Here is a 41,677-nt window from a genome sequence, read left to right on the forward strand (position 1 = left end):
GCATAGCCAGCAGTAGTGGCATAATATGCGTTATCAGCCCAGCCATGCAATGGGCCATAAAAAGTACCATGGAAGGTAGTGCCCCAGAAGTTAGTGCCTGATATGTTACCGCAAACATCAAGATCGCCCTTAATGTTTACATTATAATTAAATGCAGAAACGCCATCGACGAGTAATGTAGCTTGTGTCCATGGTCCACAGTTGGGTCCGACAAGTCCTACGGTAGTATTACCTACTTTTAACCATTGTTTGAATGTAGCTTTAGCATTTCCATAAACGTCTTGCTGAACACTCACACCACCTTTCACAACCAAAGCGCCATCAATATCATTGGTGGCATTATACATGGAATTAATAAAGGCTCTGGATTCGATAGAAGTATTTCCGCATACAGTCAACAAACCTTTAATACCTGTATTTCCATTGAGTGCGGTTCCGCCAGCTACTGTGAGGGCGCCAGCGTAACCTCCGGTACAATCACCTGTAAGACCTGTGGTATTGGTCAGATTAAAAACAGCATTCAGGGGTGTGACGTTGCCGGCTACTTTAGCGTAAGGCACGCTCCAGATATTGACTATTCCCATAGATACCCAGCCATCGCTTTCGCCTATTAAAGCCTGAACTTCGATCTTCGGAGTGGTCAGATTTTGCCAGACGATAGACGAAGCCTGAGTAACAACCATTGTGAACAAGCCAAAATTATTTGTAGTAACCGATTGTTCTGGTCCTGTCCAGACTACGGTAGCACCGTCATAAATAATCACTTTCACCACCAGTGCTGTCGATACCAGTGGGGCGCCGCTCGCATTACGTGCGATAGCCTGGTAGTTTATCCCGTCAGGAACCGTCACCTGCGCATTTAAAGTAAGTCCCAACAATAATATTAAGAATAATATCATCGTGTTACGGGCTACTAAACTTAGTAAATTCATTTTTTTCATAATCATTTGGTTTTTGGTTTAAAATTGACTTAATTGATTGATTTCTATTTTTTTATATTCAACATTAGGAATTATATAGTGTGTTAATATTCCTATACATTATTTATAATGATAAATTTATACCTCGTGAATTTTGCAATTTCGCTGCGAATATCGAGTTCATTTTTCTGAAACATCACACAAAGTAAATACATATAATGTAAACTTCCAAATAAAATAATTCTTTTTTATATTTTATTTATAATTTAATGAATTTAGAACTTCGAGAATTTTGCGATTTCGTTTCTTATATCAAGTACAATTCTCCGAAACATCTTACAAAGTAACAATAAATAAAACTATCTTCCAAATAAAATAATTCTCTTTTTATACTTTTTTATAAAAAATTAGTTACATCAAGTGCAATTAATTTATAAAAGGATAAAATCCATGCGCTCTGGCGCTATATTTTTTCGACTATTTTCCTTAAGTCTTATGCAAAATAAGCATTATTAACTTTAATATGCAAATTATTTATTCGGTTTACAGTGAAAAAATTGTTAATAAACAGGGCGCTAAACAGTATTACCATCATCTCATCTTATTGTAACCGGAACAGAGCAACCTTTGTATCCATCCCTATGAATTATTATAATACTGTTTTTCAAATATTTATGTGCTATTTTCAGCTTATCAACAACAGATTACCAGAACCCCGCAATTTTACCCATATCCAAATAAAATTGAAAAAAAATGTTAATAAATTTTTATTCTGCTAATTTACTTAATGTATAACCTGAATAATTCATGAACCCATATATTAGGCTGTCTTTCTTTGTGTTACTTCGTGCTACCCTTCGGGTGACTTTGTGGTAAGAATACTTCACCTCTATGGCCACAAAGGATTTCACTAAGGCACACAAAGTTAACAAGCTATCTCAAATTTATTATGAACATTTTAAAATTAGAAATAAATTTAATACCATTCTACAATTCCCGAATAAATTATTTTCTGCTTCTGAAAATTGGGAGTCATCACAATAATTCCCGCTGGCGCGCGTTTCCGAACGCGTGCCCTGTATCAGCGCGTTTGAAACGCGCTATTCTTTAAAGCACGCGTCACAGACGCGCGCTAGCATTGGGGGTTTATCCCGCCGAGAGGCGGGAGATACGCAAAAGAAAGTACATCAATAGAAAAACATTCTCTATCCACTTCTTTTTTTCAATAAATTACTATTTTTGTCAGTTGACACTGGTTGAAATGTTAATCGGTGATTTGGGATAAATGTAATATATAATTGCTATGAAAGTCATTGTTGTCGGCACCGGGTACGTAGGTTTGGTCACAGGAACATGTTTTGCTGAAGTTGGTGTGGATGTGACCTGTGTCGACATAGACCTGACAAAGATAGATAACCTCCGGAAGGGGATCATACCCATCTATGAGCCGGGGCTTGAAGAGCTTGTTAAAAAAAATACCGAAAAGCAGCGTTTGCATTTCACCACCGATCTGGCCCCGGCAATGGAGGGCAGTGAAGTAGTGTTCATTGCTGTTGGCACTCCACCGGATGAAGACGGCAGTGCCGACCTCCGGTACGTGCTTGATGTAGCGAGGGATATTGGCCGGCATATGAATGATTATCTGCTGGTGGTGACTAAAAGTACTGTTCCGGTTGGTACATCATTGAGGGTCAAAGCGGCTATGCAGGGTGAATTGGATAGAAGAAGAAGCGATTTACAATTTGATGTTGCTTCTAATCCGGAATTCCTTAAAGAAGGCAGCGCTGTTGAAGATTTCCTGCGCCCCGACCGGATTGTTGTCGGTACTGAATCAGAAAGAGCTGCCGATCTTATGAAGAGGCTTTATAAACCTTTTACACTGAATGGGCACCCCATCATATTCATGGATATTGCATCGTCGGAGATGACCAAATACACTGCCAATGCCATGCTGGCCACTAAGATCAGTTTCATGAATGACATTGCCAACCTCTGCGAAATCGTGGGTGCCGATGTCAATCTTGTAAGAAAGGGAATTGGAAGTGACAGCCGGATCGGAAATAAATTTATTTATCCTGGTATAGGTTATGGTGGTTCCTGCTTTCCCAAGGATGTAAAAGCACTGATAAAAACAGCTCATGAGAATGCTTATCATTTACGGGTACTCACTGCTGTTGAGGATGTGAACCAGGACCAAAAATCTGTTCTGTTTAATAAGCTGAATCACTTCTATGAAGGGAATTTAAAAGGCAGAATCATTGCTATTTGGGGTTTATCATTTAAGCCTGAGACGGATGACATGCGCGACGCACCTTCGCTTGTTCTCATTGGCAAGCTGATCGAAGCAGGATGCAGAATTAAAGCTTACGATCCTGCGGCCATGATAGAATGCCGCCGGAGAATCGGCGACATTGTGGAATATGCAAATGATCAGTACGAAGCGCTTATCGATGCCGATGCTTTATTGATGGCGACAGAATGGAAAGAATTCCGGATACCCAATTTCGCCGTGATGAAAAAACTTTTTAGACATCCGGTAATTTTCGATGGACGCAATATTTATGATGCTGCTGAAATGAAAAATCTCGGATTCAAATATTTTTGCATTGGAGTCAATACAACTAAATAAAGACCTATGGCTAGAAAAAGAATACTTGTAACAGGAGGCGCAGGTTTCTTAGGATCCCATCTTTGTGAACGCCTTCTTGCTGAGGGTCATGAAGTTATATGCCTGGATAATTATTTTACAGGATCGAAATTTAATATTATTCACCTGCTCAATAACCCCTATTTCGAGCTTATCCGGCACGATGTGACAACGCCCATTTTCCTTGAAGTTGATGAGATCTATAATCTGGCCTGTCCAGCCTCACCGATTCATTACCAATACAATCCGATTAAAACAGTCAAGACCTCAGTGATGGGGGCCATTAATATGCTGGGGCTTGCCAAGCGGATCAAGGCAAAAATTCTTCAGGCTTCAACCAGTGAGGTATACGGAGATCCAAAGGTTCACCCTCAAACCGAAGATTACTGGGGTCATGTGAATCCTATTGGTCCAAGGGCCTGTTATGATGAAGGGAAAAGAGGTGCAGAAACCTTATTCATCAATTATCACCGTCAGAACAATGTTAAAATAAAGATTGCACGCATCTTTAACACGTATGGGCCCCGCATGCATCCTGACGACGGACGGGTGGTGTCGAATTTTATCGTTCAAGCCCTCAGGGGCAGGGATATTACTATTTATGGCGATGGTTCCCAGACCAGGAGCTTTTGTTATGTGGATGATCTTATTGAAGCACTCATCAGGCTCATGAACACCAATGATGCTTTCACCGGTCCTGTAAATTTAGGCAATCCGAGAGAATTCACCATCCTGGAACTGGCACGGCTGGTTTTAAAACACACAGATTCAAAATCAAAGATTATTTATAAACCATTGCCATCCGACGATCCGATGCAGCGTCAGCCGGATATTTCTCTGGCTAAAAAAGAGTTGAACTGGGAACCAGGGATCCAGTTGGAAGAAGGTATTAACAGAACAATTGCTTATTTTTCAATGATCATTGATCATTGATCACTGATCATTGCTTAAAGGGTGTTATCCTTGAAAATATTAGTCACAGGTTCAAACGGTCAGTTAGGAAGTGAAATCCGCCGCCTTGAACAGGATTATGCAGGATACAGTTTTACATTCACAGATATCGCCGAACTGGATATCACCAGCCACAATGATTTATTTCATTTCTTCTCGGCCCGGTCATTTGATTGCGTTATCAACTGTGCAGCCTACACAGCTGTGGATAAAGCCGAGGATGAAAAGGAGCTGGCCATGCTTGTCAATGCAACAGCGGCAGGTTACCTGGCTGAATTTAGCAGACAGATGGGAGCATTGATGGTGCATCTTTCAACCGATTATGTGTTTGATGGAATGAAAAATCACCCTTACAATGAAACAGACACCACCAATCCCCTCTCCCACTATGGCTTCACAAAACTGCGCGGAGAGGAGCAGGTGATGCGGCATTCCCTGAAATCTATGATCATCCGGACATCCTGGCTTTACTCAGGTTATGGTAACAATTTTGTCAAAACCATTCTGAAACGGGGGCGCTCGGGTGAACAACTCAGGGTGGTGTCGGACCAGATAGGCTGTCCTACCTATGCCCGCGATCTCGCAAAATGCATCCTGGATATCCTTCCATTTTGCAAACAAGAGGGACATGCTATCTATCATTATACTAACGAAGGCGTGGCCAGTTGGTATGATTTCGCCCTTGAGATATTAAAAATTGCCGGAATATCGTGTCCGGTCATACCGGTTTGCACAGCCGACTATCCTTCAAAAACCAGACGACCTTTTTATAGTGTGTTAAGCAAGAATAAAATCAAAAAGGCTTTTCATTTGACTATACCTTACTGGAAGGATAGTCTGAAGGATTGTATCAATGATTTACTTTTAAATCCGAAAACTGTTCCTTAGAAAATCAGGTTCATCACAGAAATGCGTACTTATAGGGTGACGAAAGTAATATGAATTACCCCGTGCTTTAGCTCGGGGTTAAAAAAGCGACACAAAACCCGGGCTTTAGCCCAAAATCTTGTTTACGATGTGATTTGATGCCTTTGTTTCGGGCTAAAGCCCAGGGTTTATATAGCTGCCTGGTACCCCGGACTGAAGTCCGGGGCCATTTAAATCGCGAATTTTAATCCCAGGTACGCATTATTGTGATGACTCATTATTTAATAATTACGGATTATTGCGATTACCGGAGAGAGAAAATTTAAAAATCAGTAACAAATTATGAAAGAGAATTCTACTAATCTTAAAATTTTGGAAAGATCAAATTCCTGGCTAGCAGGCAATTATGATGAGGATACCAAAAAGCAGATCAGGCATTTGATGGACAATGATCCGGCAGGATTGACTGATGCGTTTTACAGGGATCTGGAATTTGGGACAGGGGGCCTTCGGGGAATCATGGGTGCCGGCACTAACCGTATGAACAGGTATACTGTCGGTATGGCCACGCAGGGATTGGCGAATTATTTACTTCGAGTGTTTGGTGAGGAAAGGGAGATCAAAGCGGCCATTGCTTATGACAACCGGACTAACAATACGCTTTTCGCCCAAATCACGGCCGATGTTCTTTCAGCCAACGGGATAAAGGTTTATCTTTTTGATGCCCTGCGTCCTACGCCCGAACTGTCATTTGCCATACGCTATCTGCATTGTCATACTGGTATTGTCATCACAGCGTCACATAATCCGCCTGAATACAATGGATACAAGGTATATTGGAATGATGGCGGCCAGCTGGTACCTCCTCATGATAAGAACATCATTGCCGGGGTGCAGAAGATACGTTCGGTTGATGAGGTCAGATTTAAAGGGAGGAATGAGCTAATTGAGTTCATCGGTGAGAAGGTAGATCAGGAATATATAAAAAACATCAAGGCATTATCTCTATCGCCCGAAGTCATTGATAAATACAGCGATCTGCGTATTGTTTATACACCCTTGCATGGTTCCGGTGTCCATTTGGTTCCAATGGCTTTAAAAGCTTTCGGTTTTCAGAACATCATCCATATACCAGAACAGGATGAGATAAATGGCCATTTCCCGACGCTTAAGTCACCCAATCCCGAAGAGCCAGCAGCATTGTCGATGGCTATTGAGAAAGCCAGGGAGAGCCATGCCGACCTGGTGATGGGCACTGATCCTGATGCCGACAGGATTGGTATTGCTGTGAGGGACCTACACAATGATTTCATTTTGCTCAATGGCAACCAGACTGCTTCATTACTGACCTTCTATCTGCTGACGAGATGGAAGGAGAAGGGAAAACTCAGCGGTAAGGAATTCATCGTAAAGACGATTGTCACCAGCGAGCTACTCAAAGATATGGCGACCGCATTCAACGTTGAAACATTCGATGTTCTTACGGGTTTCAAATATATCGCGGAGCTGATCAGAGAACTGGAAGGACAAAAAATATTTATAGGCGGCGGAGAAGAGAGTTACGGATATCTTATCGGCGACTTTGTCAGAGATAAAGATGCGGTGACTTCAAGCTGCTTTGTGGCTGAGGCAGCTGCCTGGGCAGCAAGCAAAGGGATGACACTGTACGATCTTCTCCTCGAAATCTACCGGACTCATGGCCTTTTCAGGGAAAAACTGGTTTCTGTTGAAAAAAAAGGTATAACCGGGGCTGAAGAAATCGAAGGGATGATGAGAAAATACAGGAAGGAACCTTACCTGTCAATTGCTGATTCAGACGTCATTTGCATTAAAGATTATTTGATACAGCTTGAAAAGGATTTTGTTAAAGGAGAAGAACACCCTATTCATCTGCCAAAATCAGATGTCCTGCAGTTTTTCCTTGCCGACGGAAGCAAGATCACTGTCAGACCCTCAGGAACCGAACCCAAGATCAAATTCTATTTCAGCGTGAAAGGACATCTTGAAAACAAGCAAAATTATGAAGAGGTTGCCCGGCAACTCGACGGGAAGATTGATGCAATCATACACCACATGGGGCTTAAAGGATGAAAGATGAAACATGAAAGATGAAAGATGAAGAATTATATATGTCAAGAAATGTGCTGGAGATGCTTACCGTGGCAAATGAATATTGCCATTTTCTGGAAACCTGTGAGGATTATACAAGGGAAGACATAATTGATTATCTCCGGAAAATCAGTCCCCTTCTTTATTTAAAAGGGTCATTGTTGCCGGTTGTGCCTGTAAATCATCCGGAAGCGAATGAGCGCTATGTTACTGAGGAGCAGTGGGAATATCTATATAATATGTTCCGGAGTAAATTCGGCGCTGATGATGCGTATGTGATCGCTGACATATCGGATAAATCAAATCCCAGATTTCTCAAATGCAGCTTAGCCGATAATTTTGCAGATATTTACCAGGATCTGAAGAATTTTGTGATGTTATACCAAAAGAACACGGTTGCAGCGAAAGAGAATGCTGTGAGTGAATGCTGCAGGTTATTTGAAACACACTGGGGTTTCAGGCTGGTCAATGCACACCGGCAGTTACATCATCTGATATTCACAGAGCCTGAAGAAAGCCAGGAGCCTCCAATCACTTTCTGATCATATTATCCATACGGTTCAGTCCCTCGATAGCTTTAGTATAGGTTACGTCGATCTCCAGTACATTCTGATAATCCTTTTGGGCACTATCTATCTCATTTAAAATCTCATAACACAAACCGCGGTTATAAATGGCATCGACGTAATTCGAATCATACCTGATAGCTCTTGTGAAATACCGGATAGCTATGGCAAAATCCTCCCTGTGGATGAGGTTAATAAAGCCCAGATTATAATTGGCTTTCACATGTGCCGAGTCAATTGAAAGCAAATCAACGTAATATTTTTCTGCATCATCAAACAAGGAATCATTCTGGTAACAGAGAGCGATGTTATACAGAACATCTGTATTCTTTGGCTGCAGGGCCAGGGCATTACTGAAATAATTTGCTGCCAGACGGTTATCTTTCCCGGTATATAAGGAGCCGAGCTGGACATATCCATTAAAAAAAGTTTGATCCTTCTGAACTGACATCTGAAAATTACGTATGGCTTTAACAGTATCTCCGGTTTCAAGCCAGGCATAACCATCAATAAAGTATGCTTCAGCATTATTATTATCCAGATTCAGCACCTGCTTGATATAATCATGACAAAAGGGGTAGTTTTTCATGATCAGATGCAACCTGGCTAACTTAAGTAATGGCAGGGGATTAAGAGGATCACTATCAGAGGCCTTGTTTAGTGTTTCACGGGCATAGTCGGCCTTACCCATTTGAAGATAAATATCACTCAGCGTCATGAGGCAGGCAACCTTGCCAGGATTTAGAGTCAGGGCTTTATTGATATCATGCAATGCGAGGTTAAAATCCTCTTTTCTGAGATAATATTGTGCCCGCAGGTTGAACAAATCGCTGTTAAGGCTATCGGAGGTTATATTTTCATTAAGTAAAGAAAGAGTATCGGCAGAAGAAAACTTGTCATCAGATACAGGGGTGGAGGCGTTTTTGGTTCTGCAGGATGAAAACATGACAATGATCAGAACCCATATAATTGCGTTTCTCATTGAATTTTAGTCTGTTGCTGATACAGGTTTTGATTTTTTAAGTGCCTCGCGGGCTTTTTTCTCGAGTTCACTGGCCAGTTCAGGATTATCGGCGATAAGTTTTTTTACCATATCACGGCCCTGGCCGAGTTTCGTTTCGCCATAGCTGAACCATGAGCCACTTTTCTTTATTATTTCGTGATCAACGCAAATATCAATGATTTCGCCGGTCTTGGAGATGCCTTCGCCATAGATGAGATCAAATTCCGCGATCCGGAATGGTGGAGCAAGTTTATTTTTAACGACCTTAACCCTGGCTCTGTTCCCGACAATATTTTCCCCTTCCTTGATCTGGTTCACCTTACGGATATCAAGGCGAACGGATGCATAGAACTTAAGTGCATGACCGCCAGTGGTTGTTTCAGGATTACCGAACATGATCCCTATTTTTTCGCGGAGCTGGTTTATAAAAATGCAACTGGTATTAGTTTTACTTATTGTGGCTGTAAGTTTTCGGAGGGCTTGCGACATCAGACGTGCCTGTAAACCCATCTTGGAATCGCCCATTTCTCCTTCTATCTCGCTTTTTGGCGTGAGAGCGGCAACAGAGTCAATGACTATGACATCGATAGCTCCACTCCGGATAAGGTTGTCAGTAATCTCAAGAGCCTGTTCACCATTATCGGGTTGCGACACCAGCAGATTTTCTATATCTACACCGAGTTTCTTGGCATATAAACGGTCAAAGGCATGTTCTGCGTCAATAAAAGCGGCAATACCACCGGCTTTCTGTGCTTCGGCAATGGCATGTATAGCCAGAGTGGTTTTACCTGAAGCTTCCGGTCCATATATTTCAATGACCCTTCCACGCGGAAGACCGCCAATGCCAAGGGCAGCATCAAGTGCAATAGAACCTGTTGAAATGATATCTACATCAACGATGGCATTATCACCCAGCTTCATGATAGTGCCTTTCCCAAATTCTTTTTCCATCTTATCAATCACCAGCTGCAGGGCTTTTTGTTTCTGGACGTTTTCAGGTTTCTCGGTTGTCATGTGGTTTGGAATTTGAAATTATTTAATTAGCTGCAAGCTACAAGCTGCGAGCTGCAAGATTTATTTATTATTAATCGGGTAAAGGATAAAATGTTACCCTGCATGAGAAAAATTTCTCAGCTACCACCTGCTAAAATTACTAAAAAGGGAATGTGTGATGAGAGAATAATGGAAATATTTTTTAGTCTCCTATAAAATTTGCAAATATCTGTAAGGCCGCAAAGGCTACATTTTGGTTTCCGGGCCTGGCAGATGTAACGGCCATGGAGAATGAGCCAATGGTGTGCAGCGGGGATTTTGTCCCGGGGAATGAATTTGATTAATTGTCTTTCAGTTTCCAATGGTGTCGGGGCGTTTATTGTCAGGCCCAGGCGAGCTGCGACACGGAATACATGGGTATCAACAGCGAGGACAGGTTTATTGAAAGCAACAGCCGCGATCACATGAGCCGTTTTTCTTCCAACACCTGGTAAGGTCATGAGCTGTTCCGGATCAGAAGGCACAATGCCGTTGTACTTTTCCAGAAGCATAATGGCCATACCAATGAGATATCTTGATTTGCTATTGGGATAGGAGCAGCTTTTAACCAGTTCATAAACCTCACGCTGACTGGCTTTTGAAAGAGACGCCACTGTGGGAAAGTGTTCAAAGAAGGCAGGGGTGATCATATTGACTCTCTTATCCGTACACTGAGCCGACAATATAGTAGCCACCAGCAACTCGTATGGATTGACATGGTGCAGTTCCGTTTCGGCACCGGGCATATTTTTCTCAAAAAACTCAATAAACAGCCTGAAGCGTTCTTCCCTTGGTATCATGCTTCACTGAATTAATAAGAGCCTCACCCCCTTCACCCCCTCTCCTGGAGGAGAGGGGGTGAAGGGGGTGAGGCCAATTAAATGATTTTCCTAATTCAGAACCACGATCCTGGTTCCGATCAGATTGGATCTGTGTATATACAGCGTGCGGGAATAATTGAAGACATTCCGGATAATCCCTATTCGCGGTGTGACTTTTTTATAGATCCCCCGCCGTCGACCTTCAATTTCAATTTCCTCAAATGTATGGTTGATAAGATCCTCCAGAGTAATAGGATAAGTCATAGGCACAATATTTCGTTTGTAGATATTATTACAATAAAAAAACGAAGTGCCCGGTGGAATATTATTTAAAGAATAAAAAAAATTACTTCACGAAGATGATAAATTTTATACCGTAAGAATGACATCCTTTTCCTTAATGAGTTTTCGCAAGTTGATCAATGCATAACGCATTCTGCCAAGAGCAGTATTAATGCTCACGTCGGTAACCTCGGCAATCTCCTTGAAGCTCATATCAGAGTAATGGCGCATAACAAGCACCTCGCGCTGTTCTTTGGGGAGATAATCAATTAGTTTACGCACATCTTCATAAATCTGGTCGGTGATCATTTTTTCCTCCATACATGGATCGGTAATGCCAATGGTGTCAAAAATATCAAATTCATCCGAGTTGTTGTCGACAACAGGAATTCTCCTGGATTTCCTGAAATGGTCGATGATGAGGTTATGAGCGATGCGCATCACCCATTGGATAAACTTCCCTTCTTCCTTATAAGTGCCGGAATTGAGCGTATTTATGACTTTAATAAAGGTATCCTGGAAAAGATCGTCGGCCAGTTCAGTATCCCTGACGATCATAAGAATGTAAGAATAAATCCTTTCTTTGTGACGGTGGATAAGTTTCTCCAGACTTGAGAGATTACCTGATAAATAGTCATCAACTAGCTCTCTGTCGCTAATTAAAATGGCTTCCATAAGCCTCCCTTTTTATGTTAGTATTTCAAAAAAGGGTAACTATTTATTCGATAATGTTCCTCCTATTGATTTGTACAATACAGGTGAGATGTATTGCGTTAACGTCAGGTTTCAAAAAATATTACAGAGTAAATCGTCTTTACTGCTTGCAAATATATATCAATGAAACATGAAGTGCAAATTTTTTTATAATTTTGTAAATTATATTTTGCTACATGCTTTCTGACGAGTTTGAACATCTTGATCCCCAGAACTATATTATCATCAAAGGAGCGCGGGTACACAACCTGAAAAACCTATCGGTGGCTTTACCGCGCAACAAACTGATAGTTATCACCGGTTTATCTGGTTCAGGCAAGTCTTCCCTCGCCTTTGACACGCTCTATGCTGATGGACAACGACGCTATGTTGAGAGTTTAAGTGCTTATGCCCGCCAGTTTCTTGGCCGGATGACCAAACCTGAAGTTGATTATATCCGCGGAATAGCCCCGGCCATTGCGATCGAACAAAAAGTCAATACCCGTAATCCCCGTTCAACAGTTGGCACTTCCACTGAAATCTATGAATATCTTAAGTTACTCTATGCCCGTATAGGGCGTACTTTTTCTCCTGTAAGCGGCAAAGAGGTCAAAAGGCATTCTGTTACCGATGTCGTTGACCATATTTATACGTTCGGTGAGGATGAAAAGTTCATTATTTCCTGCCCTCTCTTCATCAAACCAGGACGTACCGTGGCTGAGCAGCTTCAGATCCTGATACAGCAAGGTTTCACAAGGTTACAGTTCAATGAGGCGATCCTTCGTATAGCAGAGTTGAATGGCCATATTTTCAATGAAGATGAGCTGAAAGGGCTATTTCTGGTCATCGATCGCCTTGTCGTGAAACATGATGATGAAGATCTGCGGTCGCGGATTGCTGATTCTGTTCAGCTGGCATTTTATGAAGGCGAAGGTACATGCATTATCGAATCAAATGTCGGCAGAGAGTCTAAGAAAGAAAGGTTTAGCAACCGTTTTGAGCTTGACGGTCTCACCTTTGAGGAACCATCTGTCAATTTATTCAGCTTCAACAATCCCTATGGTGCGTGCAAAACGTGTGAAGGCTTTGGCAGTATTATCGGCATTGATGAAGACCTTGTCATCCCGAATAAGAACTTATCGATTTACAATGATACCATTGCCTGCTGGAAAGGTGAGAAGCTAAGCGAATGGAAGGATGTGCTGGTGATGAATGCCTATAAGTTTGATTTCCCGGTTCACAAACCATATTATGAGTTGACAGAGGAACAGCAAAAGTTACTCTGGACAGGGAATGACTATTTCGCAGGATTGAATGAATTTTTCCAATATGTTGAGGAGCAAACCTATAAGATACAATACAGGGTTTTACTGAGCCGTTACCGTGGGAAGACAGTATGTCCTGACTGCAAGGGCACCAGGTTGCGCAAAGATGCCAACTATGTTAAGGTCGGCGGCAAATCCATTTCAGATATTGTTTTGATGCCTGTGAGCCACTCCCTGGCTTTTTTCAAGGAATTGAAATTAAATAAAACTGATCATCAGATATCAAACCGGCTATTGATCGAGATTACAAACCGTCTGCAATTTTTGGAGGATGTTGGCCTTGGTTACCTGACACTTAACAGGTTATCATCCTCATTATCAGGGGGTGAATCACAGCGTATAAATCTTGCCACATCGCTTGGAAGCAGTTTAGTCGGCTCAATGTACATCCTTGATGAACCCAGCATCGGACTCCATCCGCGCGACACACACCGCCTGATAAAAGTTCTTTTTCAGCTGAGGGATATAGGAAATACGGTTATTGTAGTTGAGCATGATGAGGAGATCATCCGGGCTGCTGACCAGATTGTCGACATTGGTCCATTTGCGGGCAGCCATGGCGGAGAATTGGTTTTTCAGGGAACCTTCACGGAACTCCTCAAATCAGAAAACGGGCTGACATCCAAATACCTTAACCATATTCTTCAGATAGAAATTCCCGGAAAGCGAAGGAAGTGGAAAGAATTCATTGAAATAAGCGGGGCACGGGAACATAATCTTAAAGGCATCACTGTCAGATTCCCGCTTAATGCTTTCACAGCGGTGACAGGTGTGAGCGGTTCAGGCAAGACCACACTGGTGAAAAATATCCTTTATACAGCACTGAAGAAAATATATGGAGGTTATGGCGATAAAACAGGCCGGTTCGACAGATTATCTGGCGATTATGAGCGCATCGGCAATGTAGAGCTCGTTGACCAGAATCCGATAGGTCGTTCGTCACGTTCTAATCCGGCCACTTATATGAAGGCCTATGATGATATCAGACAATTATATGCCGATCAGCAGTTGGCAAAAATCAGGGGGTATAAACCCGGCTTTTTTTCGTTCAACATTGAAGGTGGAAGATGTGAAGAGTGCGAGGGTGAAGGAGTGGTAAAAATAGAAATGCAGTTCATGGCTGATATTTTTCTCACATGCGAATCATGCGGAGGTAAGCGCTTTAAGGAGGAGGTCCTGGAAGTAACATACAGGAACAAAACCATCAGTGATGTATTGGATCTGACTGTTGACCAGGCCATCACACACTTTGAAGTGACCGGAAAAAAAACACATTCTGAACACAAGATCATCGAGAAACTCAAACCTCTTCAGGATGTCGGACTGGGGTATCTGCAATTGGGACAATCATCCAGTACCCTCAGCGGAGGGGAAGCACAACGTGTCAAGCTGGCCTTTTTCCTGTCGAAAGGCGCTACTGACACTCCTACCCTATTCATTTTTGATGAGCCCACAACCGGATTACACTTCCATGATATCAATAAATTATTAGATGCCTTTCATGCACTCATTGAAAAGGGACATTCCATAATTGTTATTGAACATAACATGGATGTCATCAAATGTGCAGACTGGATCATCGACCTTGGCCCGGAAGGCGGTGACCATGGCGGGAAAGTGGTTTTTGAAGGCACACCGGAAGAACTTATCACGGTTGCAGACTCCTATACAGGGAAGTATCTTAGAGGGAAATTGGCGAGGAGCGAATAGCGAAGAGCGAGGAGCGAAGAGCGACTGGCGACTGGCGACTGCCAATCCCGCATTCGCTGCGCTCTGCGGGACGTCGCTTCGCTCCGCCGCCGACCGCCGACCGCCGACCGCCGACTTAGTGTGAGTAAACGTAAAATAATTGTACTATACACAACAAAATCCCAATTATCATGACTGAATCCATTAAAATATTGCACTATCACGAAATACTCGATTTTTTACATAAAACCGACAGACGGGTTGTCTTCGAGAAGACCAATGTTATCCCTGATGATCGTGACCTTTATGACAGCCTGAATAAGTATGTCTGCTATGAAGATATCGGGTGCAAATCGGTTCTTGGAATAGATATTTTTCAGTACACCTCCTATGGTGAATTTGAACAGACTTTGCTTCCATTCCTTTTTAAACTTCTTTTCAAAACGGCCATCAAAGTATGCCTGGAAAACCATCCTTACCTGTTTCAGAAATATACACAAAAAAGTATTGAAAATAGTTTCATAAGTACGGGTGACGGGGGCTTTCTGATCTTTGACACCCCATTGCATTCACTTGTGTTTGCCAGTAATTTCGCTGTGACATTGCGGGTTTTTAACTCCTATCATTACTACCCCAAATTACGAAAAACCCTTGGCGAAGTGAATCTGCGATATGCCATCACCTATGATAAGATTTATACCTTTGAAAATAATTATTATGGAAGGGCCATGATCAATAATGCCAGGATTCTCATAAAGGACAACTTAAACCGGTGTCTGATCGATGAAAATGTATATTCGTGGTTCACTATAAATATTGATGGAATAGAGAACCTTCAGGTCCTCACAATTCATGACATCGCCAATATCCATGAATTCAAGCATGCTTATGATACGGCAATCCTTGAGCAGCAGCACGATGAGATATTTGAAGATAAGCCATCGCGTGATTATGGAATCATTAATTCCGACATCCTGCATGTTGGGAAGATCAAATCAAAGGAGACTGAGATGAACATCTATAACCTGCATTTACAGATAGCACTGAAACTTTATAATGATGATGACAGGACTCAGACGCGTTTTATTACAGCCAGTCTTGGGAATTTGAATACTGCAGGAATATAAGAAAATTTGAAATGGAAAATTTAATTGTTATGAACCCCAAACCACCTCACCCCCTTCACCCCCTCTCTTGGAGGAGAGGGGGCCGGGGGTTGAGGTCAATTCAAATTTAAACATAAACATTCAGATAAGGATGAAGTGGTGGATTATAGCAGGTTTGTTGGTTATCATTGCCAGTTGTGGACCGCGGGAACATTCGGGTAATAAAAAGTCGCTAACTGTGAGCATATTACCTGAAAAGTATCTTATTGACCAAATTGCTAATGAAGAATATACTGTCCATGTGATAATTCCTCCCGGAGCGAATCATGAAGCTTTTGATCCCACACCGAAACAAATACTGGAACTTGAGAATTCGGTTGCTTATTTCAAAATTGGCAACTTCGAATTTGAACGTGTTTTGACGGATAAAATTGGCTCAATAAGCCAGGCAATAAAAATTATCAATCTTTCCGAAGGTATTGATTTACTTACCGATAGAGATTCCTCTCAGGTATCTCCCGGTGAACAGGGCGCAGATCCCCATATCTGGCTGTCGCCAAAAGAGGTAAAAAGAATGGCTCTGACCATTTATCTTGCGTTGGAAGCAATTGATCCGCAACGGTCTGAAATGTATAAGAAAAATTATGAGCGACTGATCATAAGGTTAGACAGTGCTGACAACAAGCTACAATCCATTTTTGAGCAGTGCCGGTTACATCGGTTTATCATTTACCACCCGGCACTTGGGTATCTGGCAAGAGACTATGGACTGGAGCAGATCGCCATCGAACGTGAAGGGAAGAATCCAGCGCCAGCGTACCTCCGGCAAATCATTGACCTCGCTAAACAGGAACATATCCGCATGATACTCATTCAAAAGGAGTTTGATACTGATAATGCCCTGGCTGTGGCAAGGGAAATAAAAGGCACATTAGCCGTTATAGATCCAATGGCTTATGACTGGTTTTCAAATATGGAAGCCATTGTTAATACGTTGAATAAAGCATTAAATCCGTGATATAACATGAGCATGATTCTTGAACTCGAATCGGTAACTGCAGCTTATGGAAGTGAGGTCGTACTCAGGAATGTTAACCTGACCATACGGGAAAAGGATTTCATTGGCATAATCGGGCCCAATGGAGGAGGTAAAACCACACTGCTTAAAATCATTTTGGGTGAGCTGCCACCAGTATCAGGAAGAGTACTTTACAATCCTCAATATATAGCCAACCGGCAACATATTATAGGCTATCTGCCACAAAGACATCAGTTTGATAATAAGTTCCCCATAACAGTAATGGATGTTGTATTATCCGGATTACTCTCCAGGGATAAATTTTTCAGGCGTTTTACGAAAACTGAGCGGCAAAAAGCAATAGAATGGCTGGAATGGACAGGAATTGCAGGGTTAAAAGACAAAAATATTGGTCAGTTATCCGGAGGCCAGGCCCAACGGGTATTCCTTTGCCGATCACTCATTTCCGAACCCATGCTTCTTCTCCTGGATGAACCTGATACATATGTAGATAACACGTTTGAGAGTGACCTTTACAGAATGCTGACAGAATTAAATACCCGGATGGCCATTATTACCGTTTCGCACGACATCGGCACCATTGCCGCATACATTAAAACAATTGCCTGTGTAAACAGGACCTTGCATTACCATCCTTCCAACATCATCACAGAAGAACAGCTGGCATCATATGATTGTCCTATTCAGATTATTTCGCATGGCAATATTCCTCATACCATTCTAAAAAAACATGATTGACCATGGAATCACTGCTTGCACTTTTTCATTACCAGTTTTTTATAAATGCCATAGTGGCGGCTGTGCTGACGAGTATTTCCTGCGGTATCATCGGAACGTATATTGTGACCAGGCGAATGGTTTTCATCAGCGGAGGAATAACACATACATCATTCGGGGGTATCGGACTAGGTTATTTTCTCGGAATTAATCCAATGTTAGGTGCCGCCATTTTCAGTGTTTTCTCTGCCCTCGGCATTGAATATCTGGTTAGAAAAGTAAGAGTTCGTGAAGATTCCATGATAGCCATTTTCTGGTCATTCGGTATGGCAGTGGGTATCATCTTTATTTTTCTGACACCAGGTTATGTGCCAAATCTGATGAGTTACCTATTTGGCAGCATCCTCACCGTGTCGTACACGGATATATTTCTCCTGCTGCTGTTAAATGCCATTCTTATCCTCTTTTTTATTTTTTTTTACCACACGATCCTGTATATTGCTTTTGATGAAGAATTTGCCCGTACACGGCGGGTGCCAGTCGATCTGATCAAGTATATCCTGATGGGGCTGATTGCCCTGACCATCGTCTTCAATATACGCGTTGCCGGCATCATCCTGATCATTTCCCTTCTGACCATACCGCAAACAGTGGCCAATATGCTTTCGAACCGGTACAAAATGATCATGGTTTTATCGGTCATCATTGGATTTGCAGGAGCGTTCGCAGGATTAATCATCTCCTATTTTCTGAATATTCCATCAGGAGCGACTATTATATTTTCACTGGTCATCATTTTTATAATAATCAGGCTTTTCAGACTCATCCAGATCAGGAGTGATATCAGGAAAACGAATAAATAGTGCCACAGGATCATACATCGATCGTCCTGAATCCTGTGACATGAGGCACACCTTTGAAATCTTCAACATATTTTTCCGATACCTTTTCAAGGCAGCCTGTTTTCGCAGGAAGCTTCAATTCCAGCAAGGCATTTTGAACCTGTGAGTAATATTTTTCACTCATCACGATCCTGTTTGCCTTTGCTTTCAGCATCAGGCGGGCTGAGAGGTCAACATCAATGCCATAATAGTCGTTGTAGTTTTCAAGGAAGGTGATGTTATAAACCTCGGTACAATAATGAATGGCCACCTTGGCTTGCAGGAAAAGATTATCGACCGGAAAATATTTAATATTATACAATGTGGCATAAATCTCCTCAAGGAGAGCATAATAATTATTGCAGTTCTTGCGTATTTTGAGATCCTCATCGGGCACAAACAGCATCATCTCATCACCGATACCTTTTACAATATGGCTGGGAAATTCATTAAGAATGGAGATGAAGTTGAAGGTGTTATTCAGCCGTTTGCCCCAATCGCGGAGATCGGTCTGGTATTTAATATGTGTTGAATCGACAATATCGATAAATATGCAGGTTCCCGGGCATTTGGGGATAGTTTCAAGATATTTTTCAATTTCTGTTGACCTTGGATCTCTATAGTGAATAAAGAATGTCATAAATACAAAATCGATGAAAGATATCAATCACATGACTCGACCAGGCAGATGCAGTATCAGGATGATTTATGAGGAAAAGCTGCCAAGAGCTTCAGCCCTGCCGGGAAAAATTTCGAAAATACTTGTAAAACCAGATATTTCAAATATTTCGGCAATATTTTCCTGCAGACTGCATAACACAAACTTACCTTTAGCTGAAGCGATTTTCTTAAGTGCCATCAGCAATATCCTTAAACCTGAGCTGCTCACATAATCGAGCTTTGAACAATCGATAAGGATGTATACCACATTGTTATCTATCAGGTCTATAATTTTTTTCTCAAGAACATTATAATTCGTGGTATCCAGCCGACCTACCAACTCAAGGATGGTCACATTATCATTTTTTGAATCGAGTATTTCCATATAGCAAGATTTATATTTTCTTAATTAAAGTAAGCACATTTTTCTTTTCATATCTCTGATATTCAACATTATCCACCAGTTTCCTCACAAAATGGATGCCCAGTCCGCCGATCTTTCTTTCTTCAATGGACTTATTCAGGTCATCAGGTTTATTTGAGAGTAAAGGATTGAATTCCACACCATCATCTTCAATCCTTATTCTGAGTATATTATTATCAAGGTTAAATCCGATGGTTATCTTATGTTTATCCTTATCCCTGTACGCGTAAAATATAATGTTTGTTATCAATTCCTCAATAACAAGGTTAATGTTGAAAATGATTTTCGCTGACCAGTCCCATACTTCACCAAGAATTTCCAGTTCGCTTGTGATACGGCTGAGTTCTGACAATTCGTTGGTGATAATAATCTCTTTCTCTTTCATTACAGGCAAATTTCAAAAGCCTGACATACTTTATCACTGTAAAAATAGAAAAATAATCCATTGTGCAAATCATAAATCTGATAAAGCAATTATTTATTGCACAATTATTCATTTAAAATTAAAGGATTCTTAACTTCCTGTTGTACCAATTATGGAAATAACTAAATTAGGGCAAATTTTTGCTGAAGAAATCTGTGAAAGCAGCTCATTATAACAGATGGGTACTATTTTATGGAAAACTCTGATTCTGAAAACATTTCCGGGAAGAGTCAAATCAGGAAGAATACATTGATCATTATTCTTGGAGGCATTAGTATTGTTTCCATTGTTTTGGTTATTATTTCATTCAGCCTGTCATATAAAGCGCAGGTGAGTGAAAAGGAAGCCGAGGGAAAAGAGCGGATTGCCATGCTGGAGGTTCGCAAAGCGGCCGATCAGCAGAAAGAAGCCCTGATACAGCGTAAGATATCAGAGCAACAACAGCAGATTGCGGAGCAGCAGAAGCTGATCACTGAGGAGCAGAGGCAATATGCTGTTGAGCAGCAAAATATTGCCTTAAAAGAGAAAAAAGAGGCACAGGTGCAACGGCAATTGGCTGAGGAGGCTGAGTCGCAGGCTATCATTGCCCGGGATGAGGCAGAACAGCAGCGGCAGGAGGCGATATCTCAAAAACATATTGCAGATGAGCAGCGGATCAACGCTGAAAATTCAGAGCAGCATGCCAGGCGACTACGTCTTCTGGCTATCGCCCGATCGCTGGCTGTCCAATCATCAGAAATGGAGAAAAGCGTGCAGAGTGATCTGCCCGCCCTCCTTGCATTGCAGGCATATGTGTTCAATAAAGAAAACGAAGGAAAAGAAAACGATCCTGATATTTTCAGGGCTTTATCAGGAGTGGTAGATGATGAAATTGTTTTAAGAAATCAAAAAGATGAAATACGATCGGTTGTTGTTGACCACAACGGACACATGCTGGTTTCATGCAGTCTCGATGGAACTGTTGACATCTGGGATCTCACCAGTCCGAACATTACTCCTGTCAGTCTTACTACTGATAAATACGGGGAAACTGGGTTCAGGACACTTGCCTTGAACCGGCAGGGTAATTTGCTGGCCGGAGGTACGATGGAAGGAGCTGTTCTTGTATGGAATCTGAACGCAGCAGGTTATCCCTTTCGCGTTCTTGAAGGTCAGGGAGGCATCATTTATGATCTGAGTTTTCATCCGGACGGCAAAAACCTTGCGGTGGCCTGTTCCGACGGCAATATTCGGATATGGGATGTTTCACAACAACCCTCTTCATGGAAGAATATGCCTTCAGCAGGAGCAATTATAACGGCGGTATGTTTCAGCCCTGATGGGAAAAACCTCCTCTGGGCTACCAACCAGGGAAAAATCCTTATAAATGCTATAAACAGCGTGTCAACAGATACCAGGGAAATATCACCATCAGGCAATACAGTATATTGCTTGTCTTTCAGCCAGGATGGTTCATTTCTGGCAGCCGGACAGGCTGACGGACTGATAAAACTGTGGAACTTCAGGGAAAATGACATAAAACCTATCAACCTGATTGGCCATAGCTCCGGAGTCACCAGCCTTAATTTCAGCCAGGATGACCGATTTCTGTCCAGCTGCAGTTATGACGGAACGATTAGGATCTGGAATATAGCCCGGCCGGAAGATCAACCCATGATCATCGAAGATGATATCGGGTCATGGATATACAGCATCGTATTTACGCCTGATGGGAACAAACTGATCTCAGGAAACTCGGATAAAACAATAAAGATCAGGACGATAAAAGCAGAACTGCTGGCACAAAAAATCTGTGAGATAGTGACAAGGAATATGAGCCATGAAGAGTGGGAAAAATATGTAGGAGCTGATATCGAATATAGGAAAACCTGTGAGGGAAAATAATAAATGGTAAATGATAGTCATAAATTGTCATGAATGGTCATTCATAGTTTACAGGTAATGAGATACGGGAAAAAGAGAAGCTTTATTGTTACGCTGTTCATCATTCTGTTGTCGTTGACGGTTCATGGACAGGTCATAGTGAACAGTGAGCAGGGTTATCCCTTTATCAGGTATTTCAGTGCGGACGAGTATAATGCCCACACGCAGAATTTCGATATAGTTCAGGATAACCGTGGTGTAATCTATGTGGCGAATTTTGCGGGTGTCATGGAGTACGATGGTGAAAACTGGCGACTTATTCCGACAAAACAGATTACAAAAGTCACTTCGCTGGCTGTGGATACCTCCGGTAAGATATATGTGGGCGCCAGAGGAGAGATCGGTTATCTGGAACCTGCCAGGAATGGCAGCATGGAATTTATCAGTTTAAATAAACTCATTAATCCTGATCAGCTGAAATTTCTTGATGTTATCAAAACGTTCGCTTCACCTGAGGGTATCTATTTTATAACCAGTCGAACGATATTTCTCCTGAAGGATAATGAAATTAAGACCTGGCAGATGGATAAAGAGATCCATTCTACATTTTATATTGATGGTGCTTTATACTATCAGCTGGTCAGGGGAGGCCTCTATTTCATCAAAAATGGTAAAACAACAGGTGTGAGCGGAATTGAGAATTTACCGGAGGCTACGCTCATCAATGCACTCTTGTCATATTATGAAGGGAGTTTATTGCTTGGTGCGGCTGACCAGGGATTGTATCTCCTTGAAAATAATACGCTGAAAGACTTTCCGTCAGAAGCTGATCCCATTTTTAAAGAGAGCCAGATCACATGCGGTATAAGACTGAATGACGGTTGTATAGCATTTGGAACGGCAAGAAAGGGCATTGTCCTTCTTTATCCGGATGGCAGGATCAAAAAGGTCATCGACAAAAATGCAGGACTTCCGGATGACAATGTCCAAAATCTGTTCATCGATAAAGAGAATACTCTCTGGTCGGCATTGAATAACGGGCTGGCACATCTGGACATTCCCTCTCCATTTTCCTTCTTTTCTGAATCGGCTGGTATCAGGGGCGGTGTCATAGATATCCTTCGGCAAAATAAAATTTTTTACGCAGCAACATACCAGGGTCTGTATTACTATGATGGGAAACAGGATGTCTTCACATCTGTACCAGGTATAACCACGGCATGCTGGTCGATAGTACCTGTTGATAATGACTTGCTGGCAGCGACCAGCAAAGGTATTTTTCTTGTTCATGATTTTACAGCACGTTTAATTTCGCAAGGATTCTTCCTGAAGCTATGCAGATCCAGGTGGAAACCCTCAGTGATTTTTGCCGGCGAAACGGAAGGACTGCACATTCTGGAATTCAAAAACGGAATATGGACCGATAAAGGCAATGTCCCGGGAATAGACATGGAAATCAGGGAGATTGTCGAAGATGGAATACAAAATCTCTGGTTAAACAGTCCATTGGAAAATATAGTGCGATACGATCCTCTAACAGGAAAAACAGAAAAGTACGACACCTTATCCGGGCTTCCTGCCAGCTCAGGTAACCATCTCAACGAGCTGGATCCTGCGCCTGTAGTGAGCACACGGAATGGTCTGGTCAGTTATGACCCGGAATCAGACATTTTCAGATCGTTTATTCTTTTCCCGGGAGATAGCCTGTATAGCACGATCTGGCTCATGGATTTAGTAGAAAACAGCCATAGGGATCTTTGGACAACAACAGGTGACGAAAAGAATATCACTTTCCATTTAAGGAAGGGAGAAAAAGACTTCCGTCATCTTTTTCAGCCATTTCTCCCAGTAGCTGATTTTGTCACATGGGTAATTTATCCTGAAACTGACGGCATTTGCTGGTTTGGCGGACCACAAGGTCTTCTTCGTTATGATCCGTCAGTGGCCAGAGACTATAACCGGTCATACCTTACATTTATAAGAAAGACTGTCATTAAAAATGATTCAGTGATATTTGATGGTGCCTATTCAAACCCCAGCAGGCAAGTCATTGATGATCAGCCTGCTGATTTTATTCCACGGATAGATTATTCCGCTAATGCCATACGTTTTACATTTGCATCAGCAAGTTACCCTGTCAGAGGGAAAAATCAATACCAGTATTACCTGCAGGGTTTTGATAAAACCTGGTCAGAATGGACATCCGAACTCCAGAAGGAATACACCAACCTTCGAAAAGGAGACTATGCTTTCCATGTACGATCAATAAACGTCTATGGAAAAGCAGGTGAAGAAGCCCGTTATTCCTTCTTTATCAGAACACCCTGGTTCCTGAAATGGTGGGGTTTTATGCTTTACCTGATCGTGCTCTGTGGCTTGATTTACATTATCGTTGTGCTGCGTTCACGGCAGCTGATAAAAGAAAAGCAGCGGCTTGAAACAATTGTTAAAGAGAGGACCGATGATCTGCAAAAAACCCTGGATGATTTAAAGGAGACACAGGATCAGCTCATTCAATCTGAAAAACTGGCATCGTTGGGAAAACTGACTGCAGGCATCGCTCATGAGATCCAGAATCCACTCAATTTTGTCAATAATTTCTCTGCACTTTCCATCGATCTTGCTGATGAGCTTAAATCAAGTCTCGAAAAGGAAAAGAATAATATCAGAGCTGAAACATTTGCCGATATGGGAGAAGTGATCGGCATGATCGAAGGGAATGTTCAGAAGATTAATGAGCATGGAAAAAGAGCCGACAGGATTGTCAAAGGTATGTTACAGCATTCCCGAGGTAAGTCCGGCGAATTCCAGGTGACCGACCTGAACCAGCTCATTGGAGAGTATGTTAATTTGGCATACCATGGCACCAGAGCCGAAAACAAAGAATTTAACACAACCTTTAAACTGGATTTCGATCCGCAGGTTGGTAGGGTAAAGGTTGTGCCTCAGGATTTCTCGCGGGTTATCCTGAATGTCGTGAACAACTCTTGTTACGCAGTCTTCGAGAAGAGTCAAAAAATTCAGACCGGATATTCTCCGGAGATCAGCATCAGCACCAAACGCATCGATATGAACATTGTCATAAAAATTAAAGATAATGGCACCGGTATCCCACAATCGGTCATCACTAAAATTTTTGAACCCTTTTTCACAACCAAACCAACGGGTAAAGGTACCGGTCTTGGATTGTCAATGAGTTATGATATCATCTCATCAATACACAGTGGAAAATTGGAGGTAAACTCGCAGGAAGGGGAATCGACAGAGTTTGTTATCACGATTCCCGATAGGAGCTGATAATGGGTTTGGATGAAGGAAAAGGTTGAAAGAAAATTATCTGTAATATAAGAGAAAAAATAAATATTAACAATTGAATCATAAGAAAATGGATACTGTAAAAATCATGATCGTCGATGATGAAGCGGATATGGAGCTTCTTATGCGGCAAAAGTTCAGAACGATGCTCAGAGAAAAGAAATACGACTTCGTCTTTGCAATAAACGGACTTGAAGCCCTGTCGAAGCTTCTGGAGCATCCCGATATTTCGATTATTCTTTCCGACATCAACATGCCGGAAATGGATGGTCTGACTCTTCTTGCAAGACTTAATGAACTCAAGAATCCTGCCTTGAAAACGGTTATTGTTTCAGCTTACGGGGATATGGACAATATCCGGACAGCCATGAACCGGGGGGCGTTTGATTTTATCACCAAACCCATCAACTTCGAGGATCTTGAGATCACCATCAATAAGACCATTGAGCATATACACATCCTTCAGCAGGCAAATAAAGAACATGAGCAGCTTGTATCACTTCAGCATGACCTGGATATTGCCAAGGAGATCCAGCAAGCAATTCTTCCCAAGGTATTCCCGCCTTTCCCCAACAGGAAGGATTTTGACCTGTTTGCTTCGATGAATGCAGCAAAGTCAGTCGGCGGGGATTTCTATGACTTCTTTCTGATTGATGATGACCACCTTGGGGTTGTCATTGCTGATGTATCCGATAAGGGTATACCTGCAGCGATTTACATGGCTGTCAGCAGGACGATAATCAGGGCGGCCGCCATTAAAGGCCTTGCACCTGAAGATTGTCTTGAGTACTCCAACCTGCTCCTGTGCAAAGAAAGTGTGAACAGCATGTTTGTGACTGTCTTTTATGGCATTTTGAATACCAGGACGGGGGAATTCCGCTATTCCAATGCAGGACATAATCCACCCTATATCGTGTCACCAAACGGTACAGTGAGAGGTATCGAGCTTACCCACGACATTGTTATGGGCGTGATTGACGGCATTAAATTCAAACCAAAGAGTGTCAGCGTAAATAAGGGAGATGCGTTGTATCTCTATACCGATGGCGTCACAGAGGCGATGAGTACCAGGAATGAGCTTTATGGCGAGGAACGGCTTGAAGGTGTGCTTAAAACAATTGGTAATGTTTCGCCTGAAGAGATTATCCAAAGAGTCATGCAAGATCTGAGTACATATACAACCGGTGCTGTGCAGTCGGACGACATCACCATGCTTGCGGTGAGGTATCATCCGTGAGGAAGTAAGGTTTTGTGTGTTTTGCCAAGTGTATTACTTTCGCAATTAACAAAAACAGATTATAAATGATCAGGAGAATAAAACCATTGCTCAAAGGTATTGTTTTGATTTTTATGATTGCCGCCTTGCTGATATTCTCTGACTGGAGAAACAGGACGGCCCTTAAATCTAAGGGGAGTCTCCGGCAAAAAGCAACCGGCACGACTGCTGAGATTGGAAGATCCTACAGCATCGGTATTGCTTATTTTGCGCCGGAAGAATCGTTCGATAACCTGTTGACAGGTTTGTTTTATGGTTTAGCTGATCTGGGATTTGTTAAAGACAGCAACCTCAATGTCATCTTATCCCATGCAAATGGTGAAATTTCCAATATTCCGAGTGTATTGCAAAATCTGGATAACCAGCCAATCGATCTGTTGATTGTAACCTCTACGCCATGTTTGACAGCTGCGCTGACAATCGTGAAAAACAAACCCATTGTTTTCACTTACGTTTATGATCCGATAGCCGCTGGTGCGGGTACAAATTACAATGAGCACCGTCCTAATGTAACTGGAGTCGGCTCTTTTCCTCCAATAGAAAAAACGATAGAGCTAATTACCACCCTGATACCTGGTATCCGCTCTGCAGGTACGATTTACAACTCGTCGGAAGCCAATTCCCGAAAGGCTGTCAGTGTCGGCAGGGAGCTCTTTGCCCAAAAAAACATAGCGCTCGAAGAGATCACGGTTGTTAATACCAATGAGGTTCTTCAGGCTATCCAGGTCCTTGTGACAAAAGACATCCAGGTCCTATGGATAACAGGGGATAACACTGCTATTCAGGCTTTGGATGGAATCATCAAAACTGCTGATAAAAGCAAGATACCTGTCATTATCAATGATTATGAGTATGTCAGCCATGGTGCTCTTGCTGCTGCAGGAATAGGATGGTACGGCACAGGCTATCATTCAGCCGGGGTTGTGGCCAAAGTGCTGAATGGGGCAAATGTTGACACCATACCTCTTGAAAATTATGTGGAGGAACAGATCGTCATCAACTTTGAAAAGGCAAAAATCCTGGGTATCCTGATACCTAAAGAGCTGAAAAAAGTCAGCATGGCCTCAGATAAGTTAGACATGGCATCCGGTAAAAATGACCGTAACTCCTTCATGAGAAAGCGAAATCGTGATCATAAGTTCAGATTCGTTATAGTTCAGTACAATGATGCTCCCATATCAGAGCTTACACTTCAGGGCCTTATCTATGGCTTGGAAGAATCAGGGCTTTTGGAGGGCAAAGATTTTGATCTTCAAATTAAAAATGCACAGGGCGACATTACAACCTTGAATTCCATAATCAATCAGGTGGCATCCGATAAATATGATATCGTGTTCATCACATCCACACCCACTTTACAGTGTGCTATAAAGAAGATCAAGGACCAGGATATTGTATTTACTACAGTAGCTGATCCCATCACTGCCGGTGCGGGAAAAAGTTTCTCACAGCATTTGCCGAATGTAACCGGTATTTCGACAATGGGCGATTATGAAGGCATGGCTAAACTTCTAAAAACCTTGCTTCCTTCGGCTCACAGAATCGGGACCTTGTATTCACCGGGCGAAGCCAATTCCGTAAATAATCTGGAGACATTCAGAAAATACACAAAACAGGAAGGTCTTGAGGTCATTGCCACTCCGGTAAATTCAAGCTCTGAAATCACCGATGCTGCTTTATCGATGTGCTCACAGAGAATTGATGTGATTTGTCAGATCATTGACAACCTTACATCTGCATCATTCCCCGGAATCAACCGGGTTGCCAGGAAAACAAAGATACCGCTGTTTGGGTTTGTAAGTGAACAGGTCGAAGATGGAGCCATCCTGGCTGTTTCACGAGATTATATTCAGGCTGGAAAAGATGCTGCAAGGCTTGCTTTGAGAATCCTCCAGGGAGAACAAGCCTCAAATCTGCCTTTTGAGTTTGTCAGCAAAACTAATCTTATTATAAATCTTGAAGCAGCCGATTACTATGGAATTTCCATCCCGGATGCAGTGATCAGTAAAGCCGATAAAATCATAAAAAGAGAATAAGCGATGAGTGAAATCCTTGAGATATCCAAATCTTTTGATCATCAAATACTCGTTCTTAACCTGAGAGGGCGCATAGATGCCTACTGGTCATCGCAACTGGGAAGCTACCTTGATGACAGCATCCGTGAAGGACATTATGATATAAGGCTGAATATGAAGGAGATCAGCTATATCAGCTCAGCGGGCATAAGGGTGTTACTGAACTATTTTAAACAGCTTCATGACATCAATGGCTCGTTAACACTAAATGAGATTTCAGATAATGTAAGGACCGTTCTGGAGATGGTCGGACTTAGGAGCCTGTTGTCCGGTGAAGATATTGAAAAACCAGCAGAAGTCAAAGCGTCAGTAAAGGAAGAGATCCTGGATAATGTACATTTTACTCAAATTCCGTTGAATGAATCCTCCAGGTTGCATTGCCGGTTTACCGGGAATCCTGATCACCTCAACAGCGGCAGCTTTACAGGTGCACTCTTGGACAATGAACGTTTTAATTCAGGCAGCTTTGGAATCGGTCTGGGTGCATTTGGTAATAATTTTGACGATTGCCGGGAGCGTTTCGGTGAATTCATCGGACTGGGAGATGTGGTCTGCTACCTGCCTGCCAACAGAACCAGTCTCCCTGATTATCTGATAAGGAGCGGACAACTTATCCCTGAAATTAAAAGCCTTTATTCGATCATCTTTTCAGGTTCTTTCAATCATACTATTCGTTATGATATGCAGGGTGTCAGAAAAAGTATTCCTTGCAGCAGACTTTTTACCAACTGCATGAAACTGACCAATTTTAACAGCGCTGGTATTGTGATGTTAGCGGAGACCACCGGCCTGGTAGGTGCTTCACTCACCTCGTCGCCGGTCCGAGACCCTTCAGGTGCAGCCCTGTTTCAGTTCCCGGAGGTTCGTGATCATTTGCATATCACCACCGAGCCCGAATATGACAAGATGCTGACAGCGACAGTCGGTATCCTTCATAATGCGCCGGAAGAAGCCATGAAATCCTTTCTCCGGCCAATTTCTTCCGGATCAGAATTGTGGGGACACTTTCACACCGCTGTCTTTTCATATCATCCCCTGAGAAAAGAAAACATCGAATTGAACAGCGCGATTGTATCTTTTTTTGAAAATGACAAGATCCAGCATATTCTCCACTTGATTAATGATGAAAGAGACCTTGTAGGAATCGGGGATAGCGGATTTAAGAGCGGAACGGTATGGATTGGGGAAATAGAAAAAACAGAGATCATTCAACATGCATAATACAGTAATTATGACAATAAAAATCACAGGAGGTGAAACATGACGCTGCTCATTGGTTCCATAACTATTGGACTTATACTATCCTTGCTGGCACTTGGAGTCTTCATCAGTTTCAGAATTTACAATTTTCCGGATATTACCGCTGAAGGTTCGATAACCCTTGGAGCTGCAATTGCCGCATCATTGATCGTTGCCGGGCTCAATCCGGTTCTGGCAACCCTGCTGGCTTTCTGCGGAGGATTCATCGCAGGATCAATAACAGGGATTTTGCATACACGTTTCAATATCAACAATCTTTTAGCCGGCATTCTCGTCATGACAGCACTCTACTCGGTTAATCTGCATGTGATGGGAAAAAGCAATGTTCCCTTGTTGTCAGAGAAATCATTGATAACCTATTTTGAAAGTGTGCAATCTGTTTTTGCCCCGGGCAGAGAAACAGTTAATCTCCTTGGCTGGACAGTGCCTGAAAAAGACCTTTTTGTCCTCATTTTTATTTTTATGATTATAATAGCCATTACTGTCTTATTATACTGGTTCTTCAGGACCGACATGGGTACGGCGATGCGTGCAACCGGCAATAATCAGCAGATGATCAGGGCATTGGGTGTAAACACCAAAAATATGGTTATTCTGGGCATTGCCATTTCCAATGGATTGATAGGCTTATCAGGTGCGCTGCTGGCTCAATATCAGGGCTTTGCCGATGTTCAGATGGGCATCGGCATGGTGGTATGGGGATTGGCCAGTGTCATCATCGGAGAGGCACTGATAACAGAGAAAAACCTTGGTTTTGTCATTGCCGGAGCCGTGATGGGATCTGTACTTTTCCGGCTGCTTGTTGCCATCGCCCTGCGATGGGGCATGAATCCCAATGATCTTAAGCTGATCACTGCGTTGTTCGTTTTTATCGCCCTCATTCTCCCCACATTGATGCAGAAGATTAACAGGAAAAACAAAATAGCCATTGCTGATTACAGGAAATAAACAGAGATATACAATGCTGAAAATCGAGAATCTTTATAAAACATTTAATCCCGGAACCGTTCATGAGGTTCGCGCTCTGGTCGGGATAAACTGTGAGATCAAAGAGGGAAGCTTCGTTGTCCTGCTCGGCACTAATGGTTCCGGTAAATCAACACTGCTTAATGCTGTTGCGGGGTCATTCTATCCTGATACCGGAAGTATTCTTCTCGATGGCAGGGACATTACCAATTATCCAGAACATAAACGTGCCAGTTTCATCGGACGTGTGTTTCAGAATCCATTCACCGGGACAGCTCCCGATATGAGTATAGCGGAGAATCTTGCACTGGCGTCGAGAAGAGGGATGCGACGAGGTCTTGGTATGGCATTGCATTCCAAACGGCTTGATGCCTTCAGCAAAAGAATTAAAATGCTGAATATGGGCCTTGAAGAAAGATTGGATAATCCAATAGGTAAACTCTCCGGAGGACAACGACAGGCACTTACTTTAATCATGGCCACATGGCATAAGCCCAGGCTTCTATTGCTTGATGAACATACGGCTGCATTGGATCCCAAGACAGGCGGTAAGGTTGTTCAACTCACCGGGGAGGTGATCTCAAAAGATCATCTTACGACGCTCATGGTCACCCATTCAATGCAACAGGCTGTGAATCTCGGCGACCGCATACTGATGATGCATAACGGCAAAATCGTTTATGACTTCAGCGGTGAGGATAAACGGCGTTTGAATGTTAAGGATCTGTTGAGTCTTTTTGAAGACATACGGCGAAGAGAGCAAATTGACGCCACCATGGCTGAGATGATTAAGCAAATATATATTTAGTATCAATTCTTCAAACGATCAGGCAAGAGAAAATGATGTTGCACAAATTTTCACACTGTCCCATACTTCATGTTTTAAATATTCCTTACTTTTACTCACTTTAACTGATTTGCTTTCATGGATTACGAAAAAGCCAAAGATTTTATTATAAACAAGCTCTCGAACGGGCTCTCACCCGATCTCCGTTATCATAACGTAGATCATACACTCGATGTCCTGCAATCTGTTGAGAAGCTATGTGAAATGGAGAATGTGAACGGACATGACCTGATCCTGCTGAATACGGCCGCTTTATTCCATGATTCGGGAATGCTCGTGCAGTATGAAGAACATGAAGAAGCATCTACACGACTAACCCGTAAACTCCTGCCGGAAATGGGCTATACCGCTGAAGATATTAAAATCATCAATAAAATGATTCTGACTACACGGCTGCCGCAGAGTGCACAAACCCACCTCGAAAAAATCCTTTGTGATGCTGATCTGGATTATCTGGGCCGCGACGATTTTTTCATGATCGCCCACCAATTGAAATACGAATGGAATAAGCTGAATATTAATAAAGTATCGTTGAAACGATGGTATGAACTTCAAAGCGATTTTCTTGAAACACATACTTATTACACCGATTCTGCCGTTATATTGCGTCAGAAAAAAAAGAATCAGAACCTGTCAGAAGTCAAAGAACTCTTAATAAAACACGAACATTGCATATGAATAATAAATCATCCGGTAAAATTATATTAATCCCTACTGATCTTTCAGAGGTATGCAAAAATGCCATTCAGCATGGTGCCGAAATTGCCCAGTATCTTGGTTACAGTGTATATTTGTTGCATGTTGTTAATAAAGACACACGCGATCATTTAAAAAGTCAAAACCATGGCCTTGAAGACCTTGTTGATGAGCTCAGAAAAACTGCTGAATCACTTGAAAAGAAATTTAAGATTAAAGCTGATTCCATAACTCGTATCGGCAGCATCTTTACGAGAATACCGGAAGTCGCCAGGGAGTTAAATGCCAACCTGGTTGTTCTGGGTACACATGGAAAAGTCGGATTTCAGAAGCTTGTTGGCAGTTTCGCTCTCAAGATCATTCTCAAATCACCATGTCCTGTCATTGTCGTCCAGAAACGACCTTTTGGCAAGGGCTATAAAAATATCGTCTTCCCGATTTCCGATTTCATGGAAGACAGGCAGAAGGTTAAATGGGCCATATATCTGGCCAGGACTTTCAATTCGACTATTCATCTGTTTCAGAAATATGCTCATGATCCCGGTTCCTCAAGCCGTATCAATATAGTCACACATCATATCAAGGAAGCTTTCGATGCGAACGGGATATATTACCGGATCGTTAACGCCAATGAACGCGGGGTATTTGCTGACCAGGTGATGGAATATGCTGTAAGCAATATGGCCGATCTGGTCATTATCATGACCGATACGGAGGTCCCTGATCCCCGTTTCAAGCTTGCACCGTGGGATGAGACGATGATATTCAATAAATCCCAGATTCCTGTCATGTGCCTTAATCCCCTTGCGCTGAGTAACGTTTATTTTGGGCTTTAATGCATCATGGCTGGCCTGGGGCTCTGTCAAGGCATGATAAAATATATTAAAACTTCCTGGGAAAGGCATCCGCTGGCCGTCATCATCTGGACAGCCATTATACTTCGTTTGATTTCCGTAGTTTTTGCCAGGGGCTTTGGCATGCACGACGACCATTTCCTTGTCGTCGAACCACCGCAATCATGGGTCGAAGGCTGGGATTATAACAACTACCTGCCCGACAGTGCCGGACACAACCACCCTACCGGCCATAGCTTTTTCTATAATGGGCTCCAGTACATTACTTTCCTTATCCTCAATTTTCTTCATGTACAGGATCCTCAGATTAAAATGCTTTTCGTCAGGTTTCTGCATGCCGCTTTCTCACTGATAACGGTATATCTTGGCTTTAAGATTACAAAAAAAATTCATACTGTAGCTTCTGCAAAACTTGTGGGAATATTACTTGCTGCATACTGGTTCATGCCCTGGATTAGTGTCCGTAACCTTGTTGAAGTGGTTTGTATCCCATTCCTCATATCTGGAACATGGATCATGATCACGGCTGATGACAGGAACCGGCGGCTGTGGTCATATCTCTTTGCAGGATTACTTTTTGGACTGGCCTTTTCGGTTCGATTCCAGACAATATTCTTCCCTGTAGGAGCTGGTCTTGCATTACTCATACAGAAAAAATGGCGTGAAGCGGTCATTTTAGCCGCCGGCTCTGTCACGGGTATTTCGCTGACACAGGGTTTGATCGATTTTGCCATTTGGGGCAGGCCTTTTGCCGAGCTGACAGAATATGTGCGTTACAATATCATTGCGTCGCACGATTACTTTGTAATGCCTTGGTATAATTATCTTCTCGTTATTCTTGCCTTGTTAATACCACCTGTAAGCTTTTTCTTTTTCTTTGGATTTTTCAGAAAAATAAAACGACATCTGCTCCTTTTCCTTCCTGCCTTGTTATTTCTTGTATTCCATTCCTATTTCCCGAATAAACAGGAAAGGTTTATCCTTCCTGCGATACCATATATCATCATTTTAGGGGTGGTTGGCTGGAATGATTTTATAGCCCGGTCAAAATTCTGGCTAAAAAACATCAAGTTGTTAAAGGCCTGCTGGATTTTTTTCTGGGTTGTCAATCTTATACTTTTACCTATCGTTTCGACCATGTATTCAAAGAAAGCCAGGGTGGAGTCGATGTACTATCTGTACCGTTATAAAAATATTGAATTTATACTTCTTGATGATACATTCAGACCGGATTTTAAAATCCCTCCGGAATTTTACAGTGGACAGAATATGGAAATTTACAGTCTTTGTGAGGGGAATCCGTTTGATGCGCTGAAGGAACGGTTACAGAATGACGGAGAGGCGAAATATCCCCGTTTTGTGTTATTTTTTGACGACCGTGACCTCGAAAAACGGGTTGAAAGAGTAAAAACAATATTACCACACATCACTTATGAAACCACGATAAAACCCGGATTTGTTGACTGGGTGCTTTATAAGCTCAACCCTTACAATGCAAATCAGACCATTTTTATCTACCGGAACGTGGATTTTTTCCCGGAGAAAATCGGGAAAGGTAAAAAATAATCCTCCTTTCAAACCATTGCTGAAGTTTAATAACTTTACAACACATTCCACCATATTTAATTTCTTTTTTCATGACAAAAGAGGAAGCGAAAAAAAGGATAGAAAAGCTCACCAGGGAGCTTAACGAGCATAACTACAAATATTACGTACTCTCCGCACCAAAAATATCGGACTACGAGTATGACATGATGCTGGAAGAGCTGGTTCGTTTGGAAAAACAATATCCGGAATATGCCGATTCCACTTCTCCGGCGCGACGTATCGGAGGTGAAGTAACAAAAGAATTCCGCCAGATCCGGCATGACTATCAGATGCTCTCACTCAGCAACTCGTATTCTGAAGAGGACGTCATTGATTTTGACCGCAGGGTGAAAAAGACACTTGAAACGGAAGTGGAGTATGTATGTGAACTGAAATACGACGGTGTAGCCATCGGGCTCAGGTACAACAATGGTTTGCTTACTCTGGCTGTCACACGAGGTGACGGTGATATGGGTGATGATGTGACTGCCAATGCCAGGACTATCCGTGCTATTCCTCTTAAATTAAAAGGCGATTACCCGGCTTCATTTGAAATAAGAGGTGAAATTTTCATGAACCATGAAGGTTTTGAGACCCTCAATGCTGAACGCGAAGAGATCGGTGAGCAGTTATTTGCCAACCCGCGCAATGCCGCAGCAGGAAGCCTGAAAATACAGGATTCTTCAATTGTCGCCAAACGACCTCTTGATTGTTTTCTCTACCAGGTAGTTGCTGATAACGCCGGATTTCAGTATCATTACGACACCCTGAAAAAAGCAAAGGACTGGGGATTCAAAATATCACCATACATGGCGAAATGCAATACAATTGATGAAATATTTGATTTTATCAGCTTCTGGAATAAAGAAAGATATGCCCTGCCATTTGATATAGATGGTGTGGTCATCAAGGTGAATGCTTTTTCGCAGCAGGAGATACTGGGAAGCACAGCCAAATCACCGCGATGGGCCATTGCATATAAATTCAAGGCTGTAAGGGTGGCAACAACACTACTCTCCATCGATTTCCAGGTTGGACGAACCGGTGCCATTACGCCTGTAGCCAACCTGCAACCTGTGTTGTTAGCCGGAACTATCGTTAAACGTGCATCCCTTCATAATGCCGATATCATCGAAAAGTTGGATGTCAGGATCGGTGATACCGTTTATGTTGAAAAAGGCGGTGAAATTATTCCCAAGATAACCGGTGTAGACCTTGAAAACCGCGAATCCAATGCTATGCCGGTGGAGTTCATCAGTACATGCCCCGAGTGCGGAACATCCTTGTTCAGGAAAGAGGGTGAAGCTCATCATTATTGTCCAAATGAAGATAATTGCCCGCCCCAGATTAAAGGAAAACTTGAACATTTCATCAGCCGCAGGGCTATGAACATTGATAGCCTTGGTGAAGGAAAAATCGAAATGCTATATGATAAAAGACTCGTCAGGGATGTCAGCGACCTTTATAACCTGACTTATGATAAACTCTATGGGCTGGGAAAAATCTTTGAGGCCACAGAGGATAAAAAAGAAAAAAAACTCAGCTTCAGGGAAAAAACTGTCAACAACATTCTAAAAGGCATCGAAGCATCGAAAGAGGTACCATTCGCAAGGGTTCTTTATGCACTTGGAATCCGTTATGTAGGGGAAACTGTCGCCAAAAAGCTTGTTAATCATTACAAGACTATTGACGACCTGATGAAAGCAGATTTTTACGAGCTTATTCTTGTTGACGAGATAGGTGATAAAATTGCTGAAAGCCTGATCAGCTTTTTCAGCCAGGAGAAGAACAGGAATCTGATTGAAAAGTTACGTGAAAGAGGCTTGCGGCTTAAAGCCGGCAAGGAGGAAATCTCACTGAAATCGACCAGGTTGGGAAATAAGACTATTGTTATCAGTGGTGTGTTCAACCGTTTCTCGCGTGAAGAGGCCAAGAGGCTCATCGAGGAACATGGCGGAAAAAATGCCGGCACTGTTTCTTCCAGGACTGACTTCATCCTTGGCGGCGCCGACATGGGTCCTAAGAAACTTGAAAAAGCCAGAGAAATGGGTATAAAAATCATCGCAGAGGAGGATTTCCTCAAAATGATAGAAGAACCATCACCATAAAAGAAATCAATAAATCCCCGGAGGTCTCAGGCTCTATATTTTCTCAATATCACCTGCACCGGAAACCTGCGTATTCACTTTTTCCGGTTCACCACGGTAGCGCACTGTGCCGGCTCCGCTTACTTCAACGTCAAGTTCTTTTGTCACATATATTCTGGCATCACCGGCGCCTGACATGGACATCCGGCATATAGCTATTTCCAAGTTCTCGGCTGATATTTCGGTGGCTCCGGAAGCCTCCACGATTGCTTCGTTAACTTTACCCGACAATGTCAGCTCGCTGGCTCCTGACAATTCCATTTCAATTTTCTGCGCTGTCAGGTTCATTTCGATTTCTGAAGCGCCACTTGCGTCGATACTGAGGTCATTGAAATTCAGACTGTTTTCACTCCAAAGCTCCACTGCACCGCTGAATTCCATGCTTTCGAGGGTCTTAAATGTAATATACGCCTTTAGCTTTTCAAACCTGATACAATCTTTCTCGGTTGAAATGATTAATATTCCATCCTTAACTTCAGTAGTGATATATTGAAGCAGGTTTTCATCGGTTTCAATGGTAAGCGCTTCCCTATCGCCTTGTTTGAGCACAACCTGGAAAGCCCCCCCGATATCGATTCCGGTGAAAGAATCCACAGACCTTTCTTCAGTCACTACTTTGCCATTGCCATGTTGGATGTCACAGCATCCGTATGAATAGAAAATAAATCCGACAATCAGGATGAATGGACTAAAAATCATTTTGGACATAACTTTTTTCATAACTTTTTTTTTCAAAGATATAATACTTTATAAAACAAACTTGATTATTCTGCCTTTAATATCACACTGGCATTCGTGCTTTCGATTTTTACTATTGATCGGGGATCGCTTTGCGATCCGACATATCCCTTGTATGTTGTACTTACATAATCTTCTTCCCTGACCGAAATTTTAGAAAGATTTTTAGGGTACTCCAATGAACCGAATTTTATCGTTGCGTTGACCAGGTAGTTGGCATCCCTTGAAAAGTTCAATTGCACATCACCGAAGCGATTATTGATGATAATGTCATTGAAGGAGGAAGGGATATACCCAATTTCTATATCGCCATATTGTGATTCTAACTCTCCATGCACGTTAAGCGTCTCAATTTCAATATCTGAGAACTTTGAATCACTGTTAAGCAGATTTACTTTACCGATTTTATATGTGTCATACTGTGACATGACACCTGCGACATCCGCAACGTCGATATTCACTGTTGAAAACTTCGTATCCAGTTTCAGGTCACCCGATTCAGCCAGGGTAAGCTCCGAATATTTTAATTCGACCTTACCGCTTTTCATATATTTGATCACTGCGTCACTGAACTTGATCGACAGCGTATTAGAGGTGTTTTGAATCCGGTTGGCTTCCATGTTACCATAACTCAGATCGATGGTCAAAGGGCCTTCAACCTGATCAATAAAAATATCCCCAAATTTATTGTCCAGGGCTACTTCAAGTGATTTAGGCATATAAATTTCATAATCAATGCTGAAGTTTTGTGAATCGTCTTTACCAGACCAATTTTCACTGATACTGGTTTCAGCCTTCACCATTGCATTGCTCCCAGAAATATCAATGCTTATATGATCGAATATCCGCTGTGCTTTCTGCTCGTTGCCGGCTTCAACTGATATGGTGACCTCTACCGATACTGCCATCTTTTCCCAGTTATTGCAATGGATCTTACCATATTTATTTTTCACCGAAAGCAAGGCATCGCTATTAACCGTAAATTCCTTTTTGATGTTTTTGGTAAATTTTTCGGATGCTGCAAAGCTCTTCCAACCCGGGAAGAAAATGATCAGCGCTGCAGCAAGCCATAATTTAAATCGCCTGGTTTTCATTGTTCTGATTTTGGTTTGTGTTTTGTTTATTTGTTTGATTTAATTCAATGATAATATGATCGAGAAGGTTGGTCATGATGCGGTAGTTGTTGGCTATAGCATCCAGAATCCTTTCGCTTTTTGCTCCTTTGGAGTATTCATTTTGCAATTCAACAGTACTGGCATTGATTTCTTTTACTTCATGCATTGCCATTTGCCTAAGCCTTGTGGCTTCCTTATCTGAACCGGCCAGTTGTTCAATCCGGGTCAGCTTATCGTTGTTCATTTTAGTGTAGTATGCCTCCACTTCCATTAACTCCTTCGGAAGAGCTGTTTGATTTTCAGCATAAACAGAAGGTCTGTTTCTCATATAAAACTGGGATACCAGAAAAGAAACCAGGGCCATGATAGCTATTACAGCAGCTATACGGAGGATCCAGCGGATATTCCATACTTGCCTGTCAGGATGGTTGTATTTGGCGAGTTTCCGGCTGAATGTCTCAAAATGATCATCCGACGGTTCATGGATATCGAAATGTTCCTTGTTTTCCTGTATTTTTCTCTCAAGTTTCGACATGGATTTGTCAATTATAATGTTTTAAAATATCAAGTTTCTGATTCTTTCCTGCTGAAGGATTTCCAATAGCCTTTGTTTGGCCCTGAAATACCGGATGCGCGAAGTGTTATTCGAGATATTCAGGATATCGCTGATTTCTTCATGATCATAACCTTCAAGGAGGAACAACGATAATACAACCCGGTAATCATCCGGTAACCTGGTGATGGCTTTTCTGATTTCTTCAACCTGGTAATCGACATCCTCAGCATAGTCATTATCGTCATGGTCCGGTATTTCATGATCATATTCTTCCACGAAGGAGAGTCCGGTATTTTTTTTCAGGGCATCAAGTGAGTTGTTAATCACTATTTTTTTGAGCCAGGCACCAAAACTGGCTGTGCCCTTGAAATCCTCGATACGTTGAAATGCGTCAAGGAACGAATCCTGCATCACATCTTCAGCTTCGGCTGTATTATTCACGATACGCAAGCTGGTGTTATACATGTTTTTGTAATACAGCCGGTATATTTCAAATTGCGCCCGCGGATCCTTCGTGCGGCAACCTTCAATAAGATCCTGGTGTATATGCTTGACAGGTGTATCCAAAGCACTGAGTTTTGAATGAAAGACTACGGAAAAATGGAAATGTTACATAAATATTTTAAATTGAAGAAATTAAAATTAAAATTTACAGTGGAAATTTTAAAATTATTAAAAAATCATTATAAATACTGGGTCATGTTTACAGTAAATTTTGATTAATATGAGGGCATACATTTTATATTCATAATATATGCAGTACGACAAAAAAGAATTCCGGACAATTTTTATCAAAAGGCTTTATTCGTTCACCATAAAACTAATAAAATTCATTGAAGCCATTCCAAAAGATAATATTTCAATCAGGCTAACTGATCAATTGCTTCGCAGTAGTACAAGTATCCTGGCAAACTATATTGAAGGACAATCTGCAAGCAGTAAAAAGGATTTTATAAATTATTTGAATATTGCCTTAAAATCAAGCAATGAAAGTAAAGTATGGTTATGTCTGTTAAAGGATTTAAATCGGGGCAATATTGAGGAAATTAATGGATTTATAAGAGAGTTGAATGAATTTTCTAATATTTTAGCCTCCAGTTTAATGACACTTCGGGGCAAACGCTCTTCAAAAGTTTGAAATTTTCACTTAACTTTTTAATTTTACATTTTTAGATTTTAAATGAAACTAATGAAGCATAAGACTTATATCTATGTTCTCATCTTTTTTTCCATGCTCTTCTGGGGCTGTTCCTTCATTTGGTCTAAAATAGTCTTCAATTATTATAATCCTATAACAACCATCTTCCTGAGGCTGGTATTATCGACGATCATATTATATACAGGACTTAAAATCTTCAACAGGACCGAAAAAATATATATGGAGGATATCAGGTTATTCTTGCTTTCAGCACTGTTCAACCCCTTTATATATTTCCTTGGCGAGAATTATGGATTGAAATTTTCAACACCATCGATATGCGCAGTAGTCATTGCCACGATTCCTTTGTTCACGACCCTGATGGCGCGTTTTATGCTAAAGGAAAAGCTTCCTTTTATAAACATTTTGGGAATCCTGTTGTCATTTTCAGGCATTGTACTTATGCTGGTGAATAAGGACCTGTCGCTGAACGCCTCACCGTTAGGCATCGTTTTTCTTCTCGTTGCGGTAATGGCAGCTGCCAGCTATTCAATACTGCTAAAGAAACTGACATACAAGTATTCAGCTTTTACTATCATACTGATTCAGAACTTTATTGGAATTCTATATTTTCTTCCCTTTTTCCTTATCTTTGAGTTACGCAACTTCCTAACAGTCAAGCCAAATGCCGAGTTAATCTCATCACTCCTCATGCTGGCCATTTTTGCATCATCGCTTGCTTTTGTATTTTTTGCCATTGCTGTACGTGAAATTGGCGTCAGCCGGACCAATGTCTTTTCAAATACGATACCCGTGTTCACTGCAATATTCTCCTACTTTATCTTGTCGGAATACTTTAGTTTCAATAAAATTGCAGGGATGATTATTGTGGTGGCGGGGGTGATGCTAACGCAATTAAATAAATTAAATAAATTAAATAGCCCATGACTTAACCTGAATTATTCATAAAAAAATGGAAAAGTTTGTTATCTCATTGATAATCATTATCTTTGAGGTGTATAAACTTTTAAACAAACTTTTCCATGAGTAAAGATACAAAAAGCCCAAATACCCATCTTGTTTCTGAT

General features: G+C 41.9%; 36 protein-coding genes. 23 read left to right on the forward strand and 13 right to left on the reverse strand.

What is annotated here, in order from left to right:
- The coding region (locus tag NT175_13485) for a hypothetical protein (GenBank protein ID MCX6235709.1) at nucleotides 1-941 on the reverse strand (941 nt) is incomplete at its 3' end.
- 1,282 nt (nucleotides 942-2,223) lie between these two features.
- Between NT175_13485 and NT175_13490 the strand changes: the two genes are divergently transcribed.
- The 5 genes from NT175_13490 (at nucleotide 2,224) to NT175_13510 (ending at nucleotide 8,036) form a co-directional block, all read left to right on the forward strand.
- Entirely contained in the window at nucleotides 2,224-3,549 is a 1,326-nt protein-coding gene (locus NT175_13490) for a UDP-glucose/GDP-mannose dehydrogenase family protein (protein MCX6235710.1), read from the forward strand.
- Nucleotides 3,550-3,555: 6 nt separating this feature from the next.
- Nucleotides 3,556-4,500, forward strand: coding sequence for an SDR family oxidoreductase (locus NT175_13495; protein MCX6235711.1), 945 nt, complete (start codon nucleotides 3,556-3,558; stop codon nucleotides 4,498-4,500).
- A gap of 30 nt (nucleotides 4,501-4,530) precedes the next feature.
- A complete protein-coding gene (gene rfbD / locus NT175_13500) occupies nucleotides 4,531-5,406 on the forward strand; it encodes a dTDP-4-dehydrorhamnose reductase (protein ID MCX6235712.1) in 876 nt (291 codons plus the stop codon).
- Nucleotides 5,407-5,727: 321 nt separating this feature from the next.
- Entirely contained in the window at nucleotides 5,728-7,476 is a 1,749-nt protein-coding gene (locus tag NT175_13505; protein MCX6235713.1) for a phospho-sugar mutase, read from the forward strand.
- Between the two features lie 17 nt (nucleotides 7,477-7,493).
- Nucleotides 7,494-8,036, forward strand: a complete 543-nt coding sequence (locus NT175_13510) for a DUF5063 domain-containing protein (GenBank protein ID MCX6235714.1) — start codon at nucleotides 7,494-7,496, stop codon at nucleotides 8,034-8,036.
- Here the strand turns inward: NT175_13510 and NT175_13515 are convergent.
- The 5 genes from NT175_13515 to NT175_13535 all read right to left on the reverse strand — a co-directional run bounded on the left by NT175_13515 (nucleotide 8,026) and on the right by NT175_13535 (nucleotide 11,873).
- Nucleotides 8,026-9,042, reverse strand: a complete 1,017-nt coding sequence (locus tag NT175_13515; protein MCX6235715.1) for a tetratricopeptide repeat protein — start codon at nucleotides 9,040-9,042, stop codon at nucleotides 8,026-8,028. The genes NT175_13510 and NT175_13515 overlap by 11 nt on opposite strands.
- A gap of 6 nt (nucleotides 9,043-9,048) precedes the next feature.
- On the reverse strand, nucleotides 9,049-10,077 hold the full coding sequence (gene recA / locus NT175_13520; protein ID MCX6235716.1) for a recombinase RecA: 1,029 nt from the start codon (nucleotides 10,075-10,077) through the stop codon (nucleotides 9,049-9,051).
- A gap of 116 nt (nucleotides 10,078-10,193) precedes the next feature.
- The gene (nth, locus tag NT175_13525) at nucleotides 10,194-10,892 is read right to left on the reverse strand and encodes an endonuclease III (protein ID MCX6235717.1); all 699 of its coding nucleotides are present in this window, start codon (nucleotides 10,890-10,892) and stop codon (nucleotides 10,194-10,196) included.
- Between the two features lie 93 nt (nucleotides 10,893-10,985).
- Nucleotides 10,986-11,180 carry a hypothetical protein gene (locus NT175_13530; GenBank protein ID MCX6235718.1) on the reverse strand — a complete coding sequence of 65 codons (195 nt, stop codon included), beginning with the start codon at nucleotides 11,178-11,180 and terminating at the stop codon, nucleotides 10,986-10,988.
- Between the two features lie 105 nt (nucleotides 11,181-11,285).
- Nucleotides 11,286-11,873: a sigma-70 family RNA polymerase sigma factor gene (locus tag NT175_13535; GenBank protein ID MCX6235719.1), complete on the reverse strand. Its 588-nt coding sequence runs from the start codon at nucleotides 11,871-11,873 to the stop codon at nucleotides 11,286-11,288.
- A 215-nt stretch (nucleotides 11,874-12,088) separates the two neighbouring features.
- Between NT175_13535 and uvrA the strand changes: the two genes are divergently transcribed.
- The 5 genes from uvrA to NT175_13560 all read left to right on the forward strand — a co-directional run bounded on the left by uvrA (nucleotide 12,089) and on the right by NT175_13560 (nucleotide 18,630).
- Nucleotides 12,089-14,926 carry an excinuclease ABC subunit UvrA gene (uvrA, locus tag NT175_13540; protein MCX6235720.1) on the forward strand — a complete coding sequence of 946 codons (2,838 nt, stop codon included), beginning with the start codon at nucleotides 12,089-12,091 and terminating at the stop codon, nucleotides 14,924-14,926.
- Nucleotides 14,927-15,096: 170 nt separating this feature from the next.
- Entirely contained in the window at nucleotides 15,097-16,032 is a 936-nt protein-coding gene (locus tag NT175_13545) for a hypothetical protein (protein MCX6235721.1), read from the forward strand.
- Between the two features lie 130 nt (nucleotides 16,033-16,162).
- Nucleotides 16,163-17,029, forward strand: coding sequence for a zinc ABC transporter substrate-binding protein (locus NT175_13550; protein MCX6235722.1), 867 nt, complete (start codon nucleotides 16,163-16,165; stop codon nucleotides 17,027-17,029).
- Between the two features lie 6 nt (nucleotides 17,030-17,035).
- Nucleotides 17,036-17,788, forward strand: a complete 753-nt coding sequence (locus NT175_13555; protein ID MCX6235723.1) for an ABC transporter ATP-binding protein — start codon at nucleotides 17,036-17,038, stop codon at nucleotides 17,786-17,788.
- A gap of 2 nt (nucleotides 17,789-17,790) precedes the next feature.
- Entirely contained in the window at nucleotides 17,791-18,630 is an 840-nt protein-coding gene (locus NT175_13560; protein ID MCX6235724.1) for a metal ABC transporter permease, read from the forward strand.
- Nucleotides 18,631-18,640: 10 nt separating this feature from the next.
- Here the strand turns inward: NT175_13560 and NT175_13565 are convergent, their stop codons facing one another.
- The 3 genes from NT175_13565 to NT175_13575 form a co-directional block, all read right to left on the reverse strand.
- Nucleotides 18,641-19,288 (reverse strand): hypothetical protein, encoded by a 648-nt coding sequence (locus tag NT175_13565; GenBank protein ID MCX6235725.1) that lies wholly within the window; start codon nucleotides 19,286-19,288, stop codon nucleotides 18,641-18,643.
- A 66-nt stretch (nucleotides 19,289-19,354) separates the two neighbouring features.
- Entirely contained in the window at nucleotides 19,355-19,693 is a 339-nt protein-coding gene (locus NT175_13570) for an STAS domain-containing protein (GenBank protein ID MCX6235726.1), read from the reverse strand.
- A 10-nt stretch (nucleotides 19,694-19,703) separates the two neighbouring features.
- Nucleotides 19,704-20,117, reverse strand: coding sequence for an ATP-binding protein (locus NT175_13575; protein MCX6235727.1), 414 nt, complete (start codon nucleotides 20,115-20,117; stop codon nucleotides 19,704-19,706).
- Between the two features lie 231 nt (nucleotides 20,118-20,348).
- On the opposite strand from NT175_13575, the gene NT175_13580 reads away from it, so the two are divergent.
- The 11 genes from NT175_13580 (at nucleotide 20,349) to ligA (ending at nucleotide 37,003) form a co-directional block, all read left to right on the forward strand.
- Nucleotides 20,349-22,040 (forward strand): hypothetical protein, encoded by a 1,692-nt coding sequence (locus tag NT175_13580; GenBank protein ID MCX6235728.1) that lies wholly within the window; start codon nucleotides 20,349-20,351, stop codon nucleotides 22,038-22,040.
- Between the two features lie 57 nt (nucleotides 22,041-22,097).
- Nucleotides 22,098-25,316 carry an ATP-binding protein gene (locus NT175_13585; protein MCX6235729.1) on the forward strand — a complete coding sequence of 1,073 codons (3,219 nt, stop codon included), beginning with the start codon at nucleotides 22,098-22,100 and terminating at the stop codon, nucleotides 25,314-25,316.
- Nucleotides 25,317-25,404: 88 nt separating this feature from the next.
- Nucleotides 25,405-26,571, forward strand: a complete 1,167-nt coding sequence (locus tag NT175_13590) for a SpoIIE family protein phosphatase (protein ID MCX6235730.1) — start codon at nucleotides 25,405-25,407, stop codon at nucleotides 26,569-26,571.
- Between the two features lie 65 nt (nucleotides 26,572-26,636).
- The gene (locus NT175_13595; protein ID MCX6235731.1) at nucleotides 26,637-28,646 is read left to right on the forward strand and encodes an ABC transporter substrate-binding protein; all 2,010 of its coding nucleotides are present in this window, start codon (nucleotides 26,637-26,639) and stop codon (nucleotides 28,644-28,646) included.
- A 3-nt stretch (nucleotides 28,647-28,649) separates the two neighbouring features.
- Entirely contained in the window at nucleotides 28,650-29,906 is a 1,257-nt protein-coding gene (locus tag NT175_13600) for an STAS domain-containing protein (GenBank protein MCX6235732.1), read from the forward strand.
- A 39-nt stretch (nucleotides 29,907-29,945) separates the two neighbouring features.
- Entirely contained in the window at nucleotides 29,946-30,893 is a 948-nt protein-coding gene (locus tag NT175_13605) for an ABC transporter permease (GenBank protein ID MCX6235733.1), read from the forward strand.
- Nucleotides 30,894-30,906: 13 nt separating this feature from the next.
- Nucleotides 30,907-31,719, forward strand: a complete 813-nt coding sequence (locus tag NT175_13610) for an ATP-binding cassette domain-containing protein (GenBank protein ID MCX6235734.1) — start codon at nucleotides 30,907-30,909, stop codon at nucleotides 31,717-31,719.
- A 117-nt stretch (nucleotides 31,720-31,836) separates the two neighbouring features.
- Nucleotides 31,837-32,436, forward strand: a complete 600-nt coding sequence (locus NT175_13615) for an HD domain-containing protein (protein MCX6235735.1) — start codon at nucleotides 31,837-31,839, stop codon at nucleotides 32,434-32,436.
- Nucleotides 32,433-33,290 carry a universal stress protein gene (locus tag NT175_13620; protein ID MCX6235736.1) on the forward strand — a complete coding sequence of 286 codons (858 nt, stop codon included), beginning with the start codon at nucleotides 32,433-32,435 and terminating at the stop codon, nucleotides 33,288-33,290. The genes NT175_13615 and NT175_13620 overlap by 4 nt, the downstream gene beginning before the upstream one ends.
- Nucleotides 33,291-33,323: 33 nt before the next feature.
- Nucleotides 33,324-34,874: a glycosyltransferase family 39 protein gene (locus NT175_13625; protein MCX6235737.1), complete on the forward strand. Its 1,551-nt coding sequence runs from the start codon at nucleotides 33,324-33,326 to the stop codon at nucleotides 34,872-34,874.
- A gap of 71 nt (nucleotides 34,875-34,945) precedes the next feature.
- A complete protein-coding gene (gene ligA / locus NT175_13630; protein MCX6235738.1) occupies nucleotides 34,946-37,003 on the forward strand; it encodes an NAD-dependent DNA ligase LigA in 2,058 nt (685 codons plus the stop codon).
- A gap of 33 nt (nucleotides 37,004-37,036) precedes the next feature.
- Here ligA and NT175_13635 read toward each other — a convergent pair whose 3' ends face one another.
- From NT175_13635 to NT175_13650, 4 genes are read right to left on the reverse strand one after another with little or no spacing between them, the layout of a single operon-like run.
- On the reverse strand, nucleotides 37,037-37,762 hold the full coding sequence (locus tag NT175_13635; GenBank protein ID MCX6235739.1) for a DUF2807 domain-containing protein: 726 nt from the start codon (nucleotides 37,760-37,762) through the stop codon (nucleotides 37,037-37,039).
- Nucleotides 37,763-37,806: 44 nt separating this feature from the next.
- Nucleotides 37,807-38,874, reverse strand: a complete 1,068-nt coding sequence (locus tag NT175_13640; protein ID MCX6235740.1) for a DUF4097 family beta strand repeat-containing protein — start codon at nucleotides 38,872-38,874, stop codon at nucleotides 37,807-37,809.
- On the reverse strand, nucleotides 38,855-39,430 hold the full coding sequence (locus NT175_13645) for a hypothetical protein (GenBank protein ID MCX6235741.1): 576 nt from the start codon (nucleotides 39,428-39,430) through the stop codon (nucleotides 38,855-38,857). The genes NT175_13640 and NT175_13645 overlap by 20 nt, the downstream gene beginning before the upstream one ends.
- 21 nt (nucleotides 39,431-39,451) lie before the next feature.
- A complete protein-coding gene (locus tag NT175_13650) occupies nucleotides 39,452-40,018 on the reverse strand; it encodes a sigma-70 family RNA polymerase sigma factor (protein ID MCX6235742.1) in 567 nt (188 codons plus the stop codon).
- A gap of 187 nt (nucleotides 40,019-40,205) precedes the next feature.
- Here NT175_13650 and NT175_13655 point away from each other — a divergent pair, with 187 nt between their 5' ends.
- Both NT175_13655 and NT175_13660 read left to right on the forward strand, forming a co-directional pair.
- A complete protein-coding gene (locus NT175_13655) occupies nucleotides 40,206-40,589 on the forward strand; it encodes a four helix bundle protein (protein MCX6235743.1) in 384 nt (127 codons plus the stop codon).
- Nucleotides 40,590-40,640: 51 nt separating this feature from the next.
- Entirely contained in the window at nucleotides 40,641-41,537 is an 897-nt protein-coding gene (locus NT175_13660; protein MCX6235744.1) for a DMT family transporter, read from the forward strand.
- The last annotated feature ends 140 nt before the right edge of the window (nucleotides 41,538-41,677 follow it).

The sequence above is a fragment of the Bacteroidota bacterium genome (genome assembly GCA_026391695.1).
Classification (GTDB): Bacteria; Bacteroidota; Bacteroidia; order Bacteroidales; family JAGONC01; genus JAPLDP01.

Coding starts and splice junctions, on each gene's coding strand:
- NT175_13610 (MCX6235734.1), top strand. CDS start 30,907: ATGCTGAAAATCGAGAATCTTTATAAAACATTTAATCCCGGAACCGTT.
- NT175_13545 (MCX6235721.1), top strand. CDS start 15,097: ATGACTGAATCCATTAAAATATTGCACTATCACGAAATACTCGATTTT.
- NT175_13560 (MCX6235724.1), top strand. CDS start 17,791: ATGGAATCACTGCTTGCACTTTTTCATTACCAGTTTTTTATAAATGCC.
- NT175_13570 (MCX6235726.1), bottom strand. CDS start 19,693: ATGGAAATACTCGATTCAAAAAATGATAATGTGACCATCCTTGAGTTG.
- recA (MCX6235716.1), bottom strand. CDS start 10,077: ATGACAACCGAGAAACCTGAAAACGTCCAGAAACAAAAAGCCCTGCAG.
- NT175_13615 (MCX6235735.1), top strand. CDS start 31,837: ATGGATTACGAAAAAGCCAAAGATTTTATTATAAACAAGCTCTCGAAC.
- NT175_13640 (MCX6235740.1), bottom strand. CDS start 38,874: ATGAAAACCAGGCGATTTAAATTATGGCTTGCTGCAGCGCTGATCATT.
- NT175_13550 (MCX6235722.1), top strand. CDS start 16,163: ATGAAGTGGTGGATTATAGCAGGTTTGTTGGTTATCATTGCCAGTTGT.
- NT175_13535 (MCX6235719.1), bottom strand. CDS start 11,873: ATGGAAGCCATTTTAATTAGCGACAGAGAGCTAGTTGATGACTATTTA.
- NT175_13510 (MCX6235714.1), top strand. CDS start 7,494: ATGAAAGATGAAGAATTATATATGTCAAGAAATGTGCTGGAGATGCTT.
- NT175_13620 (MCX6235736.1), top strand. CDS start 32,433: ATGAATAATAAATCATCCGGTAAAATTATATTAATCCCTACTGATCTT.
- NT175_13495 (MCX6235711.1), top strand. CDS start 3,556: ATGGCTAGAAAAAGAATACTTGTAACAGGAGGCGCAGGTTTCTTAGGA.
- NT175_13580 (MCX6235728.1), top strand. CDS start 20,349: ATGGAAAACTCTGATTCTGAAAACATTTCCGGGAAGAGTCAAATCAGG.
- ligA (MCX6235738.1), top strand. CDS start 34,946: ATGACAAAAGAGGAAGCGAAAAAAAGGATAGAAAAGCTCACCAGGGAG.
- NT175_13555 (MCX6235723.1), top strand. CDS start 17,036: ATGAGCATGATTCTTGAACTCGAATCGGTAACTGCAGCTTATGGAAGT.
- NT175_13655 (MCX6235743.1), top strand. CDS start 40,206: ATGCAGTACGACAAAAAAGAATTCCGGACAATTTTTATCAAAAGGCTT.
- NT175_13605 (MCX6235733.1), top strand. CDS start 29,946: ATGACGCTGCTCATTGGTTCCATAACTATTGGACTTATACTATCCTTG.
- NT175_13660 (MCX6235744.1), top strand. CDS start 40,641: ATGAAGCATAAGACTTATATCTATGTTCTCATCTTTTTTTCCATGCTC.
- NT175_13600 (MCX6235732.1), top strand. CDS start 28,650: ATGAGTGAAATCCTTGAGATATCCAAATCTTTTGATCATCAAATACTC.
- NT175_13635 (MCX6235739.1), bottom strand. CDS start 37,762: ATGAAAAAAGTTATGTCCAAAATGATTTTTAGTCCATTCATCCTGATT.
- NT175_13530 (MCX6235718.1), bottom strand. CDS start 11,180: ATGACTTATCCTATTACTCTGGAGGATCTTATCAACCATACATTTGAG.
- NT175_13515 (MCX6235715.1), bottom strand. CDS start 9,042: ATGAGAAACGCAATTATATGGGTTCTGATCATTGTCATGTTTTCATCC.
- NT175_13595 (MCX6235731.1), top strand. CDS start 26,637: ATGATCAGGAGAATAAAACCATTGCTCAAAGGTATTGTTTTGATTTTT.
- NT175_13575 (MCX6235727.1), bottom strand. CDS start 20,117: ATGAAAGAGAAAGAGATTATTATCACCAACGAATTGTCAGAACTCAGC.
- NT175_13625 (MCX6235737.1), top strand. CDS start 33,324: ATGATAAAATATATTAAAACTTCCTGGGAAAGGCATCCGCTGGCCGTC.
- NT175_13590 (MCX6235730.1), top strand. CDS start 25,405: ATGGATACTGTAAAAATCATGATCGTCGATGATGAAGCGGATATGGAG.
- NT175_13585 (MCX6235729.1), top strand. CDS start 22,098: ATGAGATACGGGAAAAAGAGAAGCTTTATTGTTACGCTGTTCATCATT.
- NT175_13490 (MCX6235710.1), top strand. CDS start 2,224: ATGAAAGTCATTGTTGTCGGCACCGGGTACGTAGGTTTGGTCACAGGA.
- NT175_13645 (MCX6235741.1), bottom strand. CDS start 39,430: ATGTCGAAACTTGAGAGAAAAATACAGGAAAACAAGGAACATTTCGAT.
- uvrA (MCX6235720.1), top strand. CDS start 12,089: ATGCTTTCTGACGAGTTTGAACATCTTGATCCCCAGAACTATATTATC.
- NT175_13565 (MCX6235725.1), bottom strand. CDS start 19,288: ATGACATTCTTTATTCACTATAGAGATCCAAGGTCAACAGAAATTGAA.
- NT175_13505 (MCX6235713.1), top strand. CDS start 5,728: ATGAAAGAGAATTCTACTAATCTTAAAATTTTGGAAAGATCAAATTCC.